The organism is Rhodococcus sp. I2R, assembly GCF_020889545.1.
Taxonomy (GTDB): domain Bacteria; phylum Actinomycetota; class Actinomycetes; order Mycobacteriales; family Mycobacteriaceae; genus Rhodococcoides.
Genome location: NZ_JAHUTG010000024.1, coordinates 1 through 57671, shown reverse-complemented (window position 1 = coordinate 57671; position 57671 = coordinate 1). Strand labels below are relative to the sequence as shown.

The following is a 57671-nucleotide window of genomic DNA, read 5'->3' as shown; positions in this document are numbered from 1 at the left end:
TCCCCGACGGAGTGTTCCGTGTCTCGCGAGCAGGCCACGTATGGACTGCGCTGCTGGAGGTCAAGACCGGCACAGGCAAGCTGCACAGAGATCAGCTGGAGAACTACCTCGATGTTGCGCGACGCCACAAGTACGAGGTCGTGCTGAGCCTGTCCAACGACATCCCGGCGTCGGCAGGTGAGCTTCCGGTTCAGGTGAACAAGACCAAGCTCAACAAGGTATCGCTTCGGCATATTTCGTGGTCCGAGGTGATACACGAAGCGCGAATGTTGTTGTCCCATGGCGATCTCGCAGATTCGATGCAAGCATGGATCCTAAGTGAGTTCGTCCGGTATCTGACGCACCCGAAGTCTGGCGCGACGGAGTTCGTGGACATGGGTCGTCACTGGGTTGCAGTGCGCGATTCGGTCACCGCAGGCACCCTACGGGCGAGCGATGTCAAGGCGATGTCGGTGGCAAATACGTGGGCTTCACTGTCGAGGCATCTGGCGTTGAGGATGACCGCGGACCTCGGTGTGACGGTCAAACATCATCTGCCGAGGAAACTCAGCGGTGACCCGCAAGCGCGGAACGAGTACATCGTCGAACAGCTCGCGGCGTCCGGCGCTCTGTCCGCGACCATGCGGATTCCGGATGCCGCCGGTGATCTCATGGTCGAGGCAGATCTGCGCACCAACAAGATCAAGTGCAGCACCACCATCGATGCACCGACGGACGGTACAGCGCTCAGACGTGCGTCGTGGTTGCTCAAGCAGCTCAAGACCGCTCCAGCAGACATTCTCGTCGAGGCTGTGTTCGCCGATGCGAGCGAAGTCTCGTGCGAGAACTTGGCCACGGTTCGGGCGGATACGAAGTCGTTGACCGTCGGGCGTGTCAGCGAACTGGAGCGGTTCACACTCACATCACCGACCAGGATGGGTAGTAAGCGTTCGGGATCAGCGGCCGGGTTCATCGGCAGCGTCACGGATGGAGTCGATGCCTTCTACCGTGATGTGGTGCAACCTCTCAAGCCTTGGGTGCCCTCAGCGCCGGAGGCAGCTTCGGCGGAGGCCGCCGATGTGTGAAGCACTCGGCCAGTACCTCGATCACGGCGCGAGGTGCGTTGCCTCGGCGGGTTCGGATGCGAGGTCGTGTGGGTAACCCCACGAATGAAGCTGCCGCAGTAGCGGATTCTTCTTGCGTTGATGCTCTGCCATCCGAACGAGGATGTCGTCGAGGAAGGTGACGGCGTGATCGACAAATGGCCCCTTGTTGAGCATCACGCACTCTGCTCGACCCGCCATCGCCGCATCGGTGACCTCGGCGCGCGAGGGGTGACCGGTGCGGGCCAACGTGTCGAGGACCTGCGTGGCCCAGATGACCGGCACATGCGCGGCCTCACAGATCCAGAGGATCTCTTCCTGTAGCTCCGCCAGGCGTCCGTACCCTGCCTCCACGGCCAGATCGCCGCGGGCGATCATCACCCCGACCTGCGGCCAATGCATCGCCGTCAACAAGATCTCCGGCAGGTTTTCGAATCCGGCGACGGTCTCGACTTTCAGTATCAGGCCGAGATGGGTGCCGCCGAGATCTGTCAGCCGACGCTGCAGCAGGGCGACGTCGTCGGCGCTTCTGACGAACGAGAGACTCACGGCGTCGGCATGCTCGACCACGAACGGCAAGTTTGCACTGTCTTCGTCGGTCAGCGCAGATAGCTGCAACTGGCTGTCGGGCAGATTGATGCCCTTGCCTGCGCCGAGCAAATCGCCCTGCGGTGCCGCGTCCGTGATTTTGACCGTCAACCCACCCGGACCGGTGGCTTCGATGATGCCGCCGATTTTTCCGTCGTCGAAGAACACGCGATGCCCCACTCTCGCGTCCTCGAACACCTGAGGCAGGGTGCATCCGATCCGAACCGGGGTGGCGTGGGGGTCGACGGGATCGAGATCTGGCACCACCAGGAGGTCGTCGCCGACACGGAGCCGGAGCTTCTGCTCGCGAGGCACCAACGCGTCCACCTGCACCACATCGTCGCCGTGACGATGGTGGTGTTCGTGGTCATTGTGGTGCAGGGTGGTGCCGGGCTCCACGTACGCGGTATCCGCCAAGTCAGCCACGCACCCCTCGGGCGTCGCCGAGGTGATCAGGAGACTGCGTTGGGATCCGCGGGTGTCGCGGAAAGTGATCCGCTCGCCCGTCTTGCGGCGGGCGAGCCACTTCGCGTCCGTCACCGGAAGGCGTGCCGCGTCAGGGCAGTCGGGTCCGTTCAGCAGCGTCAGCCACACTTGAGCTGGAGTCGCACATCGGCCCAGATCGTCGCGGGTAGGTTTGATGTGCGCCACTGCCGCTCCTGGGAGTATCGGCCCGGTTCGCAGTTTCGGGCCGGCGATATCCATGGTGACCTTCACATGGCGGCCGTGCGCCCGGGCCGCGGTGCGCACGTTGGCGATCATCGCCGCCCACTGAGCCGGACCGTCATGTGCGCAGTTCACCCGGACAACTTCGGTTCCGGCTGCCACGAGCCGGTCGACGAGGGCTGCGTCGGTGGCCGCTTCGCTGGGCAATGTCACCATGATGCGCGTTTGTCGGCCGTTGCGACCCTCACCGAGCAGCGTGATCGCGTTGCGTTCGAGTAGCCGTTCGCCGGAAGCGAAGTCCACCAAGCCCCTGCCGTCCTCGGGCGGCTCCAACCCGGCCAGGCTCGCCACCGCCGACCGCACCGCATCGACGGATGCGAGGACGTGCGCCTCGGATCGTCCCAGTGAGGACAACCCCAACGCTGCGAGATCTGCCTGCAGGAAGCGCACGTCATGTCGGCGCAACGCCATGTAGTGCGTGAGGTTCTCGGCGCTGGCCCGATTGCGTGGGTGCACTGCAGCGAGCCGATCGTCGCCGCCAGCGGCATCGATCAGTTCACCGCGGAGGCCGTCGAGCTTCGAGGCAAGCTCGACCAGTGCTACTTGTTGGTGCGTCGTCATAGTCCCGAGTGTGTCCGCACCGCTGTGTCGGCTCTAGGGTCTTTGGTCGTCTGTCGGTCGAGTGTGGTGCATCTCTCGCAAATTACCCACGCGGACAGGGGATCTCGACCCGTCTGGGTGATCGGAAGCGCTGTCGGATGAATAGTGAGTGAATTCTCGTGTGGCTTTGCGTGAACCGAGCGCATGCGCTGGCAGCAGGTTCGGTCGATGCCCAATTGCTCGTTGTGGGCACCCACGGTCGTGGTCGCGTTACCGAAACGCTCTACCGGTCGACCACTCATCGCCTCGTCGGACACAGCCCATGTCCAATCCTGATCTGTCCTACGGACTTGGTTGTCGGTGACAGCGCCCGAGCAGACCGGCCCACCGCGGATCCCGTCGACGAGTAAGCCGAAAGGAATTCAGTCAGGTTCAACACGTGTTTGCGGCGGCGGACTCATGCGATCAGAGTGTTCTGTCTGCGCCAAACAACCCACCGATTGGCGCGACGAACGAAGATGTAGAGCGCATTCATCTCTGGCGGTATTCCGTCCTGCGAGTTCTCGCGTGTGGACCATGCGTTCTTGCGGGCCGTAATCACGTCAGTAGCAAGCGCCATGACGTCCGTCAGTTCGTAGTACGCAGTCGAGTCTCGGAGGTAGCCAGCGGCGAGGCTGTCCTCAGTGGCTTTTTCGATGGCACGACGTCCATTGAGAACCGCGCCGCGTGCGTTGACGACTACGGCGTCGTCCGCCATATGCGCGTTCATCAACGCGGCGTCGTTGTTGTTGAATCCGTCCTGAATGTCTCGGACGATTCCTCGAATTGCTTCGACGTCGGCGGGGCTCGGAACGTCGCTGTCCATTCTGTGTGTCATCCTGCGAATGCTAGAAACTCGAGTGCACTCGAGGTCAAGGACTGACTCGCGCAGCCCCTTTGCAGGGTTCTTTGCCATCGAACGTGTGGACCGGAGGACTACTCCGCGCCGGTGTCGCCGAGTGAGATCAGCAGCTTGCGCAGTAGGCGGTCCAGTTCGATTCGCTCCCCGGGGTCGAGATCGGCAACGACACGAGCCGCGTTGGCGACATGGCCGTCGACCACTCTTTCGACAAGGCCGTGGCCCTGTTCGGTCAAGCTGATCAGAATGCTGCGGCGATTGCTGGGATCGGTCTCGCGGCTTACCAAATCCTTCGCAACGAGTCGATCCACGCGGTTCGTCATCGCTGCTGATCCGACCATCGTCCTCGCGACCAAGTCCTTCGGCGTCAGGGTGTACGGCGGCCCCGAGCGACGCAGCGTTGCGAGCACGTCGAACTCCCACGGCTCCATGTCCTCACCGGCGAAGTACTCGCGGATCTCGCGTTCCACCAGCCGCGATGTACGCGAGAGTCGTCCGACGATACCCATCGGCGACGCGTCCATCTCGGGTCGCTCGAGTTGCCACTGTGCCAGGAAGGAGTCGACTGCGTCGGACAACGAACCTCCAAATATTTCGACATCGAACTGTTTGACAGATGCTAGCACCCGACGTAGCGTCTCGTTCGGAAAATGATTCGACATCGAAATATTCGGAAACGAGATATGAACACATCACCGATAGTCTCCGTCACCGATGCAATCAGGTCACGCCGGAGTCACCGGCACTACCGACCTGATCCGATTCCCACCGAAGTGCTCGACCAACTACTGGAACTGACACTCGAAGCTCCGTCCGCATGGAACTACCAGGGACGCGCCATCGTCGTTGCGAGTGATTCAGAGGCAAGAGCGGGGTTGGTGAAAGCTACTGGCGAGCAACCACATCCACGTGAAGCGCCGGTGGTGTTGGTGTTTCTTGCCGAATTGGACGCATGGCGCCGTGACAACACCGACATTTTCGACTCCGCCCGCCGCAATCGAGCCTGGTCCGACCGGTTCGTCTCGAGTTCCGCCGAGTCGAGTCGCGAGTTTCAGGAGGACCTCGTCGAACGCGGTCTCGAACGCGAGTACGCCGTCAAAGACGCAGTGATTGCGGCGAGCTTCGCGATGCTTGCCGCCACAGAGCTGGGACTGGCCTGTTCGCCGATGAACGGATGGAATGAAACGCTGGTCAAAGAGGCGATCGGAATCGGCGACCGCGACAGCATAGCTGTCGCCTTGCTGCTGCCCATCGGCTATGCCGCCGAGGAACGTCGCCACCCCGGTCGACGACCCACCTCGTCTTCCGTCCATTATCAGCGGTACCGAGACACCGCAACCGACCGTCTCGATCCTCCGTACACGGGACCACTGCGATGAAGGCCGGCGGCGCTCTCCGCGACTCGTTGTTCACCGCCCTGGCTCCCGCAGTATGGGGGAGTACCTACCTCGTGACGACGGAGTTGTTGCCACCGGACCGACCGCTGTTGGCTTCGGTGGTTCGTGCACTCCCCGCCGGTCTGCTCCTGGTCGCGGTGGGGCGCGCACTCCCGCGGGGTATGTGGTGGTGGCGAACTGCGATTCTCGGGATTCTCAACATCGGCGCCTTCTTCTACTTTCTGTTCGTCGCTGCATATCACTTGCCGGGCGGTGTCGCGGCATTGGTCATGACGGTGCAACCGATGCTCGTGCTTGTCCTCGGCGCAGGACTGCTCGGTGCTCGAATTCAGGCAGTCCACATCGTCTCCTGTGTACTCGGAGCTCTCGGCGTCGGATTGCTCGTCCTGCAGCCCCACGCCGCTCTGGATTTCGTCGGCGTAGTCGCCGGTTTGGCAGGGGCAGCCAGTATGGCGACGGGATTGGTGCTGACGAAGCGATGGGGGCGTCCCGAAGGCGTGGGCGTGCTGACCTTCACTGGTTGGCAGCTCACGGTGGGCGGAGTGGTTCTCCTGCCGTTCATGCTGACCGGCGAGGGACTTCCCAAAACGATTACGGTCGAGAATATCTCCGGCTTCCTGTACCTCAGCGTGATCGGTGCGTTGCTCGCCTACGCTGTGTGGTTCCGCGGCATCGAGAAGCTTCCTGCGCTGGCGGTCTCGTTCCTGTCCTTCGCGAGTCCGCTTGCCGCCACAGTGTTGGGGTATGTGGTTCTCGGTCAGACGCTCTCGGTCCTCCAGCTGCTCGGGGCGGTCGTCGTCATCGCCGCAGTCATCCTCGCGCAACCAATCTGGAAGCGTCGCGCAGCGGTAGATGGCAGAGCAAGAGTGAGCACGTGACGTTGGTCCTTGCCTTGCAGACCGAATGCTCTTCTCCCGTCCCGCACGCAGTCCTAGCCTCGTAGCGAGAACCTCGAACCTAGTGCCTGCGACTCGAAGAGAGAAGACACAATGCGAGCGATGATTTTTCATGGGACCGACAGCAAATCGTGGGACGAGGTCGCCGACCCGGTGATCGAGAGTTCGACAGATGCCATAGTTCGTGTCGACGCCGTCACGATCTGCGGTACCGACCTGCACATCCTGAAAGGCGACGTCCCCGAAACGACACCCGGACGAGTCCTCGGCCATGAGGCCGTCGGCACCTTGGTCGAAGTCGGTAGCGGGGTAGCTCGGGTCGAAGTCGGTGACCGCGTGCTCGTTTCCTGCATCTCCTCGTGCGGCTCCTGCCGGTTCTGTCGCGAGCAACGCTACGGCCAGTGCACCGGCGGAGGAGGATGGATTCTCGGACACACCATCGACGGAACCCAAGCCGAGCTGGTTCGAGTTCCCTTCGCCGACAACTCCACCCACCCGGTGCCCACCGGACTCAGCGACGAGCAGATGCTCATGCTGGCCGATATCTTCCCGACCGGCTACGAGGTCGGTGTCCTCAATGGACGGGTGCAGCCCGGTGATGTCGTCGTCATCATCGGTGCGGGCCCGATAGGCCTGGCAGCCGTCATGACCAGCAAGCTGCTTTCGCCCAGTCGGATCGTGGTCGTGGACCAAGACCCCGGCAGACTGGCAGCGGCCCTGAAGCTCGGGGCAGACATCGTCATCGACAACAGCTCCGAGGACGTCCTCGAGGCGGTCCGCGCGATCACTGACGGGTTGGGAGCCGACGTGGCCATGGAAGCCGTCGGGATTCCCGCCACCTTCGAGATGGCCGTCGAAGTGGTACGTCCCGGCGGACATGTGGCCAATATCGGGGTGCACGGAGCTCCCGTGATGTTGCACCTGGAAGACATTTGGATCCGTGATCTCACGATCACCACAGGATTGGTCGACACGTTCTCGACGCCCACTCTGGCGAAACTTGCGTCCGACGGTTTGCTCGACCCCGCAGGTTTGATCACCCACCGATTCTCGATGAACGAATTCGCGGAGGCCTACGACGTGTTCAGCGGTGCCGCCGATTCAGGGGCCTTGAAGGTAGTTGTCAGTAGGTGAACGCTCGTGGATCGGTGAAAAGGAGAGCCATGTTGCACAGAGATCGAAATCAATGGAAAGAGCTGAGCCCGCTCCGTCGGGGCGCCCTGGTTGTGCTCGCTGTTGTCCAACTCTTGCTGGCTGGGGGTGCGTGGGTCGATCTTGCGCGACGCGAACGCGATCAGGTTGTGGGAAACAAGCGAATGTGGGCACTGATCATCTGCGTCAACTTCGTAGGGCCCGTCGCCTACTTCCTGTTCGGCAGACGCTCTGCAGAACCCACACCGTCTGCAGAACCCACACCGTCGGCGGGACTCCCGACCGAGGGCGATCGACCTCAACCGGCAACCCCTGATGCTCCGGCGCGGATCGAATCACATTCGATCGCCATCGATGTTGCCGACAGCGCATCTCCTGTCGTATTCCCTGTGACCACGGCATCGGTGAACGGAGTCGTGCAGGCTGCGGTGATCGGGGAGTACGGCCCCGTCGGTGGCACCGCACCCGAGGGGTCGGCCCTGCGGTCTGCTGTGCTGGTGCACTGGCCTCGAGCGCGCGTGTTCGAGCGTCGTAGCACGGGGGACCGGGGTGCTGATCCCCGCGGATACGAGGCCTTCTATGTCGAATTGTGCGCGGACGGCCGCCGGCGTGAAGTCGATGCCGACGAGGTGTCGAACCTGCTCCAGTTCGGCAGCAGTCCAGCTTCCGACATTCACGCCGACTGAATCAACAGAGCGCAGAGACTGGTCGAGTGCGCACACCACCCGAGTCAATCGTGGTCGTGGGAAGGTCGTTCATATACCCACGACCACGGGTGGTCCGAGCTACTGCGCAGTTGCCAGCCTGCGCTTTCGATTTGTTCCTGCAATTGCGCAAGTGCGGAAGACATGCCGGGAGCCCACGCTTCGCGCGGCGGAATCGTCCCCCATGTTCGAGGCACTGGAAATGTATCGCCGACGTACCTCGGCTCCCCGTCCACTACACCGACGAATCGCATGTATGCGTTTCCCGACTGTGACGCCACAGTCGCCAGGAGCGCAGCCCACCAACGACGCGCCCCCACCTCTTCCAGGCCTACAGTCAATGTCGAAGTCTCTGCGTTCACACCTCGAATTTTGCGCTACACGACAGTGGAGAAACACGGCCCATTGTCACTGCGAGCGGCGTCGAACGACTCTTTCCGTCTCGGCGATGCTCGCCGGTACTACCCGGTTATCGGCGGAACCTCCGCGTGCTCACCATCGAGCAGGCGCAGCGCATTCTCCGTCAACTGCCGCTCGCCGAGCCGTTGCAGATACCGCTTGCCCGCCGGAAATCGGCCGATGACACGGTGTTTGACGGTATTGACGACGACTCGGCCCACCGGGTACCACGGTGGTCGGACAGGTACCTCGAGTGCTCTTACCGCCGCTGGACCGAGAAGTGTCGTGGCCAAGGACAACCCACGCTCGTACTCGTATCGTCGTCGGAGCTTGTCGAACCGGGAAAACTTGGTGTGCAGCGGCACTTCGACCAGCGCTTTCGACAGGACGTGACTGTGTTCGTCGGCTGCCGGAGCGGAGGCGCCGATGTGATACATCATGCGTAGGCCCGCCCGCTGCTCGAACGGCAGCCATCGTGGATCGACGCCCATCAACCAGCCCACATAGCACCACAGATGCAGGACTGCATCGGCTTCTTCCCAGGTGTAGCGGACACCGAGAATTCGGGTATGCAGCAGGAACGTGATCGAGAACAGTCCCAGCGTGCCCGCTTGATCGAACTGATTGATGGGAAGCCCTCGATCGCTGCTGTCCCAGTCGGTTTCGTACTCGTAGTGGTAGTCGACGAACGCGTGCATCAGACGCACGTGGACGGACAGCGTGAAACCTTCGCCGAACCGGTCCAACCCGCCGTCGGCGACGCATCCGTTCCACCAGGTGCCGGTTTCGGCAATCCGTCGAGCTGTCCGGGCCCCGGTCAGTCGGCCCGTGCCTGTCAAGATCGGGAGTGGACCCGAATTGTTGTACCCGCCGAGCAGGGATCCGTACGCCAGAACGTCGCCGACATCGGACCTGGCTCGACGCAATGCGCGCCCACCGAGTGCGATCTTGTCTCGGTCGACCCAGGCGGGAGTGTCCTCGAGCATCCTGAAGTAGTCGCGAAGTTCGGCCGGGGCGTCGACCACCGCGTCGATACCTTCGTGCAGTGCGAGTCGAAACTGCGCGAGGGTCACGGTTCGGTCCTCACGGATTGCCCGGACCAGGGCCGCGCTCGGTTCGTCGCGTTCGAGGAGAGCGCGACGCAAGTGCGTGGCTTCGTCTTCCGTCGCATCCGGTGCGGGCCACGCGAACGGGCGCAGGGGCGCGCTGATTCGCGCTGAATGTGCGCGGTCACGCATGTAGCGGGTCGGTGCTGCTTCGGTGGTCACACTGTTCAGCTTCGTTCTGACAACGACCGTTGTCAACCCGTGTGGGTGACCGAAACAGCACGATGCTCGCCGATCGAACGAAACCGTCCGATCGGCGAGCATCGTGTCAGCAGATCGTCCTACGCGGCAGAGGTCACCAGGTCCGTACGCAGGGTTCGTGCTTTCCAGAAAGCCCACGCAAGGATGAGGCAACCCACGAACATGAGTACCCCGTGTGCGATGCGTACTGCCGGAGGTGCGAAGAACTGTGGCGCGAACAAGATCAGACCAGCGGCCAGCGGCAACCCAGACCAAGACGGCAGGATGTCCGAGCTGCGAACAGCGAGTGCCGCGTAGACGCCGCCGATCAGGACGAGCAGCAGGCCGATTCCGAACATCGAGATCTGCACTGCGCCGTTCCTGATCGGATCGGCCAGTTCCATGATTGCGGGATCCGCGTCGGACACCGCCTTGGTGCCGAGCGCGTTGAGCGCGAACGCTTCTGCGCCGTAGTAGGCGAGCGTCAACCCCACACCGATCCAAGTCACGACGACGGCAACACTCGCTGCGGACGCCCCGGCGCTCGGGCCGACGAGCTGTTCGAGGCTACGCATTGCCAGCGCGATGGCGATGAAGCCCAACATCGCGCACACGTGAGCGATGACCCAACTGGTCTCCCCGAATGCCTCGGCTCCCTCCATCCCCACCTCGGACGAGTAGGGACGCAGGATCGGGTATGCGAGGAACATGATGGCGGCGAACGCCCACAGCGCACTGCCTGCCTTTGCTGACGTCACAGCTACTTCTCCTCGGTCGAGGGTGCGGTACCGAAATTGGTGTCGCTGTACTCCAGAACGACGCTTGTGCAGGTGAATCCGGCACCGCCGCCCACGAGAAGGACTTTGTCGCCGGACTGCAGCGTTCCGCCGGACTGCAACGCGCTCAAGCCGACGAACTGATCGCCGGAGCCCAGGTGTCCGGTCGTGCTGGCGAAGCTCCAGTTGGTGCGGTCGAGATCGACGGGGATGAGTTCCTGCAACTGCCAATCGAGCTTGGTGCGTCCCACTGCGGGAATGACGACGCTCGCCATCTCGCCGATTTCGCATTCCGCATCCGCGAGCGCACCTGCCACCGAGTTCTTGACAGCGTTGACGAGACGGCCGGCGGCTTCCCGCATTCCCCCGGTTCCGATGAAGTGAGCGAACCGCGACGTGATGTCGATGGTTCCGGATTCGGGGTTGTCTCGGAATTCCGGTCCACGGACGACCTTTTCGAGATCGTTTTCGGCCTGTGTGAAGGTCGAAAGGACACGGAAGGCACCGGGGTTGCGACTGAGCACGATTGCGCCCGCGCCATCGCCGTAGACAACTCCGTTTTCGGTCTTCCAGCGGTCGATGCGATCGCCTCCGAAACGATCCGCAGTTGTCATCAGGATGTTTCCGCCAGGAATGGCGGTGAGCAGCTGCGAAGCGAGCTCCATTCCTCCGAGGCCGACATTGCACTGCTGCTGCAGGTCGAAAGCTCTTGCGCCCGAATGTGCGGCATGTGCAGCGACATAAGATGCGGACGGCCACATGTCGACGCCCTGGAACCAGATGCTGCTGTGGAAAACGACGGAAATGTCGGCCCGGTCGATGCCAGCGCCCTCGATCGCATCGCGTGCAGCATTCACCGCCATCTGCGGGGGAGCGAGTTCTTTCTCGACGCACGCGCCGATGAACCCGTCGGCGTCGCGGTCTTCTTGCGAGTACAAGCCCGCTTCGACAGCCCACTGGCTGGTGACGGTCTCGGGCAACCAGTGGCCGGTGCCGGTGATGTACGTGTCGGTGACCTTCATCGAGTCTGCTCCTGCAGGGTGAGTGTGTCCAACAGTGCTGCGGTTTCGGAGTCGTGCAATGCGCGTGCAGCCTCGGCATCCCAGGTGATCGGGAGGCGCGAGACGCCGTTGACGAGCAGGCCTTCCGGGCGTGGTACCTCGGCCGGGTCGACGGCCAGTGCGAGGCCGGGGAGACGCCGCAGAATCTCGTTGAAGGAGATTCTCAGTTCCGCCCGAGCCAAAGAGGCGCCGATACAAAAGTGCGGCCCGTGACTGAAAGAGAGGTGCTGCGCTTCGTCTCGGCCGAGTGCGCAACTCTGTGCATCCTCGAACTTGTCCTCGTCCCGGTTTGCCGCGACGAGACTCGGCAGCACACCGCTGCCGGCCGGGATGAGCACCCCGGACAGTTCTACGTCCTCGGTTGCGATCCGCAGCAGGCCTTCGGTACCGGGTCCGAACAGGCGGAGGAGCTCCTCGATCGCTGTATCGATCAGTTCGGGATGGGCCCGGAGTTCTTCCAGCTTGGCGGGCTCGAGCAGTAGCGCGAAGATGCCGTTGCCGATCATGTTGACCGTTGTCTCGTGGCCGGCAACGAGAAGGGTGACGCCCAGGAATACGAGCTCGAGGTCGGAGATCTTGGGGTCTGCCGCATTCTGCACGGCGAGATCGGACAGAATGTCGCCCTGCGGGTCGGCCTTCTTGGTCTCGATCAGCTGGTTGAGGTATGTGAACAGCGCAACCTGGGCTTCCTTGACCTGCTCGGGTGTGTACTCCTTGCTCGTCGTGGCAAGGAACGCCCGCGACCATGCCCCGAACTGCGCCCGGTCGGACATCGGTACACCGAGCAACTCGCAGATGATCTGGACCGGCAGCCGCGCCGCGAAAGACTCGATGAGATCGGCGTCGGGACCGGCCTTGATCATGTCGGTGAGGAACGAATCGACGTGTTGTTCGATATACGGAATCAGCGTGTTGACGCGGCGAGCTGTAAAGGTGCCGCTGATCATCTTGCGGACGCGCGAGTGATCGGGCGGGTCCATGTTGAGCAGCGTCGGAAAATTCTGAGGCACCGGACCGAGGCGCGGTGCACCCTCGGTCAACGTCGCGGCGCGTGAGAAGCGTCGATCACCGAGGACTGTCTTGACGTCTTCGTACCGCGTGACGAGAAATGCGGAGTCGCCGGAAGGCATGCTCACGACCGCGACCGCTTCGCCCGTTTGTATGGAGTTGTATTCGGGCGCGATCTCCATCGAGGAGGGGCGCTCGAAGGGGTATGAGTAAGGGCAACGTGCGCCGTCGTTTCCGTTCTGCATCTGCGGTAGCAGCCTTTCGAGTGTGGGAAGCGATCCGTCGAAGGCTATGCGGCTGTCGGCGAGGCGGTCAACGGACTTCAGGGCGGACTTAAGCGTTCCTTTGGCGGAATGCAATTGCTTTGCAATTTAAATGAATTCGAGTCTTGTTACGGTCGAAAAAGACATTCGAACCAGGAACCAGGGAGCCGCAATCGTGGGCGAATACAATCCGAACGAAGGCGAAACAATCGTCACCGATGTCCTGGTGGTCGGAGGCGGGCCTGCCGGTATGGTGCTCGGACTCGCGCTGTCGATCAACGGCGTGGACGTCACCGTTCTGGAAAGCTCGGCCACGTCCTCGAGGTCCTTTCGAGGCGAATCGATCTCACCCGATTCCGTCTTCACGCTGCGCTCACTGGGCGTATTCGACCAACTGCCGGCGGCGTCGCACATGAGCGTGGATGGCCTCAGAATAGTCGATTCGGGCAACCCGGTTCTGTCCCTGCGATTCGAGGAACTGCGAGCTGATTCAGAGCTCCCCACGGAAGTTCCCCAGGACGTACTGCTCGACGCGATGGTGGCAGCCGCCGATCACAACAGACTCCGGTTGGTTCGCAGCGCCACCGTCAGCGAACTCGTCCGAACCGCAGGCCGCATCAGTGGCGTTCGGTACCGCCGTGATGGCGCGATACACGAGGTGCGTTCGCGGGTGGTGGTCGCCGCAGACGGGCGGTACGGCACGACCGCGGCGATGGCGTCTCTGCCCTCGCGGCGCAAACCGATGCAGCGGGATTTCCTGTGGGTCAAGGTGACGGCGCCGGATACATGGGATAGGTCCTGCTACCAGGTTCATATGAAGGCCGATTCACACGTGATGTGCATCCCGACCGTGCCCGACCTGGTCCGTCTGGGTGTCAATATCCCACCGGGCGGACTCCGCGAGATCCGCGCATCCGGATTGTCTGCTCTGCACGCCAAGATCGGCAAGCTGGTACCCGAGCTCGCCGATACCGTGGCCGAACAGGTCGGATCGTGGCGAGATACGTCGGTGCTCGACATCTTCACCAGCTACACGCCACGCTGGTCCACACCTGGTCTCGTTGCGATCGGCGACGCAGCGCACACTCTGTCGCCGGTGCTGGCCCAGGGCGTCAACCATGCGATTCTCGACGGCGTGGTGCTGGCAGATCTTCTGCCTGCGGCCCTCACCCACCCGACCGATATCTCTGTCGACGATGCATGCAGGCGGCTTCAGGAAATTCGCGAGCCCTCCGTCGAAATCGCTCGGTCACTTCAGATGCGACAGGAGATGGCGTTCGCGCAGCGCGGCGTGGTCGGCGAGTTCGGACGCCGGTCGATCTACAGGGCAATCGGGAACTCCGCCTTTCTCAAGAAGCGGATCTGGGGATCCATCTACTACAGCCTGCTGAACTCCGACAATGTGACCAGGCACGCCGTCGACCGGCTGGCAGCCCGGCGCGCAGGGGAGACCTCTTCGGTCTGAAACGACAACGGGCGGCAATGGCGCGAGTCACTCGCACCATTGCCGCACGTGGTCGTCTCGTGAGCTAGACGAAGATCATCTCGCGTATGGCGTCGCAGTCGCGCTCGAGAATCGACTGGTGGACGTTGCGGACCTGGCGGCCCGGTTCGACTCCGTAGTCGCCCTGCAATGTGTGCCTCAACCGGTTGTACACCTCCAACGCCTCGATCTGTCGCTCGGACAGATACAGCGCGCGCATCAGTTGCCGATGCATCGTCTCGCGCACCGGGAACTGCCTCGTCAGCTTGAGTAGCTCTCGGATCAACGGCGCGACGTCTCCGCGCGCAAGCATCACCTCGTTTCGCTGCTCGAGGCACGCCAGGTACAGCTCGTTCATCTCGTTGACAGCGGCTTCCAGTTGCGGGCTGTCGGACAGTCCGGAAAGGAAGGGGCCGCGATACAACGCCAGCGCACTCTCGAAGTCCTTCCACGCACCGTCGAGATCGCCCGCCCGAGCCTTGGGGCGGGCGGTCTTCATGGCTTCGTCGAACGCGCACCAATCGACGTCGAGTTTGTCCACCGCCAGTCGATATCCGCCGGATCGTGTCTCGATGAGCCCAGGAAACTCGCCGCACGAGTCCAGGAATGCGCGGAGCTGCGAGATGTAAACGTGGACGGACTCTCGACTCCGTTTGGGCTGTTTGGCTCCCCACACGATCTCTGCGACGGTTTCCATCGAGACGGTACTACCAGGGTCGATGACGAGGGCGGCCCACACCGACCTGAGCTTTGTCCCGCTGGGAATCTCGAATACCGCATCTTGTGAATGCAATTCGAGAGATCCGAACGTTCTGATCGAAATTTCTCTACCCTCGAGCCCCGACACGCTCATTTTTGTAGATGTTCCTTCATTCGATTGCTGCTCAACCTGCCGAGGATCTACTTTACTGAGTCATTGACCAGTTTGCGTTGCGAGAGACAACTGTTCACGTTGAGGTCGAACTTCGATCACCTACACGGAAAGTCCTATACCACCGAGGAAATCGGCAATGTACATGATCGACTTCTTACGTCCTGACGGCCGCTCCTGCGCGTTCGATCAGCGCCCAGATCGACGCCGGCGAGGCAAAGTTCTCCGCGGTCAGTTGGTCATCGGTGATCGCAATGCCATACTCGCGTTCGAGGTCTCCCAGGAGGGCGACCAGCGCGAGCGAGTCGAGCCCGGCGTTCTTGAGGTCCTCCTCGGCGCTCAGGCCGTTTTCGATCGACAGGCGGGGGACCGCGCGAGCGATATGACGCTCGAACGCTCGATCCCAGTTGTGGTTGGAATGGTTCAGCTGTGGTGCGGGCATGGGTAGCGCCGTTCTGTTGAAGTGAATTCGTGTGGCCGACAACACATCGGTGCCGCGGACGAGAACCTCCGCGGGCGCCGGACGGGACAGAAATCCCATCAAGCTGGCGGATAGACCGTAAGCCCCTACGTTCGGGACCTCGAGCAGATCACCTGGGTGAGGATCCACGAGCTCGGCGTTGCGGTTGAGGACATCTGCTGGAGTGCACAACGGACCGGCAATCACGATGTCGCGCTCGTCTCCCACCTCGACGCTCGACGTATCGACACCGGCAACCTCGCCATGGGTCGAGCTCGCGAGAACCTGTGCCGAAACCGGCAGTACGCGACCGATACCGGAAAGCCCGCCGACATGGTGAATTCCGGTGTCGACAATCACATATCGACGATCGCGACTGTCCTTGACATCCATGATTCGAGCAACGAGCACGCCCGAGTCCGCTGTGAGGTAGCGGCCGGATTCGAAAACGATCCTGGTCTCACCGGACCGCCAACCGGGCAGTCGTGCGTCCAGCGCATCGGAGACGGATTCGCTCAGGTTCGTGTAGATCGGCCGGGCGCCGGACGCAGCGTACGGTGCGGCGAAACCGCCACCGAGGTCGAGAATCTTCAATTCGATGCCCAGCTCGTCGCGCAGTCTGCACGCGGTATCGATACTGTTCTTCATCTCGGAGATGAGCGCCGCCTCGTCGGAGGCATTGCTCAGTGGGTAGAAGTGGAAGCCGTGGACCTCGATGGAGGGAAGATCGATGTCCTCGCGCGTCAACGGGACGGTCCCGGTATCGATGCCGAACTGGGACGACGCTCCCGTCATCCGCATTCCTGCTGCTCCCGGTGCCGATTCACTGTTGACACGCAACAGGATTCCGATTTGTATCGACAAGCCTTCGGCAAGTGTGGACAGCCGCTGCAGATCCGTCCTCGACTCGGTCGAGAACTCGCGAACGCCGCTCGTCAGAGCGTGCACGATTTCCTCGTCGGTTTTTCCCGGCCCGGTGTAGATGATGTCGGCGGCGTCGAAGCCTGCGGTCAGCGCCGCATCGAGCTCTCCGATGGAACTCACCTCTGCTGAACACCCAGCGTGTCGAAGTGTCTCTGCAACAGCGGGATTCGGGTTCGCCTTCAGCGAGAAATAGATGGAGCTCGGTTGCGGCAACGCACGGGCGAGATCGTGCGCTGCCGACTCGAGTCGCTCTGCGTCGAAGATGTAGACCGGTGTTCCAAAGTCACGGGCGATGTCGGCATGGCGTGTCATGGCGTTTCCTTCGTCAATGCGAGCACCGCGCGGCGGGTGTCGACTTTTCCGTTGGCGGTGAGTGGTAGTTCTTCGAGCACGACGCAGCGCGTCGGCATCTTGGCAGGTTCGAGCAGCGCGGACAGCGCCGTCAGGACTGCGGGTTCGGACGCCGTTGCCGTCACGACGATGGCCAGTCCCCGCTCCTCGGTGGGCTTGAGAACAATGACGGACTGAACGCAGTCGAGCGACTCGACCGCGGCCGATATTTCGGACACGCTCGTGCGTACTCCGTTGGACTTGAAGATGTCGTCTCGACGCCCGGTGAAGTAGAGGTGCCCGTCGGGGTCGACACGGCCGTAATCCCCTGTGAAAAGGCACCGTTCACCGGTAGCGGCATCGGTACCGAAGCGTTCGGCGCTGAGGTGTTCGGCGTTCCAGTAGCCACTCATGACGTGCGGCCCGATAGCGACAATCTGACCTTCGTTGCCCGTTTCGACTTCCTGGCCGTCGTCGTCGACTATGGACACCTTGGTGCCGGGGATCGCCCGCCCCACCGACCCTGGGCGGTGGCGGTCGATATCGGGTTCGGCGATCGTCACGCGCTTGCATTCGGTGATTCCGTACATGGCGATAATCGCTGCATTCGGGAACACACCGCGCAACTGCGCTATTCGTGACGGGGGGAGGTCCGCTCCGGTGCTGGTGACCATCCGTACCGTCTCGATGCTGCCGCCACGGGAGAGGAGCGTGTGCAGCATGCCTGCAACGGCAGGCACCGCCGGCACGACGGTCACCGGCAGCGACCGAATGGTCTTCAGTAGACCCAAGGCGTCCGCAGCGTCGGCGAGCACCACTGAAGCACCGGCGGAGAAGGACAGCAGAATCTGATACAGGCCGTAGTCGAAGGACAATGGGGACATCAGCAGTACCTGGTCGGATGCCCTGTATTCGAGCCGCTGCCCGATCGAGTCCACGGCGAAGACCACTGCGGCAGCCGGGCAGATCACACCCTTGGGCTTGGAAGTGCTGCCCGAGGTGTACATCAGTAGCGCGGGCTCCGCTCCGGCGACCGGGCGGTGCACGGTTTGCTCGAGAGTCTCGACAGCGATGAGGTCACTCCAGGTCAGAACCGTTGAACCACTCGAAAATTCGTCGCTCGGTAGGGACTGGACCACGATGAGGGCTGCCGTGCAATCCGCTGCTACGGAGTGCAATTGACTGTCCGTCGTCGACGGGGGAAGCGGAACGGCGATCGCACCGACCGTCCACGCTGCGAAGATCAGCAAGACTGCCGGCACATCGTTGGGCAACCGTGTGACGACACGATCCCCGGGACATACGCCCGTCGCGGCGAGTGCGGCCGCTGTCTCGGCGACCAGACCGGCCAGGTCCCCGTACTCGACCGTGTGCCCGCCGGGGGCGTGGAGCGCGATCGAAGTCGGTGACTTCGCAGCGGTGTCGTGCAGTAGGCCAAGGGGAGTCGACGCCAGGGTCGTGTTCATCTCGCTCCGTTTCGTGCTGTTCGGTCGGTCGAGGGGAGGTACATGTGGGCGATGATCGCGCCGGCCACGAGGAAGACTGCTCCGACGGTGAAGGCGGCGGTCGATCCGGTCGAGAACGCGGACATTGCCACGTCGTGTAGTTCCCGATCGCCCAGTCGGTCGGCTTCGGCCAGGGTTGCGCCGAGCGACCCAGTCTCGGTCGATGTTTCGCGTAGTCCAGCTTGGTAGAAGCCGGCCAGGACCGAACCGAGGACCGCGACGCCCAGGGAGAATCCGATTTCCTGCATCGTGTCGTTGACCGCCGCGGCCTCGCCCACGCGATGGGAGGGCACGGAGGCAACCATGGATTCGGTGACGAGCGGGAGCGCCATTCCGACGCCGATGCCTGCGAAGAACACCGCACCCAGCACGGTGCTCAGTTCGCCTCCGAACGCGGAGAGCGTGATCGAGGCGATCGCTGCGGTGACGAGGCCGCCCACGACGACGGGTCGGCGACCGAAGGCGCTCGAACACGGCGTGGATACAGCAACTCCGATCAGCAACGCAAGCGTCACCGGCGCGACAGCGAACCCGGCCGTCGACGGTGACAGCCCGAACTGGAACTGGAGTTTTTGGGTCAGTACGAACAATGTCCCGGCGAGAGCGAAGAACAACAGCATGTTCGAGACCGACGCGCCGAAGAACTCACGACGTTGCTCTCGGGTTCGCGGCGGCTCGTCACCGGTGCTGTCGGGTTTCTTGCCGCTCACTGCCCACGCTGCTGCGGCGAGGACACAGGCAACCGCGATCAGAGCGATGCCGGGCAGCATCTCGTCGCTGACGACCGTCACACCCAGCACGAAGGTGGTGATGGCGCCGGCAGCGAGCACGAGAAGCCGGACGTCGACCGCTGATTGCGGCAGCTTTGCCTGCGGACGCACCAGCAGAAGAATGGCAGTGGCCATCGCGGCTGAACCGACGGCCGACACCACGAAGATGTAGTTCCAGCCCCATCCGTCGACGAGGATTCCGCCGATGATCGGGCCTCCTGCCGCCCCGGCCACCGATACCGCACTCCACACTGCGATGGCCCTCGATCGGCCCGCCTCGGAAGTCGTGGCGACGACGAGCGCGAGGGTCGACGGCATCACGCACGCGGCGCCGACGCCCATCACCGCACGGGAGATCATGATGGTCGGCACGTTGTCGACGGCAGCTGCTGCGGCTCCGCCCAGTCCGGTCGCCAGCAGACCGAGCAGCAATACGGTCCGCGCTCCCGTTCGGTTGCACAGGTATCCCGCAGGTAGCAGCATGGCCGCGAACGTCACCGAGTTAATGACGACGACCAGGCGCATGGCTGCTGCCGAGAGCCCGAGTTCGGTGGCCATCGTCGGCAAGGCGACATTGATGGCAGAGCTGTTGAAGATGACGATCGTGACAGCCGCCGACATGGCGACCAGGACGACCCAGGGTCGTCGGCTGACCTGTACCTCGGTCGCGGTCATAGCGCACCCATCGAGATGGCGCGGTTGCGCCGACGCAGCACGTACATCGCGGCCGATCCGAATAGAAGCGACACGCCTGCGACCACGTACAGCACGGTGAAGCCGTGTTCGAGTCGCAGGATCGCGACCCCCACCACAGGGGCCAGCGCGCTGGGGGCGACGACCGCCGAGTTGAGCAGCCCGAGGTCTCGGCCGTGGTGTCTGGGATCGGGGAGCAACTCGGTGAGCAGTGCGAACGTCGGCCCCATGAACGCGCCGAGTCCGACTCCGAAGGCAACTGCCGCACAGAGGATCACGGGCCAGGAGGAGGTGAACCCGAATACCGATGCCGCAAGTCCTGCGAGCGCCGAGCCGATGATTGCCGGCCCGGTCCGGTCCTCGATACGGTCGGACAGCCTCCCGAACACCAGAGCGCTCACCACGACGGACACCACGAAGAGCCCGGTCAACAGAATGAGAGCGCGAGCAGGCTCCGGCCGTGCAAGCTCGTCGTGCACGAAGAAGTAGAGGAACTGAGTCACGTTGCCCAGCCCGAACAGGACAAGCGTTCGGCTGGTCCATCCCAGCCACAACTGTGGTGTCGAGGTGTGCTCGCGGTTGCGTTCAGGCCCCGGCGAGGGCGGTGTGAGAACCGATTTCGGCTCACGTGTGGTCGACACGAAGATGAACGGCGCCGCCAGCAGTACGACGACGCCGGCGACGACCAGGTACGAGACGGACAGATCGGTGGAGACTGACGCGACGACAGTACCGAGCAAGGCGGCGAACATCTGCGCCGCCGCGAGTTTCCCGCCGATGCGAGCACGGTGTGCGACCGGAATCCGATCGGCGACAGTTGCTTCCACGCCACATTGGATCGCGGCGATTCCGGCTTGTGTCGCGCACCACCAGATGACAAGTTCCACACCGCTGTCGGCTTGTCCCGTCATGACCAGACAGGCCGCTGCGAGAACGACACCGACCAGCGACACCGTCCGTCTGTCGACGGTCTGCAGGAATCGATCGGACAAGGCCCCGATCAGGGGATAGCTGATGAGCATGACCGCGCTGCCCGCCGCGGAGATCAATCCGAAGAAGAGCTCTTTGTCGGAGGGGTACATACGTTCGGTCGCGACCGCGAGCAATACCTGCGTCGGCGCGAAGAACGCCACCCACCCGGCGAGCCCCGCGAGGGCGAGTCCGGTTTCGAGTCCGCGCGGAGCCGGGGACTCGACGGGCCCGCGCCCGATGCGCCTGCCCTGGGCCGATTCGATCGTCATGGGATGCTCACCGACCCGACGGTCGTGCGGACGATCCGCTCCACCAGAGAAAACAGTTCCTCGCTGTTGTCCGTGGTGAGGAAGTGTCCCCCGTCGATAGTGGTCATGGAGAATTCTCTGCTTGTGTGCCGGTCCCACTGTTCGAGGTAAGCCGTCGAGACCAGCCGGTCGGTGGTACCGCCGATTGCGTGGATCGGTATCGGCAATGTCGTGGTGTCGTCGACACGGTTGCTCTGACACACCCTGATGTCGTCTTTGACGACGGCCAGCAGCGGCCCGAGCCATTCCGGCCGGTCCAACAGCACTGCTGGTAGGCCGTCGAACTCGGCGAGCGCGTGCGCGATTTCCAGATCGGTCAAGGAGTCCAGCGGAAGCGGGAGTGTGGGCACGTGCGGCGGCGCACCGGCTGCGACCACCAACGACTCGGGCAGTCGGCGCCCTGCTTCGAGTGCACGAACGGCAAGCCGGTAGGCCACGAGGGCGCCCATGCTGTGGCCGAACAGCACGTACGGCTTGTTCATCACATCCGCGAGCTCGATCTCCAGGAGATCGAGTAGTGCGGACAGATCCGTGAAACGCCGTTCACGGCGGCGGTTCTCGCGACCCGGAAGCTGGACGGGAACGACGTCGAGGATGGCGGAGTCGGACCAGCGTCGGTACACCGAGGCCGATCCGCCGGCATGGTGAAAGCACAGCACAGTAGGCGATTCCGTGACAGCCTCTGCAGCAGAATCGATCATGCTGCACGCCTGCCCAGATCGACCGGTGACAACATCGACAGGCGTGACCCCAGCGAGAGAATCAGCGACAGGGCCGCACCTGCAACCGGCTTGAGCCCGGTCTGCTGCATCAACGCCTCGATGGTCCACAACCGGATAGCCGTCATGTGTTCGGGCGAGCCATGGACATCGTCGAATTCGATGACGCGCGAGTTCACTATGCGGTCTCGCACCAGCTGTGATTCAGCTGCAGGGGTGATCTCGTCCTGGCTGCTCTTGAGGTAGAGAACCGGAATCTTGATGCGGTCGAGTTCGCGATCGTCCAGAGCGCAGCCGGCCAGCGTCGACGCCAATGCCGAACCTGTAGCGCAGGTGACGTGTTCGAGAGTGCGGACGGTGGCTGCGGGCAGCTCACCTGATATCGATGCGCTCCCGAAGAGGTACTTGATCGGTGCCCCGACCGTTACCATCGAACGAATGCGAGGATCGGTCGCCGCGGCTTTCAGAACGAGGGTGCCACCGAAGCTCATCGCGAGTGCGTGGACGCCTTCGATCATCATGCGTGTCGACACTGCATCGACGATGGCCGAGATCAGCACCGAACTGTTCTCGCTGTAGCGAGTCGAATTCTCACCTACCCCGGGGAAGTCGGCGATCACCACTGCCATACCTAGTGCGCGTGCGGACAGCAGCATCTCTGCCCACTGTTCTTTCGGGCTGACTATCCCGCCGATCACCACGAGCAGCGGACTCGGACCGTCGGTGGGTAGTCCCCGGAACCAGACCGGCACGGTGGACCCGTCGAGCGCGACAGTGAGCTTCTCCACGCCGTCGATCTCCGCTGCCCAATTCGTGAACGCGGCGGTGCATGCCTTGTACGCCTGCTTCCGACGAGGCGAGGAGGCGAAAGGAAAGCGGGCCAGGTTGAAAAGCTGTATGGCCTCGCGGTCTCGACCAGCCTCCAGTCGAGCAGTGCCTTCTGCGAACCATGCGTCCGCCCATCCGCCTTCCCCGTCCTCCAGCGTGGTGATGGAGTCGAGGATCCTTCGAGTGTGCCTGGGACCCATTCCCTGGGCGCGCGCATGCAGGGCGACCAGGGTCTTCAAGTCGTCGAGGTAGTCCATGATGTCAAACGGTCCGTTCGAGTTCGGGTGCGGTTCGTGCGACGGGGGATTCCAGCGCCGAGACAAGGTCTGCGGCGACTTCGGCCGCCAGAGCGCCGTCGATCACCCGGTGGTCGAAAGTCAGCGACAGCGGTAGCACCGTCCTGCTGACGACGGCGTCGTTCACGAGTGCGACGGTCTCGGTCAGTCTGCTGATCCCCACCGTCATCGTGGTGCCTCCGTCTGAATAGAAGTGCCGGATCGGACGGTGGCCCAGTGAAGTGACGGCAACGGTTCCCAGCGATCGGTGGCCCCATGGCAGCAGGGTGGCCAACTCGAAGGCGGCACGGCCGGCCACACCGGGAAGGAACTGCAGAGCGCGGACGGGCCCACGGTCGCCCGCCTCGAGCCGTGTACGTGTCGCAGCTATCCATTCGGTGACTTCGGTGGCCGATACATTCTGTGCGGCAGCGAGAATCGCCGACTGCACAGTTCTCGTCCCTGCGACGGTGATGTCGAACGACAGCTTCACGTCGACATCACGGTGACGCGCCACGAACGGCAGACCGAGGGAGGTGAACGAGGAGTTCGCCTCCGGGTGGCGCGCCCAGACCGTGCCGACTGCAGCGACGACCTGGGCAACGATCGACGCTGCGGCCGTGTCGGCTCTGCGGGCGAGCATCGCCGACGCATCCACCTCCACGCCGAGGTACACCGGACTGCGACCGCCGTTGCCTGCGAGGAACGCAAGGGTGTGCCATCGGCTGTTCGGCACCACCCCAAGACTCCGAGCCATCGACACCAGCGAGGTCATGCCGTGGCGACCTGGTAGATGTCCTGCAGGCTCGTGCTTTCCATGGCGCGAACGACCGAGACCGGTCTGCCTGTCTCGCCCTCCACTGCTGTGATGACTTTCAACAGGTAGAGCGAGTCCCATCCGGCGATGCCGTCGAATGGAGTCGACAGGCCCGACTGCGTGATGTCCAAGCCGCTTTCAGCGCGTACCAGCTCGACGAATCGTTCCTCGGTCATTGTTCATCTCTCCTTGATGTCTACATACAGCGGCACCGACGGCGCGTCGGCGGCAGCCAGGACGAATTGGTCGGAGTCCGAACTCAGGCCGTGCGCTGCACGATGATCGTGCGAGGACACGCGGAACCCGTGATCGAGGTACAGGCTGGCGGTGGCCGAGTTCTTCGCGCTCGGTGTGCGCCAAGCGATCATCTCCGTTTGCCCACGCGTGAACTCGCCCTGCGCTACGTACGCGAGCAGGGCAGTTTCCACCCCGCGAGCCAAGACCCGGCAGGACAGCGCGAGGTTGCGCACGAATGTGGTCGTGCCTGCACGCTCGAGGAACACAGCGCCGACGATTCCGTGGTCGCCGAACCGGTCCGCGCATTCGATTGCCAGCACTGCGGACTGCGGATTCTCGATCCACGACCGCACCGCCTGTTCGTCCATGCGCAGAGTTGTCAGGTTGAACTGATTGGTGCGTTGGGTGATCTGCGCGATCCGAGCGATCTCGACGCCGAGGGGTTCGAAGACCACCACGGTCGTTCCGAGATCGCGCAGATAGGTCTCGATGTCCTGCGCGCGCTCGCGCAGCGACTTGCGTTGCATCTCGATTCGATACCTGGCCGTTCGTGCTGTGTCCTCATCCGTGATGGACGTGGTGGTGAACCACCCGTCGCGCAGTAGCGATACGACATGCAACGCGGGCTCATCCGGGTCGACGGCCACGATCGGCAGGGAAGGCATGGCCGAGCGCATCGCACCCCGCTCCGACGGGGAATCGTCGACGAAGACGAAGGAGTCCACACCGATTCCGAGACCGGCCGCGACCTCGACCAGATTGCCGGGCTTGGGGTTCCAATCGGCTCGTATGCTGACGAAATCGCTTTCGCTCATGTCGGAGTCGGGGTGGTCCAGCAGTGCCCGTCGGACCAGGTCGTCGTCGTTCTTGCTCAGAATCGACAGCAGCACTCCCTGTGAGGCGAGCTGGCGAAGTGCGCGTCGAAACGCTGCGTATGCCTCCCCGGAATGGCCGTGTCGAAAGTTGATACCGTCGATGCCATCCTCGGAAAGTATTCCTTCCCAAAGGGTTCCATCGAGGTCGAGCGCGAGCGCCTTGCTGGCGAAGCCGCGACGCGAACGGGCGATGTGGCCGATCTGACGCGCGCACTCGCGCATGAAGTCGGTGCCGAGCGCTATGCCGACGTAGGCCGCCATACGAGGATCGGCCAAGGGTCCGATCTCGGTGAGAATCGCATCCGCATCCAGAACCACGATCGAGGGGTCCGCCACGGCCAGGTCGAGCAAGCGCGCATTGAATCGGCGCCACGCGGCACCGATTCGTGCTTTGGATGTCAGGTCTATCGACATCGCAAGCACGGCCATGGGCAAAGGGATCGTCGTGAGGACAGTCAGCCGCCGTGTTGCATGAGCCGGCAGGGACTCCTCGAGCTGGGTGGCGACGAGATCGAGGGCCTTGGTGATGTCCTGCGCCGTCCAGGTGTCGCCGAGGTTATCCAGGACCACCTTCGCATCGAGCATCACGACGGTCATCATGGGGTCGTGTTCGAAGACCTGAGCTCGGTCGTCCATCAATTCCAGAGCCCAGGTGCCGTATCCACCGATGCGAATCGCCGAGGTGAAGCCATGTCGCGCAAGCTCCGCGACGAGAGGGGCTTCGAGTCCGCGGACGGTCGAACTACCGAGTATCGATACCGCAATCGGATCGTGCGGGTTGGTGGTGGTCACAATCCCTCCAGCGTGATTCCGCCGCGAATCCAGCGGCTGGACTCGATGGCAACGGCAAGGGCCCGTTCACCGGGCCCGATGACCTCGGCGAGGAGGTCGAATTGGAGGAACGCCAGGGCGTTTCCGCTGTTTCCGGTCTCAGCGACGCAGCTGACCTCGCGTGCACCGTCCATGCCCATTTCTTTCCGGATGCGGGCCGTCATGATTCCGGACAGCTGGGGCGGCAGGAGGTAGCCGACGTCGTCCGTGGTCCAGGATGATCGACGCAGGAGTTCGCGTGCGGTCTCGACGCTCATGCCGGGCACGCGTCGTTCGATTGCCTTGTAGTCCTCCTGCACGGCAGGAACTTCCGAATCGCGATCGGCATCGCCGAACCACTCGATTGTCTGCCCTGGAACGCTGCCCGCGCCGCTGAACACGCAATGGATGGTGTTCGCTCGCATGATTGCACCATCCGGGTCCGCGGAGATCACCATCGCGCCCGCCCCGTCACCGAAGAGCATGTAGTTGACGAGCTTCGACGGGTGCATGGAGCTGATATCGCGGTCCAGAACCATATGTTTGGCGCACAGGTCGGCCCCGATCACCAGACCGATTCGGTTTTCGTCGTCGAGCATGCGGCGCGCGACGTCCAAGGCCGATATCGCCCCTGAGCAGCCGGATTGCAGTTGGTACGCAGGAATGAGGTTCATACCGAGCCGATCTGCGACTCCGGTGGCAGAGGTCGGCATGAGCGTATCCGGCGTTGCAGTGGCCAGTACCAGGAAATCGACGTCCGACGGCTCCAGCCCGGCGCGATCGAGCGCTTGTCTGGCTGCGTGCGTCCCGAGATCGACGATCGAGTGCGTTCGCTCCCCGGACTCGAGATCGACTCCGAAGTAACGTGTTCGGGTGCCGACGAACAGCTCGATCCACTCGGCGTTCATGCCGAAGCGTGCAGCGAGCGCCGAGTTGTCCACTGCATTGCCGGGCAGGCAGGTCCCGGTTGCGAGCACGTACATCAGTTCGCTCCTTCGAGAATCGGTGTGCGCACATGCTGCTGCGCGTGCTGGTGGGCGAAGTCGACGAGACTGCCGACGGTGTCGAGGTTGTCGGCGAGATCGACCACAGCTATGGGTGGGCACGGCGCGAGTATCTCGTTGACTCGATCCCCGAGTCGGACTGCCATGATGGAGTCGAAGCCGAGATCGTCGCGCAGTCGGGATTCGCGAGTGAACTCGGCCATGTCGAATCCACCGAGCTGCGCGATGGCTGTGCAAATCGACGTTTCGAGATCGAAATCGACTTCACCCGAAGCCGCTTCCGCCGCTGCATAGGACGACCGTCCGGCCGTGAGGCCGCTCGATTCCGCCCCGACCGCCGGGCTCTCGAGCCCCGATTCTGCGGCAGGCATACTCGAACGCAGTCGCAGCGCCGGCTTGCTCGCCAACCGATGCCGGTCGTGATCGAAGCGGTATCCGGGGAGGCGTCGAATCGTGCGGTGTTGCGGTTCGTACAGCGCAGGCCACACGATGTCGGCACCCGCGGTGTAGAGAGTCGCGAGAACTTGCGCGAACTCCGATCCGACCGATGCGGGCCCTGCGATAGGAACGAGGCAGTCCGCACCCGAGGTGCCGATATCGCGTGCCAGGGTCGTCAGGACCGCGTGCGGACCGATTTCGATGAGATGCGTAGGTCGGGCGTCGTCGGCGAGCGCCTCGAATGCGGCGAGGAAGCGAACCGGCCGGACCATCTGCTCACTCCAGTAGTCGAGCGAGATGTCGCGACCGTCGATCCGGTGGCCGCGGAGGGTGGAGTAGAACCCCATCGTTGCGTCGCCGGCCGACATACCGGATCCCACCTCGGCCCGGAACGCCGAAGCCGCCGGTTCCATCGCGGGGGAGTGGAAAGCATGGGTCACCCGCTGTCGCTTCGGCGAGAACTCGGCCAGAGCGCGTTCGGCACGTTCGAGCGCTGCGGCCTCACCTGCGAGCACGGTGTTTCGCGGACCGTTCATCACGGCGATGCACAGCGTCGCATCGAGGTCCACGCGTGATGCGATGGTCTCGGCGTCGGCACGGACGGAGAGCATTCCGCCGGCGGGCGAGGCGGAGTCCATTGCGCGACCGCGCGCGCAGACCAGTGCAAGGGCTTCCGGCATCGAGTGAACACCCGCTGCGACGGCCGCTGCGAACTCACCGAGGCTGTGTCCCAGAACTGCGCTGGGGCGGATGCCGACGTCGAGGAAGGCTGCGGCCAAGGCGTGTTGGACTGCGAACAGGGCAGGCTGCGCAACAGCGGCACGGCGCACCAGGTCGGCGGAGTCCTCCAGGAAGAGCACCTTTTCGAGATCCGAACGCAGTTCGGCCGGTGCCGCGTCCAGAACCTCGAGCAGCCTCTCCGCGTATGCCGGGCATTGGCGCGCGAGGGCACTGCCCATCGCCGGGTATTGCGATCCCTGCCCGGTGAACAGAAACGCCGGCGCGGGCGTCCGGCCCCGCTCTACGTCGCTGGCCGAGCGTTCCACAGCAGCTCGTCTCAGGGCCGCCGACGCCTCCGCCGCGCTGTCGGCCACGACGGCCAGGCGCGATCGAAGACCGGACTTGACCATATTGGTCGAGTAGGCGACCTGGTTGAAGCGGTCGGCGGAGATATCGGCAACGAAGTCGGCGAGTTCGATGGCGTTGGTGGCCAATGCGCTCTCGTCCACTGCTGAGACGGTGATCACCGAAGTACCGGACAGGCGACTGGGAGAACGGGATTCGCTGGGTGACCCGATGACCACGTGCGCGTTGGTCCCGCCCATACCGAACGAACTGATCCCGCCCACGAGCGATCTGCGTGGCAGCCTGGCTACCGAGGCGTTCAGCTGCAAACCCTTCTCGCCCAGTCCGAGACTGTTGTTCTCGGGATCGGCGAACAGTGATGGGGGAAAGACACGTTTCTTCACCGAGAGCGCTGCCTTGATGAATCCAGCGATTCCCGCGGCTCCCTCGAGATGACCGACATTGCCCTTCACCGAACCGAGCAGACACGGCTCGGCGCGGTCTACGCCGTGTACTTTCCCGAGGGCACGAGACTCGATCATGTCGCCCAGGACAGTCCCCGTGCCATGCCCTTCGACGAAGTCGACGTCGGACGCAACCAGCGAGGCCCGCGAATACGCCGACTCGAGAACGTCGATCTGTGACCACATGCTGGGTGCGGAAATCCCGTTGCTGCGCCCGTCGTGATTGACGGCCGAGGACAGGACCCGGGCGTACGACATCCCCGAACGTGCGATGTCCTCGGTCTCACGCTGAAGCACGACGACTCCGATACCTTCACCGCGCCCGATTCCGTCGGCCCGCGAGGAGAACGGCTTGCATCTGCCGTCCGTGGAGGCGAGTCCGGACTCGGCATAGAAGACCGACAAGGCGGGCGAGAGCATCATGTTGGCCCCGGCCACGATCGCGGTGTCGACATCGCCGATCCGAATTGCGTTGACGGCCTGATGGACTGCCACCAGCGAAGAGGAACACGCGGTGTCGACGGTCATGCTCGGGCCGTGCAGGTCGAGGTGGTAGGACACGCGGTTGGCTGCCATGCAGTAGCCTCCGCCGGTGCCTCGATGCGGTGTCATCTCTGCCGGACTCGACATCGCCATCGAGGTCCAGTCACTCGACATCATCCCGACGAAGACGCCGGTGTTGCTGCCGGCCAAGCTGGTGGGATCTATTCCAGCATCTTCGATCGCGTGCCAGGACATTTCGAGAATCAACCGCTGCTGAACGTCCATCTCACTCGCCTCGGCCGGTGAGATGCCGAAGAAGGAGTGATCGAACTCGCCGTGCCCGGTGATGAACCCACCGAATCGACTCGGCTGGCGAGAAGACTCCGAACCGCCCGCCCAGTCCGCACTGGTCCAGCGATCCGAGGGCACCTCGGTGGTGCCGTGGCGCCCCTCCACCAACAGCTTCCAGAATGCCGCGGCGTCAGGCGCACCGGGGAACCGACAGGCGATGCCGGTGACCGCGACGGGTGCAATCGCAGTCACGAGCTGGCCTTGGCTGCTATCTCGGAGCGTAGATACCCCGCCATCGCAGAGACACTCGGGTAGTCCCACGCCATCGTGGGTTCGACCACGATTCCGAACTCGTCCTCCATGTCACCGCACAGGGTGAGGGCATAGACCGAATCGAGTCCGTACTCGGCAAGTGGGCGGTCGATGTCGACCGAACTCGGTGGGATTCGGAGGAATCCTGCGAGCTTCTCGATCAGCCATTCGGTTTCGTCGATCGGACGAGCAGGCATAGTCGTTCCTTCTGGCGTGACGGGAGTGCATGAATGACGGTGTAGTGCTGTTGATCTGTAGTGGATGAAGGTTGCTGCGGCCCGATCGCTCGGGCCCGGGCGTCAGGGCATCGTGCGGGGGACTGCACGCTCACGAAGATCGAATGCGCGCCCCTCGTGGGTTCGTCGGAGTACTTCGGTGAAGGTCTCGAGTACGACATGGGTAGGTGCCGCCAGCCGCAGGCCTGCCACCCGTTCGGCGATGCGGTGCAGGGCAAGCACTGCCCACGGCGGGGCGTCCCCATCGAGCCTGTCGACGACGGCAGCGGCCATGAGGAGCAGCGAATACTGCTCGGTGAGGCGCATCGCCGCGGCAGACGCGGTCACACCGAGGTCCTGCGGAGTCAGGGTTGCGGCCCCTGACCGCAGCTCGGTGACAGCACCCGCGAGAACTGGCCACACCTCGGCCAGCGCTGGATGCTTCGGCGCCGACTCGATGCCGACTCGAAGACGGTTCAGGACAGGGTCCGGTCCAGGGCTGAGCATCCGCAGGGACGCGAAATTCAACGGCACTGGTTCGGATTCACGGGCGCTGGCTGCGGCCGCGTCACCCCGGGTGGTCAGGCGCTTGAGCTGGGGCAGGATCGCCAACTGGCAGGCAGCTCCACCCGCATGTCCGATCGCGAGTGCGGCAAAATCACGATAGTGCTTGCCGAACAGTGCGTACGGTCCCGTTCGCAGGTAGAAACGCGCACCGAGAACGACAGACAGGTCGGACATCACAGATTCCAAGACCCTCGGAACGATGTATTTCGCTGCAGCGGAGTGCGCACTACCGAATTCCGGCCGGGTATGCAGTGTCTCGGCCGCGTCGGCGATCATGCATTCTGCGGCCATGAGATCAGCGAAAGCCGCTGCGAGAGTGTGCTGAACGTGCGGTAGATCCGAAAGGTCGCGGCCGTACAGGCGCCTTCGCGAAGTGAAACCGGCGACCGCGAAGAGGCTCTCGTCGACTGGCCCCAGACCTGCGCCCGCGGCCACACATCTCGACACCTGGAAAGACTTGAGGGCGGTTTCGACTGCGGTGCCGGGTGCACCCAGCATGTTCGAGGACGCCACCGGCGTGTTCCGAAAGTCGAGTCCACTGAGTCGACAACCGCGCAGAGCCAAGCTCCGATGCCGGGGAGTCGCTGTGGGCGAGTCGGGACCGTCGAGATCGACCAAGAACAGCGAGTGCTCCCGGCCACCGGATCCGGATGCTCCGGTGCGAGCGAACACGACGGCCGACGCTGCCCGGTCGGCGTTGTTGATCACCGATTTCGTGCCGTTCAGCCGGTAGATGTCGGCGTCATCCGTGGCCTGCAGTGCATTCGCGCCGAAGTCGTTCCCATGATCGAGCTCGTGGTAGGCAACGGAGATCGGAGTGCCCGACATCAGCGTTGCAGCAACCGCAGCCTTCTGGTCGTCCCGACCTGCTGCGTAGACATTGACCGCGGCCATGAACGAGGTGAGACCGTACCCGAGGCCGAGTGAGGCGTCGCGTCCGAAAACTGGTCGTAGCAACTGAATCAGCCGCTCGGTCGAGGTGAATCGGCCACCGAGTGCAGTCGGCACGAACTCCGCGCCGAACCCGTAGCTGTCGAGGACCGATCGTGTTCCGGCCATGATCTCGCGGCGTTCGTCGGCTTCGAGAACACCGGTGACCCCGTAGGCGTTGTCGGGATCGTACGGATCGCCGAGCAGTGTGTCGAGGCTGGTCATGCGATCACCCGCCCGTCGTCGACGTTGCCTGAGCCCGGCACGTCGAACAGCGTCGGGTGCGAGTGACGGCCGAGCTGATCGAGCAGCACGCGATAGCCGGCGTCGACGCTGTCGAGGGGCAGGGGGCGTCGTATCCCGATTCTGGCGAGTGCGGTGTGCAGCGCGAGCTGTAGCCAGAGTGCATCGGACCACAGTGCGTCTGAAGGCATATCTGCTCTGTTATTCAGGTATATCTGTATTGCCGCTGATCCGGCGATACATGCTGCGAGTTGTTCCGCTGCAACGAAAGCCGCAGTCGGAACTTCGACTGGGTCACGGCCCAGCAGGCGGGTTTCCTCGGACAGTGTCTCGACGGTATGAACCAACTCCTGCGCGCAGTCGAGCACGAATGCGTGCCCTGAGTCCCGGCTGTCGAGGGCTTTGTCGAGTTCGCGGACCGATTCGGCGAGAACAGAGAGTAGCCCGAGCCCGCGGCGGGGAATCAAGGACAGTCGGTCGAGATCGAGAGCCGGGAGCGGCGCACCGATGGAGGCGGACACTCGGAGGTTGTGTTGGTCCTCGGCGGTCCGTGCGTGCTTCTTCCACAGCAGTACCGAGAACTGGCTGATCAGAGTGTTCAGGTTGACCACGGTGTTTCCGTCGAACAGGGAGACGATTCTGTGGTCTCGCTCGACCTTGTACAGGGTTCCTTCGGTACCGATCCCCGAGAGGAGCGATCGGGCACCCATCAGTCTGCGGAGGTCGATCATCGTCGACTCGATCGTCGACGGGACGAGGTACTTGCTCGCGGCCGCCAGGCAGGACTGTTCGCCAGGCAGAACGTGCATCGACCGTGCTGCGACAGTGGTCAATGCCTCCGCCAGCAAGTGAGCGCCGAACGATTCGACGAGCACGGTTCGCGCGGCAGGCAGATCGCCGAGCGTGCGACCGTACAGCACACGATCGCGGACGAACCGGCCCGTGATCGCCAGGGCGTGGTCACTGGCGCCGAGCGAGAGGTAGCAACACATCGTGCGAGTCAGTTGCAGGGCCTTGAGTACGATCTCGAGGCCGTGACCCTCGCGTCCGACCAGAGCTGACGCCGGCACGTATGCACGATCGAAAGTGATGCCGCTGATGTCGGCGCCCCGGATGCCGTGGGTCAGCTCTTTCGGCAGTGTGCCGAATGTCGCGGCACCGAGTTCGGACTTCTCGACGAGGAACAAGCTGTAGCCCCGCGCGGAGCCGCCGTCGCGGGTGCGTGCCAGTACGCAGACTGCATGTCCGCGGGTCGCGTTGTTGATCAGCCACTTCTCGCCGTGCAGCAGAAACCCGTCGGCGTCCTGTCCGAAGCCCACCCTCGCGTCCGTGGCGTGACCGTGCACATCGATGGCGTCCGCGTGGACGTCACCGGAGAGCAGATCGCTTCCGCGTGATCGCTCGGTCAACCCCCATGACACCTGCTTCCCCTCGCAGACGAGGTCCGCGAGTTGCTGGCGTTGCTCGTCGTTCCCGGCCACCCAGGCCGATACGGCCCCGAGAAATGTCTTCCCGTGTGCAACAGCGAGAGTGACATCCGTCCTCGCCAGGCTGCGGACGATTCGGCCCGCATCCGGGTAGTCGTCGAGAAGCCCTCCGAACCGGGTGGGGACGTAGCAACGCTGCACTCCCAGCCGGTTCAAGGCTTCGGTCAACTCGGTGGGAAACTCGTCCGCGTCGTCCAGGTCTTCGACGTCCGCTGCGTCGACCGACGCGAGTAGAGCCGCGAGGCGGCGCTCGAGCTCATCGACGGACACTGCGTGATCGAGGTCGAGGTCGGCGGTCATTGTGAGGCCGATGCGCCGGTCAGTGCAGCTCCGCGATCCTCGAGCCGGCCGTCGCGGAAATGATCCCGCATCTCGGCCCGACGTATCTTTCCGCTTGTCGTGCGGGAGACAACCTTGCGGTCGACGAGTACGATCTCGCTTACCACAAGGCCATGGGACCGTCGAATCGCCTCGTGCAAAAGAGGTTTCAGATCGGCGGCGTCCATTTCGCCGAGAGCATCCGCGCTGAATTCCTGCACGAGAATCACTCGCTCGGGGAACTCGCCCATCCCGAAGGCGGCCGTCAAGCCGAGCTCGACGGCTGGATGCGCCGATTTGGCGGTCTGCTCGAGGTCGTGCGGGTAGTGGTTCTTACCGTTGACGATGATGACGTCCTTGAGGCGCCCGGTGACGAACAACTCGTCCCCGACGAAGCAACCGAGGTCCCCTGTCCGCATGTACCCCTTGTCACCGGACAATCCCAGGTCGAACGTTTCCGCCGTGGCCGCCTCGTTCCTCCAATAACCCTGCGCGACTGTCTCGCCTCGGACCCAGATCTCGCCGATACGGCCGTTCTGCAGTCGCTCCAAGCTCGCGGGGTCGACGATGGCAACCTCCGATACGCCGACGACACCACTGCCGACCAGCGGACGCACCGGGCCGTTCTCCGTTGCCGCAGATACTCGGTTGTCCTCGAGGGCATCGGCATCGGCGTCGAATACCGTGAAGCCGGTTCCGCGTACACCGGACACCAGCAGTGTTGCTTCTGCCAGGCCGTAGCACGGGTACACCGCCTTCGCGTCGAGTCCGGACGGGGCGAATCGTTCGCAGAAATCGACCAGCGTCTGCGGATGCACCGGTTCGGAACCGTTCAGAATGATCCGAACATGGGCGAGATCCAAACCGGCCGTGTTGTCTTCGGTCGCGCGCCTGGTGCACATTTCGAACGCGAAGTTCGGTGCGACGGTCATGGTTCCGCCGAATCTGGACAGTGTTTCCAGCCACAGCATCGGCCGCTTCAGAAACGCCACGGGGGAGAGGTAGTGCCCGGGGAAGCCGACGTAGAGCGGGTGCAGGAGCTGACCGATCAAGCCCATGTCATGGAAGTGAGGCAGCCATCCAGCGGCGACGTCGTTCTGCGTGGCCTCGGTGACCAGGTGAATCTCGCGCTGGTTCGCCATCAAGTTTCGGTGCGTGATGACGACACCCTTGGGGTCGGTGGTCGATCCCGAGGTGTACTGAAGGAACGCCACCGTGTCCGGTGTGGGGGCTTCGAATGGGGAGCTAGGGGCGGTCGAGATATCGATCGAGTCGACAGCGACCACGCTGCGAACCTCGTCCAGCCCGCTCTCGGTCAACCACGTCGTGATCGCGGGTCGCAGTGCTTCCGTTGTCAACAAAACGCCGATGTCGGAATCACGCACGATCTTGCCGAGACGCTCCATTCCCTTCGCGTCGGTCGGAACCGGTGCCGGTACCGCGATGACCTGGGCGAACAGACAGCCGATGAACGAGTAGAGGAACTCGTGACCGGGCGCGAACAACAGCAAGGCGCGTTCACCGACGCCGTGCGCTTCGCGCAGGTACCCGGCGACCGCAGCGGACTGGGCGTCGAGTTCGCCGAACGTCAGTGTGCGTTCCGCGGCAGGTTCTCCGCGGTCGGACAGGAACGAGATCGCCAGGCGGTCGGAGTTCTCGGCGACGATTCCGCGGAAGTGGGACACGAAATCGTCGAAATATACTGCGCCTTCGGAGTTCTGCATCGAACGCGGCTCCCTGATCGTCTGTGGGCACACAAAAGTTTCGGACGGAAACCAAACGTAGCCGGTGGGCCTTGGGTGGGACTTCGGCGTCGCTTAAGGAACTCTTGTGGAGTCGCCGTTCTTGCCTTCGAGCGGCTTCGGGTCCCTTGGCCTCGAGTCCGGGAACTGTTACCTTCTGTGCGCAAACGCAATTCGGCCGGTCGGTCGAAGTGCCGCTCAATTCGAAGGTGTTGCAAGCGAACACCGGTCAATGGTCGAGAGAGATGCCCAGGATGGGAACTATTGTCATGGTCGTAGTAATCGGGGCGGCGGTCGCATACGCAGTGTGGTCCACTCGCAAATCGTTCGTCATCCGCGCCGAGCGCGAAATCGACGCATCGCCGGACGAGGTCTGGAGCGTCCTCGTGGACCGGGAGTCCTACCCGCGTTGGAACCCGTTCGTCCTCTCGTCCACGGGCCCGCTGGCTGAAGGCGCCACCATCACCAACGTCCTGGCGGACACCAAGGGCGGGACCTCGACGTTCACTCCGACCGTGCTGACGTTGTCGGTGAACCGAGAATTCCGGTGGAAGGGGAAGTTCTGGTTGCCGGGATTGTTCGACGGCGAGCACTTCTTCACCATCGACGAGATCGCCCCGGGGCGCGTCCGCTTCGTACAGGAGGAGCACTTCCGCGGGTTGGTGGTTCCGCCCCTCCGCGGCATGCTCCGCAACGACACCTTGACCCAGTTCCGCGCCATGAACGACGCGCTGGCCAACGAGGTGCAGCTGCGTTCGACGTCGGTCACGAGCATGTCCGAGGAGAACTGATGGCGCACAGGCTCTACCGACTCGGACGTTTCGCCTTCGACCACAAATGGTCGGTCGTGGCGGCCTGGCTTGCAGTCCTCGTGGTCACCGGCTTCATGGCGGTCACGATGTCGAAACCCATGCAGGACTCGCTGACCATTCCCAACACGCCGGCCGAGCAAGCTCGGGCGATGGCGGCCGAGCTCTTCGCGGGCGAGCCGGCCGATGCTGTCGCGGACGTCACCATGGTCATCGGTGCGCCCGACGGGTCGACTCTGAACGACGGCCCGGCAGCAACCGCGGTGCAGCGTCTCGTCGACGATCTGCAGGGCCTGCAGCAGCTGTCGACGACCTCGACAATCGCTGATCCCGTCCAGGCGGCGGAGGTTCAGACCGAACTCCTGGTGGCAAACGCGCTCGAAAATGGAGTCGCCGAGGATCGCGCACGGTCCGACGCAGCCGCAGTCAGTCCGCTCAGTGCCGATGGCACCGTCGGGACGGTGGAATGGTCGTTCGACGTGACAGACGCTGCGGACGTGAGCGAGGACACGAAGGCGCGGGTGGAGACGATCGCAGAAACCGCTCGCAGCTCAGGACTCGACATCGGGTATTTCGGTCCCGGCATGGAAAGTTCGAGCGTCATCGACCCGACGAGTGAGCTGATCGGCCTCTTGGTAGCTGCCGTTGTTCTCATCTTCACGTTCGGATCTCTCGTCGCTGCGGGGCTGCCGCTGATCACCGCCGTGGTCGGGGTGGCCATCGGCGTGCTCGGCGTCGTTGCTGCGACCGCCTTCACCGATCTCGGATCGACCACACCGTTGCTGGCAACGATGCTCGGACTCGCGGTGGGCATCGACTATGCACTCTTCGTGCTGTCCCGATACCGACACGAGCTCGGCGAGGTGAGCGACCGCAGAGAAGCAGTCGGACGGGCCGTAGGAACAGCCGGATCGTCGATCGTCTTCGCAGGAGCAACGGTGGTGATCGCCCTCGCGGCGTTGGCCGTCGTGGGGATACCGTTCCTGACGTCGATGGGCATCGCAGCCGCAGCCACCGTCGCAGTCGCCGTATTGATTGCACTGACGTTGCTTCCCGCCCTCATCGGTGTGTTCGGAAGAAGAGCATTCGCTGGGCGCATCCCGGGCGTCGGCGCGGCGAGCGAACCTACCGTCGAACGAAATACTCTCGGCCGCAGATGGATCGGTGTCGTGCGGGCCGCACCGATCCGTGCGCTCGTCGCAGGCGTCGTAGCTCTCGTTTTGCTTGCACTACCGGTGACCCATTTGGCCATGGCGCTGCCCTCCGATGCAACGGCGGCAGTGGGAACCCCTGCTCGAGAGGGTTCGGATCTGATCGAACGAGGCTTCGGTGCCGGACGAAATGCTCCACTGCTGATGGTGATCGATGCCGAGGAGGCCCAGTCTCCGGACGCCTTCGAGCGCGTGATCGAGTGGGCTTCGGACGTTCCAGGGGTCGTGGGCGCCCAGTTGATCGGAACGAACGATGCCGGTGACGGAGCTCGTGTCCTCATCACGCCCTCCGGCGGACCCAACGACGAGTCGACCAAGACATTGTTGTCCGATCTGCGAGGTGGGACGGCTGACGTGGAGGCCGCTACCGGAACGAAAATCGGCGTGACGGGCATCGTTGCCGTCCAGACAGACGTGACCGACCGTCTGTCGAACGCATTACCGGTCTACCTGCTCATCGTCGTCGGATTGGCGTTCTTGTTGTTGACGGTGGTGTTCGGTTCGATCGTGGTTCCGCTCACCGCCGCGGCTGGCTTCCTGCTGTCCGTGGGAGCAACGTTCGGTGTGACTGTTCTGCTGTTCCAGGACGGCCTGTTCGGCTTGTTCTCACCGGCGCCCCTGGCCTCGTCGATGCCGATCTTCCTCATCGGCATCGTCTTCGGACTTGCGATGGACTACCACGTGTTCTTGGTTTCGCGGATGAAGGAATCGTATTCGCGTGGCGGCGAGGCCACGACTGCGGTGGTCGAGGGGTTCACACAGAGTGCGCGCGTGGTCACGGCAGCGGCCCTGATCATGGTGTCGGTGTTCGCAGCATTCGTTGCACAGGACGATCTGTTCATTCAATCCATGGGCTTCGCCCTCGCGACGGCGGTGTTCCTCGACGCCTTCGTGGTGCGAATGACAATCATCCCTGCAGCAATGCTGCTGCTCGGCGAACGAGCTTGGTGGATGCCGAGGGCTCTGCGCGCAGTGTTGCCGAGGATAGACATCGACGGCGAATCGTTGGTCGACAAACCTTCCAGCATGCCAACGGATTCCGAGGTGCGTCCAAACACGCCGGACGCGAAACCGTCAGTATTCACCCAGGGATGACGGTATTGATCGTTCGGTCAATACGCCACGTCCAATGACCAGGCGAAGACGGTATAAGCGGCGATCGTGATCAAGGCAATGGACACGAGGTTGAGCCACACGCCGCCGCGCATCATCTGCCCGATGGTGACGTAACCGCTCGCGTACGCGACGGCGTTCGGGGGTGTCGCCACGGGCAGCATGAATGCACAGGTTGCCGCGAGTGCGACGGGGATGGTCAGCGTGAGCAGGTCGATGTTCATCCCCATCGCCACACCGCCGGCAATGGGTAGGAAGGTTGCTGCCGTTGCTGTGTTGCTGGTGATCTCGGTGAGGAAGATGATTGCCGTCGTTATGACGATGATCAGCAGGATCACCGGGATCGTATCGAGACCTGCTGCCACACTGCCGATCCAGTCGGTGAGGCCGCTGGACTGGAACTGTGACGACAGGGCAAGTCCGCCGCCGAAGAGCAGCAGCACACCCCAGGGCAGCTTGACCGCTGTCTCCCAGTCCATCAGGCGCACACCGGCCTTGCTTCCGCTGGGAAACAAGAACAGCAGTATCGCTGCGGTCATGGCTATCCCGGTATCGGAGATCGGAGGGTCGTCGAAAAGGAGTGGAACAGCAACCCAGGATGCTGCTGCCAGACAGAAGATGACCGCCACTCGAATCTCGCCTTGCGCCATCTTTCCCAGCGCATCCAACTCACCCCTGATGAGGTTCTTGCCGCCGGGGATGTCATCGATCTCGGGCTTGAACAGAACGTGGGTGAGCAGAAACCAGGCAAAAAGCAACAAGACCACCGCGAGCGGCACTCCCGCGATCATCCATTCGAGGAATCCGATGGTGATTCCTTCGCCTTCCAGATAGCCCACCAGCAGGGTGTTGGGTGGGGTGCCGATGATCGTCCCCAACGATCCGATCGAGGCCGCATACGCGATACCCAACATCAGGGCAGTGCCGAAGTTGCTCTTGATCACCGCCGCCGTGATCGTTGCGGCGTCGGGTGCGTCGTCCCCGGAAGCGGGGGTACCCCCAGCCTTCTTGCCGATGTCGAGCACCAGAACCAGAACCGAAACACCGATCGGGATCATCATCACCGCGGTCGCCGTGTTCGACACCCACATCGACAGGAAGCCTGTCGCGATCATGAATCCGGCGATCACCATCGTCGGCTTGGTGCCCATGGCGCTGACCGTCAACAACGCAATCCGACGGTGCAGATTCCACCGTTGCATCGCCAGCGCCAACAGGAAGCCGCCCATGAACAGGAAGATGATGTTGTTGCCGTAGGAGGCGCCCACGTCGTTGACGGCGACGTCGGCATCGAAAATCGGAAAGATAATGAGCGGCAACAATGCTGTCGCGGGAATCGGGATTGCCTCGGTCATCCACCAGATGCCCATGAGGACGGCCGTTCCGGCGGTCAACCGAGCAGCGTGTTCGACTTCGTTCGGAAGTGCAACGTAGACCACTGCCGCGAACAAGACGCCTGCGGCGAGCCCGACCCACTGACGCCTCCGACGCCCCGGTTTCACCTCGTCGGCGCGCTCACCGGCCGATCTCTGGTCGAGTTCGTCGAATTCGTTGTTCTCGGAGCCACTATCCGTCTGTTCCTCAGGGCCGAGGTGCGCCATAGGACCTCCTCGTGCTCGGCGTTTCGCCAGCGTAACGTCTCCGGTGGCTGAAAAGTCCGAATCATGCGACGCATTCGGGTAACTGATGCGGCCACGACACCAGGGGCCTACAGTCGATGCTGGTGCAACAGAAGTCCTCGCTGCAGGTGGCCTTCGGCCCCTTCCGACGGCCGCCGCCTGCGAGCACGATAGTTGCAGCGATACCGCAATGCGGGTCTCGTTCCACTCGCCGGACGAAGGAATTCCATGATGCAAACCAAAGGGCCACTCACCGAGGATGGACGTTTCGTAGTCGTCATCGACGGATCGCCGACCGATACCGACCAGGTGAAGTGGGCGGTGGGACTCGCGCAACGTGCTCAGGCGCACCTCGAGATCGTGCACGCATCATCGGTGACCGAGTGGAGCGCGGCGATGGCGGCATCGCTTGAGACGAGCGACTATCCCTCGAGGATTCGGAACGCTGCACAGCAGCGACTGGAGGAGGCAGTCCAATCTGCTCACGAGCTCGATCCCGGCATCGAGGTCGACAGTAAGATCGTCGAGTTGTCGGCGGCGAAAATGGCGGAGTCGATCTCGGCCGATGCAACCCTGCTGATCCTCGCCGCCGACAAATCGGGCCCGCTACGCGACATAGCCTTCGGTCATTCCGCGACCACGGTGATCAACGCGGCGTCCTGCCCGACGCTGGTGTGGCGGGCGCGTGGCGACGACGTCGCGACGCAGGAGGGCCCAGTCGTAGTCGGAGTGGACGGTTCGGACCCCTCGAAACGGGCGTTGGCGGCCGCATTCGATCTCGCCCACGTCCTGGGCGTCGAACTACTTGTGGTGCATGTCGGTGCTTCCAGCGAGACTGATGGGCTTTACTACAGCCTGTCCGTGGACTGGAGCCACCTCCGTGAAGCGGAGCGAAAGTGGTTGCAGTCCATGGTCGATGCTTACCACGACGACTATCCGACTGTTTCCGTTCGAGCGCTGTCGGTCGGAGCTTCGGTGGCACGTGAACTGCGCGCGCTGTCGGGAACCGCCCAGGTGGTGGTGGTCGGAAGCCGCGGACGCGGTCGGTTGTCCGCGGCGGTCCTGGGTTCGGTCAGTCAGAACCTCGTCCACCATGCCGATTGCCCCGTCCTCGTGGTGCACTGAGGGCGAAGTGGTGCACTGAGGCCTCGGTGCACGGATGGCCTCGGTGCACGGAGGGGCGCGAGCTTCGGATCAGTCAAGACCGGGCAACCACGCGCCGTGCAGTCCCGCTGGCACCCGGATCGGCAGGTCGATTGTGGCCAGTGGGCCGTTCTCGGGGTTGTCGGCATCGAGCAGATAGAACCGTGAACGCATGTCGCTCGGGTCGGTGCCGATTGCGCCCCAGTAGTCGTGTCGATCGCTGGGGATGTAGATCGGTTCACCGATCGCGACCCCGGGGTTGAAGCAACTGTCTCGGCCGGTGCGGCTGTCGTGAAACCAGAGACTTTCGAGGTCGTCGTGATCTGCGCCGGCCTTCCCGACGGTGGCGATGTGTCGGTGTTCCCGGGTGAGCATTCGGTCGTCGATGCGCGGGAACTCGAGTCCGGTTCTGTCGCTGATCTGGTCACGCTTGATCACGCCGGTAGCGGGATCGCAGCTGGCGCGCATCAGAGTCGGTGCGTTCGGTGTGTTCGGTGCCGTCGCGAACCCGACCGGGTAGGCATGTTCGACGTAGTCGATGGTGACGGTCCCGTCGGGGTTGTCGAAAGCGTTCGCGAAATGCCACACCCAGAACGGATCGGTATCGACCCACCGCACCGCGTCGCCGTCCCGCGGAATGAACGCGATGCGGGTGCCTCGCTCCGGCTGCCAGGACAGCAGAGCCCCGCCCCGCATCACCGCAGCCAGATCGAACACCAGCGGATTGGCGAAGAGCACAAGATATCTCTCGGTCATTGCCATGTCATGAATCATCAGCGGCGCATCGAGCCCGTCCACAGGTGTCGGCGCACGGAGCCTGGTGCCGTCGGCGCCCACGACAGACCACGTCAGGTACGGCGCCTCGAGGGCATAGTTGAAGAGAACCATTTCACCGGTGCGAGGGTCGATCTTGGGATGGGCGGTACTGCCGACCAACATCGCGCCATCGCAGTCCTCGGCGCCGAGAGTCGCGAGGGATTGCGGATCGAGCCGGTAGGGCTTGTCGGATTCGGCCATCGCCAGCAGCCGACCGCCGTGCCGAACGATGTTGATGTCGGGTAGTTGGCGCACGGTGCCTGCCAGCGCATCCCCGACCACAGATGCCGGCGGCGTGTAGCCGTCCATCAGGCCCGACCAGATCGTCTCTCCCCGTGCCTCTTCCAACTCGACCATCGGCGTTCGAACGAATCTGTTGGTGTAGGAAGCGCGACCATCCGCGAGAACGATGCGATGGACCATTCCGTCACCGTCCAAGGGATAGGTGAACGATCCGATCGGGTCGAAACGAGGGTTGGGTCCGTTGCGGAGATAGCTGCCGTGCAGATCGTCGGGGATATTGCCCGTCACCCGAAGATCGCTGACGTCGACTTCCTCTCGCTGCGGGGCGTAGACGCCGGTCAGGTGGGCGTGATGGACGAGGTCGACAGGCGGGGGACGGTGCGGATCAGAGGCCATGGTCATGATTGCTCCCGGTTCTCGCTCGGGCGACAGCGACATCGACTACAAGCGAAATCGACTACAGAAGGGGAGAGGCCATCATCTCGCGCGCGGTCCCGAAGCGACTCACCCCCGAAGCATGAAGTCGTGGGGGTGCCAGGCGTCCGAATCGCACCGATGGGTGGCCAAGGCGTCCAGCCACCCATCGGAACCGTCTCAGGCCGGTGCCAGAACGACTACGGAATTGTGCCCTCCCATTCCCAGCGAGGACTTGACCGTCAGTCCTGCTTCGGCGGGGGTGAAGCCGTCGAGCAGCAGGGGATGACCATCGGCGACCCGAGGCGCAGCCGGGACGAGATTGCGCTCGAACCCGAGCACCGCGGCGGCGGTTTCGATTGCCGACGCCGCGCCCTGGCAATGCCCCGTAAGTGGCTTGATCGAATACACCTGAGAGCGCGACTCCAGCAGTGACTCCAAGATCGCCGTCTCGGCCGCGTCGCACTGGGCGGTCCCGGGTCCGTGCGCGTTGAGGTACCGCACCTGCGACGGAGTGACGCCCGCGTGCGAAAGCGCCTCCTCGAAGCATCGCCGCACCTGTGTCAGATCGGGGTCGATGGAAGTGGCGTGGAAGCCGTCGTGCGACATCGCCCCTCCCAGCATCCGCCCGTACGAACCTTCGCTGCGCCCCGTCAGCACGAACGCCGTCGCAGCTTCACCCGCCCCGAACCCGCGGCTGCCCTTCTGAAAAGGTCTGCAGACGTCCTGCGGTTCCGCGTCGACGGCAGCTACTCCGAGTTTGATGAAGTGCTCGATGTTCTCCGGCGTCGCCGAAAGATCGGTGGCCAGGAACACCACGTCGTCGACGAATCCGGTATCGAGCCACATCTTGGCGGTGATCAAGCCGGCGTTGCCGGATGCGCACATCGCTGAGACGTTCATTGCAGGGCCGTGAAAGCCGTACTCCTGCATCAGCAATGACACCGGAGTCGACGGCATCAGCGTCAGGTAGTCCCGCACGCGGCGCTGCCCGCCATCTTCGAGGTAGAAGCTGCGCCATTCGTCGACATCGCCCAGTACGACAGCGTGCACCAGGCCCACCCGTCGACCAGGCTTCCAACCGCGAGTGAGTGCATTGTCGATAGCTTCTCGGGCTGCGCCCCGCAGAGCTCGACCGAACCTGCTCGAGCCGTCTGCATCGTCACCCCCGGCCGGCACCTTGGCCAGCCACACGGGATTCTGGCCCGGTTGCGTGAGGTTGTGATGCAGTGTGGCGGCGGCCTTGCCGGACGCCAGTCCGTCCCACAGTGCCTCTGCGCCCCAGCCGTAGCCGGATACGGCTCCGATGCCGGAGATGTTCATACCGTATGTATTCACGTCGGTGTCCTATCTTCGAAGGTGACGGGTCCCGAAAGTGGTCCCGCATCTTGAATTAACGCCGCAAACCGGAAGAGAGTCCATTCGGTTCTTCTCATACGTCACCAACGGGACATGGCAGCGACGCGTGCTCGGAAAAGGTGATCTAATCGTGGGAATCGAGCCGCCCACAGACGAGGATCGGACAATGCACCCAGCGTCGCGCGATCGACACCAGGGGCATGATCCACGGCAGCAGGAGGCGTCGAGTGCCGACGGTTCGCTGGTTTTCGGCGAGGAAACAGCCGCCTGGCCAGATCTCGCAGACCGGTACCGCATGCTCATCGAGCACACTCCTGATGCAATCTGCGTCCATCAGTTCGGTCGCATCGTCTACATGAACCCTGCAGGCCTTCGATACCTCGAGGCAGATGGCGATCCGAATCGGGTGATCGGACACGTCATCACCGAGTTCATCCACGCAGACTCGATCGCCCCGATGCTCTCGCGCATCGCCGATCTCGATTGTCAGGGGGCAGTCAGCGAGCCCTCCGAGGCCACGGTGATCACCGTGACCGGCGCCCATATCCCCGCCGAGGCGGTATCGGTGCGAACCACCTGGAGCGGACAGTCGGCATTTCAGGTGATCCTGCGGGACCTGACCGAGCACAAGGCCGCGCAGGAAGCCCTGCTCGGGCAGGCAGCGCTGATCAATCACGTCAGCGACGCCATTGTCTCGGTGTGTCGAGACGGGCTTGTCACCAGCTGGAACCCAGCCGCCGAGCAGGTGTACGGACACAGTTCCACAGCAGTCATCGGCCGCGATCTGTCTGCCGCGTTCGGCGTTGCTTGCTATCCGGCCGCGATCATCGCCGCAGGTGGACGTATACGAGATACCCACGTGAAAACTGACGGCTCACCGCTGGCCGTCACTGTCTCCGCCGCTCAGATGGGCGACGGCTTCGTGCTGGTCTGCGCCGACCAGACGGCTATCCGCCGGGCGGAGGAGCATTTCACCGCGGTGGTCGAATCGCTGGACGAGGGCGTCGTGGTTCTCGACCACACCGGTCACATCACCTCAGCGAACCGAGCTGCGAAATCGATACTGGACGTGCACGCCGGGCTTTCTACTCGAGGGCGGGCTTGGACGCTTCCGTTCCGCGTCTTCGACACCGATGAACACCCGGTGGATCCGGACAATCATCCTGTGGTGTCGACCCGGCGCACCGGCCTGCCGTCGACCGCCGTGATCGGCATCGAACGTCGTCGCGACAATCGTCGATTCTGGCTGTCGCTGACCGCTACCTTGCTCGACCCGGATGATGAGAACTCCTCCGTCGTCGCCGCATTCAGCGACATAACCAGCCAGCATCTCGAGGGAAAGGCGCTCGTGCACGCCGCCACCCACGATCATCTGACCGGGCTGCCCAACCGAACCTGCGTGCTCGAGCGCCTGGACGACGAGCTGGCCCGGCCGAGATCAGGACCGGTCACCGTCCTCTTCATCGACCTGGACAACTTCAAGGCAATCAACGACTCCCACGGCCACGCGGTTGGAGACGCCGTGCTCGAGTCGGTCGCGGACCGTCTCACCGAAGCGCTGACTACCGAGTCGATCGTCGGCCGCATCGGCGGCGACGAGTTCGTCGCCGTCATCCCGAACGGCAACGGAACCGAAGCGGACGAAGTACGCATCGAATTGTCCGTGCCGATGACGGTGTCCGACCGGACGCTGAGGGTGGCTGCGAGCATCGGGCAAGTCATCGTCTCGCCTCGGGATACCCGCAGTGCGCAGGACATCCTGAACGACGCCGACCTCGAGATGTATCAGTCCAAACCTCCGCCCAAGCAGCTGTCCGCGCAGAGGCAGCGCTAGCGAATCAGGTCTTGTCAGGGTAGAGGTGCCGACCAGGTCAGTATCGTCCCGCCTGTCTTCTCGGCTGCTGCGATAGTCATCTGCCCTCCGCATTCCTTGGCGCGTGAGCGTAGATTCTTGAGCCCGCTGGCAGCTATGACCTCGGGGATCCCCGCGCCGTTGTCGGTGATTTCGATGGTGAGGTCGTCGTCGACGCTGATCGCGATAGTCACGGTGCTCGCATCGGCGTGGCGAACGCAGTTGCTGATGCCCTCACGAAGGACCGCGAGTGCATGAGCTGCAAGCGGAACGTCGACGACCGAGAGAGGGCCGCTCACACGCAGGGTGGTCCGCAGTCCTGAGTCCTCGGTCATCTCCGAGACAACTGCGTTGACCTGCTGCCGCAGTCCGACCGTCGCTGCATCGGGGGACTGCAAGTCGAAGATAGCGGACCGAATGTCCTGGACTGTGTCCTGCAGGTCGTCGATCGTCGTGGCAAGCCGTGCCTGGATTTGTGGTGCTGTCACGCGCTGAGCCGTGCTTTGCAGCGACAGCCCAGCGGCGAAGATCCGCTGAATGACCCGGTCGTGCAAGTCTCGGGCGATGCGATCACGCTCGCCCAGCACGTCGAGTTCGCGGAGTCTCCGCGCGGCGTTCGCCATCTGCACGGTGACCGCGGCCTGGTCGGCGAACGCGGACACCAATTCGAGCTGATCGCAGTCGAACGGCTCGCTCGATGCCTTGCGCAACACCACGAGAACACCGGTGACGCGATCGGCAGCGCGAAGGGGCGAGATGAGAGCAGGTCCGAAGTCCGTGTTCGATCCAGCTGTCGCGTCGAATTCGAGACGGTCGGCGCGGATCGGTGTCCCTCCCCGGAAGGAGGTACCGGAGGTCGAACCGTATACGGGCAAGACATTTCCCAGGACGCTGCCCGACTCCGTCGACCGATCGCCGGCCACGATGTTGATCACGAGCTCGGTGACGTCCTCCGCTGGGGCATCCGGGTCGATCGGTGTGGCGATGAAGGCGAGGTCCGCGGCAGTGAGAGTGAGCGCTTTTGCAGCGACCGTGTGCAGGACCTGATCTGTGTCGGTGCCACTGAGAAGTTCGGTTGCGATATCGCGCGTGGCTTCCATCCACGACTGCTTCGTACGAGCCTCGTCGTACAGGCGCGCGTTCTCGATAGCGACGCCGGCCGCCGAAGCGAGCGCGCGAATGACCGCTTCGTCGTCCTCGGTGAAAGATCGGTTGCCGTTCTTTTCCGTCAGATAGAGATTGCCGAACACCTCGTTGCGTACGCGGATCGGCACACCCAGAAACGAGTTCATGGGCGGGTGGCCTGCAGGAAAACCGATCGACGACGGGTGATCCGACAAACACGTGAGCCTGATGGCACGAGGCTCGTCGATGAGCAAACCAAGGACACCGCCACCCGTTGGCAGCGGCCCGATTCGCGCTGCGGTCTCCTCGTCGATTCCGTGATAGATGAACGCGCTGAGTTCATGATTGTGCCCACGGACTCCGAGCGCGCCGTAACGTGCATCGACGAGTTGAACCGCAGATTCGACGATCGACCGTAGCGTGGCTTCCAAGTCCAAGCCCTTGGAAATGACGAGCATCGAATGCAGCAGAGCATCGAGTTGCTCGCGGGCGTCGACGATCTTGCCGAGGCGCTCTTGAACTTCACCTAGGAGCTCGCGAAGCCGCAGTTGAGACAGCGTGCCACTCAGTTCGCCGGGTTGGTTGCTGGGTTGGTTGCTCAAGGATTCGAACTCATTTCCGACCACCCGGAATATTATGCCTATGATGTCCGCCAGGCGCACGCAGAACCTGTGAGACGTCACACTTTCTGATGCTGGAAATTGGGATAGAGCAGCAGTCCCCCGTAGCAGGTTCGAACCGGGGCGGGGCCTGAGGCTCGACCCCACCGCGCGGACGTCGACCCAGCGGTGTCACATGGACCAGCGGTGTCACATGGACCAGCGGTGTCACATGGACCAGCGGTGTCACATGGACCAGCGGAGTCACATGGAGATGACGGCAGCACCTGCGAAACGGCCGTGCCGTAGGTCTCGAAGTGCGGCAGGAAGACCGTCGAAGTCATATGTTGTCGTCTCGAGGTGTATTCGATCCTGGTCACAGCGCGCCAGAAATGCTCGTGCGTCGGCGCGGGTGTAGGACTCGACGCTGCGTAGCTTCTTTTCGTGGAACAGATGTAGTTGGTAGTCCAGGATCGGAATGTCGGACATGTAGATCCCCGCCAGCACTGCGGTGCCACCGGAGTCGAGGGCTTCGAGAGCTGTCGGGACGAGAGTGCCGACGGGTGCGAATACGATCGCCGAATCCAGTTTCTCGGGTGGCGCATCGAAGGCCCCTTGCGCGGATACCGCGCCCAATGACCGTGCAAGTTCCTGGGCAGCCGAGCCGCGGGTCTTGACGTGCACGCGGGCACCGTCGAGCACCGCGAGCTGGGCGACGATATGGGCGCTCGCGCCGAAGCCGTAGAGGCCGAGCCGCCCACCGCTGGGTACACCGGCGCAGGCCAGGGCGCGATAGCCGATGATGCCCGCGCACAGCAGTGGCGCCAACTCGATCGCGCTGTATCCGCGTGGCAGTTCCAAGACATAGTCGGCGGGCACGACGGCGAACTCGGCGAAGCCACCGTCACGATCCCACCCCGTGTACAACGAAGCGAGACACAGATTTTCTCGTCCACTAAGGCACTGAGCGCAGACTCCGCAAGTATTCCGAAGCCATGCGGCTCCCACCACATCACCCACACGATGATTCGTCTTCGTCTCTGGCCCGATACCGACGACGGTGCCCACGATCTCGTGGCCCGGCACGACATGAGGGAGGTGAACGGGCAAGTCGCCTTCGACGACGTGCAAGTCCGTTCGGCAGACGGCGCAGGCATCGACCGCGAGGAGAATTTCGCCGATACCGGGTCGCGGAGGCGGTTCCTCGACCATCTTCAAGGGTTCGCCATCGATCGATCCGGGTCGCTGTACACGCCAGGCTTTCATCCCTGCAGTCTCGACCGGTCCTCGCCGAGCGGACTAGGGCCGTAGGTCACCCAGGAGGTCGACGACGCTCAGTCTTCGAGCTTCGACGCGTAGACCGCTGCCTGCGTGCGTCGTTCCATGCCCAGTTTCGACAGCAGGCGCGAGACATAGTTCTTTACGGTCTTCTCCGCGAGAAACATCCGATCGGCAATTTGCCGGTTCGTCAGACCCTCTCCGAGAAGGGCGAGAAGTTTGCGTTCCTGCTCCGTGAGACTCCGGAGTGGACCAGCTACGGGCGTTTCCTCCGAAGACCTCAGTTTCTCCATCAGCACGGCCGCTGCGCGATTGTCCAACAGGGACTTACCGCTCCCGACGTCTTTGATTGCCGCAGTCAGTTCCATCCCTCGGATGTCCTTGACTATGTAGCCCTTGGCGCCGGCGAGTATTGCATCGAGCATGGCCTGGTCTTCGGTGAAGGATGTCAGCATCAGGCACCGGAGCGTCGGCATGGTGGACATCAGTTCGCGGCACAGCTCTACACCGTTGCCGTCGGGCAACTGGACATCGAGAACAGCGACGTCTGGGCGCAAGGCAGGTATCCGAGCCAGAGCGTTGCTCACAGTGCCAGCCTCGCCGACGACTGTGAGGTCGGGATCGGAGTCGATGAGATCGATGAGTCCTCGACGAACGATCTCATGGTCATCGACCAGAAAAACAGATATCACGGTATCTCCTCGGATGGATAGAGCTGCCAGCATACTGTCGACTCGCAAACTGTGATGCCGGCCGAAAGTCTCCGAAGTCAGTGACGATCGGCTCTGTCCGCCGAGAAACCGATACATCACTGTGAGAGGAACCCATTGTTGTCGAGATGGGCATCTTCGAGGAGACGTGAATCGTGAACGTTCAACCAGATCCACCGGTGGTCGAAATGATGGTCGAACTTGCTTGTCGAGCGCCGTCGGTGCACAACAGTCAACCGTGGAAATGGTCGTACGCAGACGGTTACGTAGACCTCCATACCGATCGAACACGCTTGTTGAGCACGATCGACCCCACGGGCCGTCAACTGACCATCAGCTGCGGTGCGGCGCTGGACCACCTCGAAAAGGCGGCCACGACCTTCAAGTGGGCGACCGAAGTCGAGCTACTCCCCAGCCGCAATTCGCCCGACCATCTTGCGCGCGTGCACTTCGTGCGCGGCGCGCATCCTCAGTCACACGAGTTCGACCTCTTGACCGCTATCAACCGTCGGCATTCGGACCGCAGACCGTTCGGGACGCTGTCGGGCAGCCGAATCGACACGCCGCAAATGCGAGAGGCGGCCGAGCGTTGCGACACCCGTTTGACGGTCGTTTCGCCGGAGGGAAGGCAGACCCTGGCTGCCGCGTCGAGGCTCAGTGCCGGTGTCAGGAAGTACGACGCGACTTATCAGGCCGAAATGCGGTGGTGGGCCGGTCATGCTTTCGCCTCGGAGGGAATCCCCTCGAACTCGCTCGCGCCTCACATGGAATCGTCGAATGCAGAACTGGGACGGCAGTTCCCGGAACCGCGCGCGGCGGCCACCAGTACGTCGTCGATCGACGACGAGTCTGCCGTCGTGCTGTTGAGTACGAACTCTGATCTGCGCCTGGACTGGGTGAACTGCGGCCGGGCGCTCTCGTCGTACTTGCTCGAAGCCACGGTGGGCGGGCTGTCGACGTGCCCCTTGACACACATGACAGAGCAGTCGGGCAGTCGTGCGTTGGTCAAGTCGCTCGCTCCGGACAGCGGAGTGCCGCAGGTGTTGATCCGAATCGGTACCAAACCGGAGGGTGCGGTCCAGAAGGCAACGCCGCGACGGCTGGTGTCGTCTGTCCTGACCATCGACGGCGGGCGGGCAACGAACCGACGTGGACCGTTGCCGAGGTAGCGGCTCGAAGGCACACCGCGCCGCACCAACGGTGATAGCGAATCGAACCAGTCCACATGGAGGAAACCTTGTCTACGTTGGCCAGTCATCGACGGATCGTTGTGGGCGTCGACGGATCCGTGAACTCGCTCGGTGCAGCCCGATGGGCGGCTGCGGTGGCCGCGCGGATGAACCTGCCCTTGCATCTGCTGTGTGCAGTGGACCGACAGCTGTTCGCATATCGAGGATTCGACGCATCGGGTTCGAGCGGGTGGGACGGAATGCTCCTGGCCGCATCGAATGCAGTCCTCGACGAGGCATCGACGGTGGTACTCGCCAACCATCCCGAGATCACCGTGAGCAGAGAGTCTTCGAGTGACTTCGTGGCACGCGCTCTGCTGGACAGTTCCGATCACGCTCGCTTGCTCGTCGTCGGACAGTCCGGGTGGGGTTCGCTCGGCAGCACACTCGTCGGTTCTACAACGCAGTTGGTGGTCGATCAGGCCGGGTGCCCTGTGGTGGTGTGGAAGGGGCCCGAGAACAAGGAGCCCGACCGCGGGCCGGTGGTGGTGGGTGTGGATGGTAGCGAGCTGAGCACGAGGGCCGTGGACGAGTCATTCGAGTTCGCGGCTGCATTCGGTGCGCCCGTCATAGCGGTGCACACATGGAGTGCAGCTATGACAGCCGGTGTGTTCAAGATACCGGTGATGCTCGATTCGCAGGCGGTGGCAGCGTCCGAGGAAGCGGTGCTGTCCGAGAGTCTTGCAGGCAAGAGCGAGCAGTTCCCCGAAGTTGCTGTGCAACGGGTGATGCGCGAAGCCAACCCGGCATCGACACTTCTGCAGGTTTCCGATGCGACGCAGTTGATCGTGGTGGGCAGCAGGGGGCATACGGGTCTGCTCGGTGCTATCGCCGGATCTACCAGCCGAAATCTCCTCTATCACGCGAAGGTGCCGCTGATGATCTGTCGTCCACCTCGATTCTGATTGGCGTGCCCGGCGGTGCGTCCGCCGATCCGGCTGCGGTTATTCGAGGACGAAATGCCCTATTCGAGAGCGCTGCGTTTGACATGCAATCTACGTAAGCATCCACAACTGGCATGTGTTCTCGGAAGGGGTCTCGATGTCCAGCGACGTGGGCCAGAACCCGCCACTACCCGAATTCGAGCCGTGGAATACGCTCGATTTGGTCATGGTCGATCGACTCATCGAGGTCGCATCGACCGCGCGAGTACGCAGTCGCGACCATGGCTATCGAACTGTCGACATCGTCGTGATCGGTCGACGGATCTACTTCATTGCCGATCCTGAATCGGGCTTGGGCGCGACGTCGATCGCCAGCCCCGTCACCCTGGAGATTGACGTCGCGCAATCAGCGGAGAATGGGATCTCGACGATTGTCGTCCACGGGTCGGCATGTCGGGCCGCGGCCGATCTCGCGGCCAACTCCTACCCGTCCGGCGGACGCGAGTCCGGTCGACTCGTCGAGGTCACTCCGATGTGGTATTCGGGCGGCACATCACATCAGCAACCAGGAGGCCCGAACTTGGAAACGAGTTGACTACGACGAGAATCGTCCATGAGTTGCTACAAAACAAGTACGAGAAACAAATCGAGGGAGTGTTCATGACAGATTTTTCCGATCGCGGTCTGCCCGTGGTGGTGTGCGTCGACGGCTTCGACGAAACGATCGCCGCTGTGAAGTGGGCTGCGGCGTACGCTGCGAAGTTGCAGGTGCTCTTGCGACTTGTCCACACCGTTCCCGCTCGCGATTGGTTTGGCTCTGCGGTCCTTTCGGACGATGGCGCGCTGGAGAGCCATTTGCGCGAGCAAGGACGCGTATGTCTCGAACGAGCGGCGGATGCTGCGCGGGAGGTCTCGCCCGGTCTGTCGGTCGAAACTACGATAGAAGGTGTCTCCATATCGGCCTACGTTTCGGACGTCCAGGCTCAGTTGGTTGTGTTGGGCACCCGCAAGTCGGGCTACGCTCGCGATTTAGTTCTGGGCAGCAACACCATTCGTATGGTCGATCAAGCGAAATGCCCAGTGCTGGTCTGGCGGGAAGAAGCCGAGTCCACTGACGCAGCGCGCCCGATCGTGGTCGGTATCGACGGCAGCAGTCAATCGGATCGTGCCTTCGCCATTGCATCGGGTATTGCGCACGCATTCGAGAAGCCGCTCGTCGCAGCTAACTTCTGGGGGATTGCCGCTGATATCGGTATCGGAATGGGCGCCGGTTACATCGACTGGGAAAAGGTGAGATCCGATGAGAAGCGCTGGCTGACATCGCACGTAGAGGATCTTCAGCTCGCGAACCCCGATGTGGAACTGTCTATCCTCAGCAAGGAATCTTCCCCGTCCCGAGGTATGCGTGCGCTGTCGTCGAAGGCCTCGATCGTGGCGGTCGGGTGTCGAGGTCGCGGTGCGCTTCGCGGTGCCGTCCTCGGCTCGGTGAGCCAGAATCTGATTCATCACGCTGATTGCTCGGTACTGATAGTGCGTTGAGCGACTAGTGCGTTGAGCCAAGACGCTCCTCCTGGCGCACCGGTCAGGTTTTCGGCGACGTGTTCACCGCCACGAGGGTTCGTCCCCACTCTTCGGCTCGAACGACCTCACCCTGCTTCAATGTTGTGCTCGCGTCCACCAAGAAGCTCTCCGGTCCGACTATCAGAGTCCAGCCCAGTTTCTGCAACAGTTTGGCGATCGTCTTCGATGCACGACCGGTGATCAATGGGGACCGATCTAAACGTGTATCGAACGCTGCGGCGCAGCTGTCGACGGCGTCCAGGGTGGACAGCCACTCTCTGATGCCGGTGCCGGAGGCGGCGGAATCGAGCTGCAGAGTGGCGCCCGGCTGACCTGCGGCATCGATTGCGCCCTGTCGTGTTCGTTGGCGGCTCAGACCGTGTATATGGGTCGGGCCGCCGACCACCACGAGGTCATAGGTAGCAAGGTCGAACTCGGACGCGTGCGAAGCAGGCACGACCTCGACGACCGCAGTACTCGCTCCGGACGTCTCAGCCGAACCCACGTCGGCGGACCCTATGCCTTTCGCGATCGCCTCGGCGATCTTGCGTGTATTGCCGTACATCGATTCGTAGATGATCAGGGCTTTCATCGAATGCTCCTAGGATCGTCCGCGGTCGGTACGCGGTGTATTGCCGAGCTCAACGCGGCGGAGGCAGCTCGGACCGACTCGTCGACATCGCGAGAGCAGTCGACGACCGTGGCAGTGCGCCAGGTTCTACGCGTGCTCGCCATTGCCTCGTACACTTCGCGTGTTGCATCGGAGACGTGTACTCGGCGATTTCCAATGCGACGCAACGACACATCCGCCGGAACGCGACATTCGATTTCGACGAGTTCGGAATAGCTCATGCTAGCGAGCAGCCCGGCCCGTTCTCTCATTCCAGGGTCGGACCACGAACCGTCGAGAATGACCGAACGGCCTGCGGCGAGTTCTGAGCGGGCTCGCCGCAGTAGTTCGGCATACGTGTGATCGGTCATGCTGGGCGTGTACAAGCCCTGCTCGAACGGGTCGGCGTGCGAGTCGGTCGGTTCGAGGCCTGCCAGTTCCTTCCGCACAATATCGGTGGACAGCACGATTGCCCCGGTTTTGCGCGCCAGTCCTGCCGCGAGCGTCGATTTGCCGGTTCCGGGCAAGCCGCCGATCAGTGTCATCGTCATGGTCGCTGATTCGAGATGTTCGAGCGCTAGTCGCGCGTGCTCCACGGCGTCAGGTACGGACTCGGTGCGTCCTTGACGAGCACGAAGGCATGCAACTTTTGCGCGCACGGTGGCGCGATATGCGATGTAGTGGTCGATCAAGGATCGGGGAGGGGCGTCACACGCTGCCTCCAAGTAGGAATCGAGGAAGTAACGAGCCGCGTCGGCCCGCTGTAGATACTCGAGATCCATCGCCAAACAGGCGGCGTCGTCGATGCGATCCACGTATCGTAGCTTGTCGTCGAAGTCCAGGCAGTCGAGAATTCGTGGGCCGTCCTCCATGCAGAATATGTCGTCGGCCAACAGGTCACCGTGGCCGTCGACAATGTGCCCGTGGTCGATACGGGCATCGAACAATGCGCCGCGGCCATCGATGAAACGTGTCGCACGGAAGCCGATTTCGTCGACGGTGGTCGAGTCGAGAATGCCTGCGGACAGTTCGCGCAGCTCTCGGATATTCGCCGACCAGCGTCCCCGCAGCGCTTCCCGGGTGCCCTCGTGGTCGATCGCTTCGCGGCGGGGACTGTTTCGGTGGACTCTCGCGACAATTCTCGCGATGGCGGCAAGTTGTTCGGTGAGATCCGCGCCATCGGCGGCGAGAACAGCCAGCTTGGCGGAGTCCGGAAGCCTGAGCATCTTCAGCAGGGGTTCCGACGCACCGCCGGCGGGGTCCGTCAATTCGGCGATCCCCACATAGACATCCGGCGCGAAACGGGCGTTCAGGATGTACTCGCGTTCGAGCGCGCTCCATCTCGATTCCACCGTTCGAAAGTCGAGAAAATCGGTTTTGATCGGTTTCTTCATTTTGTAGGCGATCGTCTCGAGTAGGAGCACGATGGCCGAATGTGTTTCGCGAGCGGTGACGCTCTGAGGGATATTCTCCTGAGACCCGCTCTGTGTGACCGAGGTAGGACGCTGATCGAGTGCGGTCATCTGCTACTCCTCCATGCAAAGGGTTGTCCGGTGAATTCGGACTCGACTGCGGTGTCGACCGGTCCATATCGGAACAACTGGGCCATTACGTGCACACGCTACGGAGACTGCATCGAACACTCTGCTGACGTAGGTCCTCTGCTTCGGTGACCTATGTCAGACGTCCTACTCAGCCGCGGAGCGTTTCATGAGATCGGGACGGTGGCTGTCCTGATTGTCATCGGGTGAGCGAGACAGAAGGAGTGGCGGATGCCCAACCTCATAGAGTTGCCGATCTACGTCGGAATCGATGGATCAGACACTGCGCTGGAGGCTTGCAAGTGGGCGGCACAGTACGCCGATAGCACCAGCATGTCGCTGATCCTTGTGTATGCGATGCCGGACGCCGAGAGACAACTCGGCACTGCGGCAACGCGGGATGAGAATCTCCTTTCGGAAGAAGTGCACAGTGTCGGTCGACGCGTGCTCGCCGCGGCCGAAAGTCTCGTTGACGCTGTTGCTCCGTCCGTCAACGTGGAAACTGTGCTCACCCGCGCACCGATCGCTTCCTTCCTCGCATCGGTGTCGAGCAATGCGTCGTTGGTGGTGGTCGGATCAGAGGCTCGCCACGGACTTCGTGATCTCGTGTTGGGTGGAGAAGTAATCAGGATCTCCAATGCTGTCGAATGCCCGGTCATGGTGCGTCGAGCACTCGAGGCAGCGCAGACCGACACGGTTCTGCCTGTTGTGGTCGGGATCGACTATTCGGAAACATCTCGACACGTCGCCACGACGGCGTTCGAATATGCGCGTGCACTGCATGCGCCGCTTGTTGTCACGCACGCGTGGCAGGTTGGGACCGCTGTGGGGATCGGCTATGGCGCATGCGTCATCGACTGGGAAAAGGTCCGAGTCGACAACGAACGTTGGCTGCGCGAGTTCGTCGAGACGCTACGCGAAAAGTTTGCCGACGTGCGCCTCACGGTGCAATCGGTCGAGGGATCCCCAGCTCGCCATCTCCAACACCTCTCTGCCAAGGCGCAGCTCGTTGTGGTCGGGAGTCACAAACGCTCGAAGATCGCTGGTGCAGTGCTTGGTTCGGTCAGTCAGAACATGTTGCACCACTCGAAGTGTTCGGTGTTGCTGGTCCACTGAACGACAGCCGTCGACGACGGTTTTCGTGGGACCAAATCCCACCGATGAGGTGACCACGGACTCTGAATGCGGCGGCTGGGGTCTTGGATGATCGAACTGCAGCACGAGCATCCATTTCGATTCGAATGTTCACGTGAGCCCGAACTCGTCATCCCCAAGGAGCCCTGATGCGTCCCATCAAAGTAGTTGCGCTTGTGCTCGGATGCTTCAGTGCCCTCATTGGAATAGCGTTGCTTTTTGCGGCCGCGTTCCTGTCCTGGGGGTATTTCGTTCAGCGCGATGGCGGTGAGAGCACGCTCCCGCCGGAGGAGTTTCGAACCTCGTCCAGTGCGCTTGTTTCGGACAACTTCGACATCTTCGACTCCGCTTACAGCCTCGACGTGCTGGGTGTCGACAACCTTGGATATGTCACTCTCGGAGCGACTTCTCGTGATCCCGGCACCGACGTTTTCGTCGGTATCGGCCCTACTGAACAGGTTCTCGGCTACCTGGACGACGTGGCACACGCACGGATCGACGAGGTGTCCTTCAACCCCTTCCGGGTGACCTATGACGAGGTGCCGGGGGACAGGGCCGCTTCACCACCTGCCGACGAGCAGTTCTGGTCCTCGAGTGCGGCTGGGCCAGGGGCGCAGAAACTGTCCTGGAATCTTCGAGACGGTTCATGGACGGCCGTTGTGATGAATGCCGACGCCAGTCCTGCTGTGGCCGTTGACCTGCAACTGGGTGCCCACCTGGAGTTTCTCGGAGCTCTCACGCTGGCCGTCCTGGGGGCGGCCGTGGTCTTTCTCCTTATCGGAGTACCACTGATCATTATCGGCGCGGTGGCAATAGGTCGACACCATGCGCCCCCCGCGAGCACGACTGCTACCGATCCAGAATGGTCCGGCGCTTCCGGACCTCGTCCCGTAGCGTCTGCGCCGTATCCCACCACACTCACCGGTGTAATCGACCAGCCGCTTTCACGGGGTCTGTGGCTCGTGAAATGGCTGCTGCTCATTCCCCACTACATCGTTTTGGTGTTCCTCGGTGTCGCGTTCTTCGTGACCACCGTTGCATCGGGCTTCGCCATCTTGTTCAGCGGACGGTATCCACGCGGCCTGTTTGTCAGCGGTCACGTAATTCCCCAGGCTTGAGGGGTTGTCCGTCACGTAATTCCTCACCCGCTGTCACGTAATTCCTCACCCTGGGGCGTGTCGGTGCGGGGTTCGGGTGCTGCTCAGGTTCG

The 57671-nt window shown here is 62.9% G+C and carries 48 protein-coding genes (1 of these 48 running past the window's edge); 17 read left to right on the top strand and 31 right to left on the bottom strand.

Going from position 1 to position 57671, the window contains the following annotated elements:
- Positions 1 to 1064, top strand: partial view of a TerD family protein gene (locus KVY23_RS20700; RefSeq protein WP_374108751.1) — the 3' portion only. Its footprint begins 733 nt before the window's first position; the window shows 1064 of its 1797 coding nt (coding positions 734-1797); its start codon lies off the left edge, out of view; it ends in the stop codon at positions 1062 to 1064.
- A gap of 21 nt (positions 1065 to 1085) precedes the next feature.
- Here KVY23_RS20700 and KVY23_RS20695 read toward each other — a convergent pair whose 3' ends face one another.
- Positions 1086 to 2957 (bottom strand): pyruvate kinase, encoded by a 1872-nt coding sequence (locus KVY23_RS20695; RefSeq protein WP_230558052.1) that lies wholly within the window; start codon positions 2955 to 2957, stop codon positions 1086 to 1088.
- Between the two features lie 158 nt (positions 2958 to 3115).
- Here KVY23_RS20695 and KVY23_RS25310 point away from each other — a divergent pair, with 158 nt between their 5' ends.
- A complete protein-coding gene (locus KVY23_RS25310; RefSeq protein ID WP_363324708.1) occupies positions 3116 to 3346 on the top strand; it encodes a universal stress protein in 231 nt (76 codons plus the stop codon).
- 47 nt (positions 3347 to 3393) lie between these two features.
- On the opposite strand, the gene KVY23_RS20690 is transcribed toward KVY23_RS25310, so the two are convergent.
- Both KVY23_RS20690 and KVY23_RS20685 read right to left on the bottom strand, forming a co-directional pair.
- A complete protein-coding gene (locus KVY23_RS20690; RefSeq protein ID WP_230558051.1) occupies positions 3394 to 3813 on the bottom strand; it encodes an SgcJ/EcaC family oxidoreductase in 420 nt (139 codons plus the stop codon).
- Between the two features lie 98 nt (positions 3814 to 3911).
- Positions 3912 to 4412, bottom strand: a complete 501-nt coding sequence (locus KVY23_RS20685; RefSeq protein WP_075837642.1) for a MarR family winged helix-turn-helix transcriptional regulator — start codon at positions 4410 to 4412, stop codon at positions 3912 to 3914.
- Between the two features lie 105 nt (positions 4413 to 4517).
- Here KVY23_RS20685 and KVY23_RS20680 point away from each other — a divergent pair, with 105 nt between their 5' ends.
- The 4 genes from KVY23_RS20680 (at position 4518) to KVY23_RS25165 (ending at position 7965) form a co-directional block, all read left to right on the top strand.
- Positions 4518 to 5213: a nitroreductase family protein gene (locus tag KVY23_RS20680; protein ID WP_230558050.1), complete on the top strand. Its 696-nt coding sequence runs from the start codon at positions 4518 to 4520 to the stop codon at positions 5211 to 5213.
- Positions 5210 to 6109: an EamA family transporter gene (locus tag KVY23_RS20675; protein WP_230558049.1), complete on the top strand. Its 900-nt coding sequence runs from the start codon at positions 5210 to 5212 to the stop codon at positions 6107 to 6109. Before KVY23_RS20680 ends, KVY23_RS20675 begins: the two co-directional genes overlap by 4 nt.
- 111 nt (positions 6110 to 6220) lie before the next feature.
- On the top strand, positions 6221 to 7261 hold the full coding sequence (locus tag KVY23_RS20670) for a zinc-dependent alcohol dehydrogenase family protein (protein ID WP_230558048.1): 1041 nt from the start codon (positions 6221 to 6223) through the stop codon (positions 7259 to 7261).
- A gap of 29 nt (positions 7262 to 7290) precedes the next feature.
- On the top strand, positions 7291 to 7965 hold the full coding sequence (locus KVY23_RS25165; protein ID WP_308071105.1) for a PLDc N-terminal domain-containing protein: 675 nt from the start codon (positions 7291 to 7293) through the stop codon (positions 7963 to 7965).
- A 479-nt stretch (positions 7966 to 8444) separates the two neighbouring features.
- Here the strand turns inward: KVY23_RS25165 and KVY23_RS20660 are convergent, their stop codons facing one another.
- From KVY23_RS20660 to KVY23_RS20645, 4 genes are all read right to left on the bottom strand, one after another.
- Positions 8445 to 9650 (bottom strand): oxygenase MpaB family protein, encoded by a 1206-nt coding sequence (locus KVY23_RS20660; RefSeq protein WP_230558047.1) that lies wholly within the window; start codon positions 9648 to 9650, stop codon positions 8445 to 8447.
- Positions 9651 to 9769: 119 nt separating this feature from the next.
- Positions 9770 to 10426: a hypothetical protein gene (locus KVY23_RS20655; protein ID WP_230558046.1), complete on the bottom strand. Its 657-nt coding sequence runs from the start codon at positions 10424 to 10426 to the stop codon at positions 9770 to 9772.
- A gap of 2 nt (positions 10427 to 10428) precedes the next feature.
- On the bottom strand, positions 10429 to 11466 hold the full coding sequence (locus KVY23_RS20650) for a ketoacyl-ACP synthase III family protein (RefSeq protein WP_206511812.1): 1038 nt from the start codon (positions 11464 to 11466) through the stop codon (positions 10429 to 10431).
- A complete protein-coding gene (locus KVY23_RS20645) occupies positions 11463 to 12635 on the bottom strand; it encodes a cytochrome P450 (protein ID WP_230558074.1) in 1173 nt (390 codons plus the stop codon). The genes KVY23_RS20650 and KVY23_RS20645 overlap by 4 nt, the downstream gene beginning before the upstream one ends.
- Before the next feature lie 316 nt (positions 12636 to 12951).
- Here KVY23_RS20645 and KVY23_RS20640 point away from each other — a divergent pair, with 316 nt between their 5' ends.
- A complete protein-coding gene (locus KVY23_RS20640) occupies positions 12952 to 14241 on the top strand; it encodes an FAD-dependent monooxygenase (protein ID WP_230558045.1) in 1290 nt (429 codons plus the stop codon).
- 64 nt (positions 14242 to 14305) lie between these two features.
- On the opposite strand, the gene KVY23_RS20635 is transcribed toward KVY23_RS20640, so the two are convergent.
- The 16 genes from KVY23_RS20635 to KVY23_RS20560 all read right to left on the bottom strand — a co-directional run bounded on the left by KVY23_RS20635 (position 14306) and on the right by KVY23_RS20560 (position 35194).
- Entirely contained in the window at positions 14306 to 15112 is an 807-nt protein-coding gene (locus tag KVY23_RS20635; protein WP_230558044.1) for an AfsR/SARP family transcriptional regulator, read from the bottom strand.
- A 175-nt stretch (positions 15113 to 15287) separates the two neighbouring features.
- On the bottom strand, positions 15288 to 16826 hold the full coding sequence (locus KVY23_RS20630; RefSeq protein WP_075837645.1) for a phosphopantetheine-binding protein: 1539 nt from the start codon (positions 16824 to 16826) through the stop codon (positions 15288 to 15290).
- Positions 16823 to 18310: a class I adenylate-forming enzyme family protein gene (locus KVY23_RS20625; protein ID WP_230558043.1), complete on the bottom strand. Its 1488-nt coding sequence runs from the start codon at positions 18308 to 18310 to the stop codon at positions 16823 to 16825. The genes KVY23_RS20630 and KVY23_RS20625 overlap by 4 nt, the downstream gene beginning before the upstream one ends.
- Positions 18307 to 19794, bottom strand: a complete 1488-nt coding sequence (locus KVY23_RS20620; protein ID WP_230558042.1) for an MFS transporter — start codon at positions 19792 to 19794, stop codon at positions 18307 to 18309. Before KVY23_RS20620 ends, KVY23_RS20625 begins: the two co-directional genes overlap by 4 nt.
- Complete coding sequence (locus KVY23_RS20615) at positions 19791 to 21053, bottom strand: MFS transporter (protein WP_230558041.1); 1263 nt, start codon at positions 21051 to 21053, stop codon at positions 19791 to 19793. Before KVY23_RS20615 ends, KVY23_RS20620 begins: the two co-directional genes overlap by 4 nt.
- On the bottom strand, positions 21050 to 21793 hold the full coding sequence (locus tag KVY23_RS20610; protein WP_230558040.1) for a thioesterase II family protein: 744 nt from the start codon (positions 21791 to 21793) through the stop codon (positions 21050 to 21052). The genes KVY23_RS20615 and KVY23_RS20610 overlap by 4 nt, the downstream gene beginning before the upstream one ends.
- Positions 21790 to 22896 (bottom strand): alpha/beta fold hydrolase, encoded by a 1107-nt coding sequence (locus tag KVY23_RS20605; RefSeq protein ID WP_230558039.1) that lies wholly within the window; start codon positions 22894 to 22896, stop codon positions 21790 to 21792. Before KVY23_RS20605 ends, KVY23_RS20610 begins: the two co-directional genes overlap by 4 nt.
- Positions 22897 to 22900: 4 nt before the next feature.
- A complete protein-coding gene (locus KVY23_RS20600) occupies positions 22901 to 23689 on the bottom strand; it encodes a 2-oxo acid dehydrogenase subunit E2 (RefSeq protein WP_230558038.1) in 789 nt (262 codons plus the stop codon).
- Positions 23686 to 23907: an acyl carrier protein gene (locus KVY23_RS20595; RefSeq protein ID WP_230558037.1), complete on the bottom strand. Its 222-nt coding sequence runs from the start codon at positions 23905 to 23907 to the stop codon at positions 23686 to 23688. The genes KVY23_RS20600 and KVY23_RS20595 overlap by 4 nt, the downstream gene beginning before the upstream one ends.
- 3 nt (positions 23908 to 23910) lie before the next feature.
- Positions 23911 to 25635, bottom strand: a complete 1725-nt coding sequence (locus tag KVY23_RS20590; protein WP_230558036.1) for an HAD family hydrolase — start codon at positions 25633 to 25635, stop codon at positions 23911 to 23913.
- Positions 25632 to 26636 (bottom strand): 3-oxoacyl-ACP synthase III family protein, encoded by a 1005-nt coding sequence (locus KVY23_RS20585; RefSeq protein ID WP_230558035.1) that lies wholly within the window; start codon positions 26634 to 26636, stop codon positions 25632 to 25634. The genes KVY23_RS20590 and KVY23_RS20585 overlap by 4 nt, the downstream gene beginning before the upstream one ends.
- Positions 26636 to 29650 (bottom strand): type I polyketide synthase, encoded by a 3015-nt coding sequence (locus KVY23_RS20580; protein ID WP_230558034.1) that lies wholly within the window; start codon positions 29648 to 29650, stop codon positions 26636 to 26638. The genes KVY23_RS20585 and KVY23_RS20580 overlap by 1 nt, the downstream gene beginning before the upstream one ends.
- The gene (locus tag KVY23_RS20575; protein WP_230558033.1) at positions 29647 to 29907 is read right to left on the bottom strand and encodes an acyl carrier protein; all 261 of its coding nucleotides are present in this window, start codon (positions 29905 to 29907) and stop codon (positions 29647 to 29649) included. Before KVY23_RS20575 ends, KVY23_RS20580 begins: the two co-directional genes overlap by 4 nt.
- A gap of 102 nt (positions 29908 to 30009) precedes the next feature.
- Complete coding sequence (locus KVY23_RS20570; RefSeq protein ID WP_230558032.1) at positions 30010 to 31647, bottom strand: acyl-CoA dehydrogenase family protein; 1638 nt, start codon at positions 31645 to 31647, stop codon at positions 30010 to 30012.
- Complete coding sequence (locus KVY23_RS20565) at positions 31644 to 33452, bottom strand: acyl-CoA dehydrogenase family protein (RefSeq protein WP_230558031.1); 1809 nt, start codon at positions 33450 to 33452, stop codon at positions 31644 to 31646. The genes KVY23_RS20570 and KVY23_RS20565 overlap by 4 nt, the downstream gene beginning before the upstream one ends.
- Positions 33449 to 35194 (bottom strand): fatty acyl-AMP ligase, encoded by a 1746-nt coding sequence (locus KVY23_RS20560; protein WP_230558030.1) that lies wholly within the window; start codon positions 35192 to 35194, stop codon positions 33449 to 33451. Before KVY23_RS20560 ends, KVY23_RS20565 begins: the two co-directional genes overlap by 4 nt.
- 287 nt (positions 35195 to 35481) lie before the next feature.
- Here KVY23_RS20560 and KVY23_RS20555 point away from each other — a divergent pair, with 287 nt between their 5' ends.
- Complete coding sequence (locus KVY23_RS20555) at positions 35482 to 36003, top strand: SRPBCC domain-containing protein (RefSeq protein WP_230558029.1); 522 nt, start codon at positions 35482 to 35484, stop codon at positions 36001 to 36003.
- Positions 36003 to 38327, top strand: a complete 2325-nt coding sequence (locus KVY23_RS20550) for an MMPL family transporter (RefSeq protein ID WP_230558028.1) — start codon at positions 36003 to 36005, stop codon at positions 38325 to 38327. The genes KVY23_RS20555 and KVY23_RS20550 overlap by 1 nt, the downstream gene beginning before the upstream one ends.
- 17 nt (positions 38328 to 38344) lie before the next feature.
- Here KVY23_RS20550 and KVY23_RS20545 read toward each other — a convergent pair whose 3' ends face one another.
- A complete protein-coding gene (locus tag KVY23_RS20545) occupies positions 38345 to 39946 on the bottom strand; it encodes a DASS family sodium-coupled anion symporter (protein ID WP_230558027.1) in 1602 nt (533 codons plus the stop codon).
- Positions 39947 to 40192: 246 nt separating this feature from the next.
- On the opposite strand from KVY23_RS20545, the gene KVY23_RS20540 reads away from it, so the two are divergent.
- A complete protein-coding gene (locus tag KVY23_RS20540) occupies positions 40193 to 41089 on the top strand; it encodes a universal stress protein (RefSeq protein ID WP_206511829.1) in 897 nt (298 codons plus the stop codon).
- 69 nt (positions 41090 to 41158) lie between these two features.
- On the opposite strand, the gene KVY23_RS20535 is transcribed toward KVY23_RS20540, so the two are convergent.
- Entirely contained in the window at positions 41159 to 42568 is a 1410-nt protein-coding gene (locus KVY23_RS20535; RefSeq protein ID WP_230558026.1) for a carotenoid oxygenase family protein, read from the bottom strand.
- 192 nt (positions 42569 to 42760) lie between these two features.
- Positions 42761 to 43918: a beta-ketoacyl synthase N-terminal-like domain-containing protein gene (locus tag KVY23_RS20530; RefSeq protein ID WP_374108750.1), complete on the bottom strand. Its 1158-nt coding sequence runs from the start codon at positions 43916 to 43918 to the stop codon at positions 42761 to 42763.
- A gap of 187 nt (positions 43919 to 44105) precedes the next feature.
- On the opposite strand from KVY23_RS20530, the gene KVY23_RS20525 reads away from it, so the two are divergent.
- The gene (locus KVY23_RS20525) at positions 44106 to 45773 is read left to right on the top strand and encodes a bifunctional diguanylate cyclase/phosphodiesterase (protein ID WP_230558025.1); all 1668 of its coding nucleotides are present in this window, start codon (positions 44106 to 44108) and stop codon (positions 45771 to 45773) included.
- A 14-nt stretch (positions 45774 to 45787) separates the two neighbouring features.
- Here KVY23_RS20525 and KVY23_RS20520 read toward each other — a convergent pair whose 3' ends face one another.
- From KVY23_RS20520 to KVY23_RS20510, 3 genes are all read right to left on the bottom strand, one after another.
- Positions 45788 to 47518: a GAF domain-containing protein gene (locus KVY23_RS20520; RefSeq protein WP_230558024.1), complete on the bottom strand. Its 1731-nt coding sequence runs from the start codon at positions 47516 to 47518 to the stop codon at positions 45788 to 45790.
- Positions 47519 to 47779: 261 nt separating this feature from the next.
- Complete coding sequence (locus tag KVY23_RS20515; protein WP_230558023.1) at positions 47780 to 48781, bottom strand: zinc-dependent alcohol dehydrogenase family protein; 1002 nt, start codon at positions 48779 to 48781, stop codon at positions 47780 to 47782.
- Positions 48782 to 48849: 68 nt separating this feature from the next.
- The gene (locus tag KVY23_RS20510; protein WP_075837649.1) at positions 48850 to 49485 is read right to left on the bottom strand and encodes a response regulator transcription factor; all 636 of its coding nucleotides are present in this window, start codon (positions 49483 to 49485) and stop codon (positions 48850 to 48852) included.
- Between the two features lie 173 nt (positions 49486 to 49658).
- On the opposite strand from KVY23_RS20510, the gene KVY23_RS20505 reads away from it, so the two are divergent.
- The 4 genes from KVY23_RS20505 (at position 49659) to KVY23_RS20490 (ending at position 53155) form a co-directional block, all read left to right on the top strand.
- Positions 49659 to 50672 carry a hypothetical protein gene (locus KVY23_RS20505; protein ID WP_308071104.1) on the top strand — a complete coding sequence of 338 codons (1014 nt, stop codon included), beginning with the start codon at positions 49659 to 49661 and terminating at the stop codon, positions 50670 to 50672.
- Between the two features lie 68 nt (positions 50673 to 50740).
- Positions 50741 to 51637: a universal stress protein gene (locus tag KVY23_RS20500; RefSeq protein WP_230558022.1), complete on the top strand. Its 897-nt coding sequence runs from the start codon at positions 50741 to 50743 to the stop codon at positions 51635 to 51637.
- Between the two features lie 136 nt (positions 51638 to 51773).
- Positions 51774 to 52211, top strand: a complete 438-nt coding sequence (locus KVY23_RS20495; RefSeq protein WP_230558021.1) for a hypothetical protein — start codon at positions 51774 to 51776, stop codon at positions 52209 to 52211.
- 65 nt (positions 52212 to 52276) lie between these two features.
- A complete protein-coding gene (locus KVY23_RS20490) occupies positions 52277 to 53155 on the top strand; it encodes a universal stress protein (protein ID WP_230558020.1) in 879 nt (292 codons plus the stop codon).
- A gap of 43 nt (positions 53156 to 53198) precedes the next feature.
- Here KVY23_RS20490 and KVY23_RS20485 read toward each other — a convergent pair whose 3' ends face one another.
- Both KVY23_RS20485 and KVY23_RS20480 read right to left on the bottom strand, forming a co-directional pair.
- The gene (locus tag KVY23_RS20485; RefSeq protein WP_230558019.1) at positions 53199 to 53768 is read right to left on the bottom strand and encodes a flavodoxin family protein; all 570 of its coding nucleotides are present in this window, start codon (positions 53766 to 53768) and stop codon (positions 53199 to 53201) included.
- Entirely contained in the window at positions 53765 to 55309 is a 1545-nt protein-coding gene (locus tag KVY23_RS20480; protein WP_230558018.1) for an AAA family ATPase, read from the bottom strand. The genes KVY23_RS20485 and KVY23_RS20480 overlap by 4 nt, the downstream gene beginning before the upstream one ends.
- Positions 55310 to 55558: 249 nt before the next feature.
- On the opposite strand from KVY23_RS20480, the gene KVY23_RS20475 reads away from it, so the two are divergent.
- Both KVY23_RS20475 and KVY23_RS20470 read left to right on the top strand, forming a co-directional pair.
- Positions 55559 to 56443: a universal stress protein gene (locus tag KVY23_RS20475; RefSeq protein WP_230558017.1), complete on the top strand. Its 885-nt coding sequence runs from the start codon at positions 55559 to 55561 to the stop codon at positions 56441 to 56443.
- Positions 56444 to 56610: 167 nt separating this feature from the next.
- A complete protein-coding gene (locus KVY23_RS20470; RefSeq protein WP_230558016.1) occupies positions 56611 to 57579 on the top strand; it encodes a DUF4389 domain-containing protein in 969 nt (322 codons plus the stop codon).
- The last annotated feature ends 92 nt before the right edge of the window (positions 57580 to 57671 follow it).

Excerpts from the sequence above, each read along its gene's own strand:
- KVY23_RS20585 (WP_230558035.1), bottom strand. The coding sequence starts at position 26,636 with ATGTACGTGCTCGCAACCGGGACCTGCCTGCCCGGCAATGCAGTGGAC.
- KVY23_RS20670 (WP_230558048.1), top strand. The coding sequence starts at position 6,221 with ATGCGAGCGATGATTTTTCATGGGACCGACAGCAAATCGTGGGACGAG.
- KVY23_RS20600 (WP_230558038.1), bottom strand. The coding sequence starts at position 23,689 with ATGACCTCGCTGGTGTCGATGGCTCGGAGTCTTGGGGTGGTGCCGAAC.
- KVY23_RS20650 (WP_206511812.1), bottom strand. The coding sequence starts at position 11,466 with ATGAAGGTCACCGACACGTACATCACCGGCACCGGCCACTGGTTGCCC.
- KVY23_RS20620 (WP_230558042.1), bottom strand. The coding sequence starts at position 19,794 with ATGACCGCGACCGAGGTACAGGTCAGCCGACGACCCTGGGTCGTCCTG.
- KVY23_RS20560 (WP_230558030.1), bottom strand. The coding sequence starts at position 35,194 with ATGCAGAACTCCGAAGGCGCAGTATATTTCGACGATTTCGTGTCCCAC.
- KVY23_RS20695 (WP_230558052.1), bottom strand. The coding sequence starts at position 2,957 with ATGACGACGCACCAACAAGTAGCACTGGTCGAGCTTGCCTCGAAGCTC.
- KVY23_RS20610 (WP_230558040.1), bottom strand. The coding sequence starts at position 21,793 with ATGATCGATTCTGCTGCAGAGGCTGTCACGGAATCGCCTACTGTGCTG.
- KVY23_RS20515 (WP_230558023.1), bottom strand. The coding sequence starts at position 48,781 with ATGAAAGCCTGGCGTGTACAGCGACCCGGATCGATCGATGGCGAACCC.
- KVY23_RS20625 (WP_230558043.1), bottom strand. The coding sequence starts at position 18,310 with ATGAACACGACCCTGGCGTCGACTCCCCTTGGCCTACTGCACGACACC.
- KVY23_RS20475 (WP_230558017.1), top strand. The coding sequence starts at position 55,559 with ATGCCCAACCTCATAGAGTTGCCGATCTACGTCGGAATCGATGGATCA.
- KVY23_RS20605 (WP_230558039.1), bottom strand. The coding sequence starts at position 22,896 with ATGGACTACCTCGACGACTTGAAGACCCTGGTCGCCCTGCATGCGCGC.
- KVY23_RS20635 (WP_230558044.1), bottom strand. The coding sequence starts at position 15,112 with ATGAGCGTGTCGGGGCTCGAGGGTAGAGAAATTTCGATCAGAACGTTC.
- KVY23_RS20490 (WP_230558020.1), top strand. The coding sequence starts at position 52,277 with ATGACAGATTTTTCCGATCGCGGTCTGCCCGTGGTGGTGTGCGTCGAC.
- KVY23_RS20645 (WP_230558074.1), bottom strand. The coding sequence starts at position 12,635 with ATGCCTTCCGGCGACTCCGCATTTCTCGTCACGCGGTACGAAGACGTC.
- KVY23_RS20535 (WP_230558026.1), bottom strand. The coding sequence starts at position 42,568 with ATGACCATGGCCTCTGATCCGCACCGTCCCCCGCCTGTCGACCTCGTC.
- KVY23_RS25165 (WP_308071105.1), top strand. The coding sequence starts at position 7,291 with ATGTTGCACAGAGATCGAAATCAATGGAAAGAGCTGAGCCCGCTCCGT.
- KVY23_RS20540 (WP_206511829.1), top strand. The coding sequence starts at position 40,193 with ATGATGCAAACCAAAGGGCCACTCACCGAGGATGGACGTTTCGTAGTC.
- KVY23_RS20575 (WP_230558033.1), bottom strand. The coding sequence starts at position 29,907 with ATGCCTGCTCGTCCGATCGACGAAACCGAATGGCTGATCGAGAAGCTC.
- KVY23_RS20525 (WP_230558025.1), top strand. The coding sequence starts at position 44,106 with ATGCACCCAGCGTCGCGCGATCGACACCAGGGGCATGATCCACGGCAG.
- KVY23_RS20485 (WP_230558019.1), bottom strand. The coding sequence starts at position 53,768 with ATGAAAGCCCTGATCATCTACGAATCGATGTACGGCAATACACGCAAG.
- KVY23_RS20555 (WP_230558029.1), top strand. The coding sequence starts at position 35,482 with ATGGTCGTAGTAATCGGGGCGGCGGTCGCATACGCAGTGTGGTCCACT.
- KVY23_RS20565 (WP_230558031.1), bottom strand. The coding sequence starts at position 33,452 with ATGACCGCCGACCTCGACCTCGATCACGCAGTGTCCGTCGATGAGCTC.
- KVY23_RS20550 (WP_230558028.1), top strand. The coding sequence starts at position 36,003 with ATGGCGCACAGGCTCTACCGACTCGGACGTTTCGCCTTCGACCACAAA.
- KVY23_RS20595 (WP_230558037.1), bottom strand. The coding sequence starts at position 23,907 with ATGACCGAGGAACGATTCGTCGAGCTGGTACGCGCTGAAAGCGGCTTG.
- KVY23_RS20480 (WP_230558018.1), bottom strand. The coding sequence starts at position 55,309 with ATGACCGCACTCGATCAGCGTCCTACCTCGGTCACACAGAGCGGGTCT.
- KVY23_RS20615 (WP_230558041.1), bottom strand. The coding sequence starts at position 21,053 with ATGACGATCGAATCGGCCCAGGGCAGGCGCATCGGGCGCGGGCCCGTC.
- KVY23_RS20495 (WP_230558021.1), top strand. The coding sequence starts at position 51,774 with ATGTCCAGCGACGTGGGCCAGAACCCGCCACTACCCGAATTCGAGCCG.
- KVY23_RS20545 (WP_230558027.1), bottom strand. The coding sequence starts at position 39,946 with ATGGCGCACCTCGGCCCTGAGGAACAGACGGATAGTGGCTCCGAGAAC.
- KVY23_RS20680 (WP_230558050.1), top strand. The coding sequence starts at position 4,518 with ATGAACACATCACCGATAGTCTCCGTCACCGATGCAATCAGGTCACGC.
- KVY23_RS20630 (WP_075837645.1), bottom strand. The coding sequence starts at position 16,826 with ATGACACGCCATGCCGACATCGCCCGTGACTTTGGAACACCGGTCTAC.
- KVY23_RS20570 (WP_230558032.1), bottom strand. The coding sequence starts at position 31,647 with ATGACCAGCCTCGACACACTGCTCGGCGATCCGTACGATCCCGACAAC.
- KVY23_RS20675 (WP_230558049.1), top strand. The coding sequence starts at position 5,210 with ATGAAGGCCGGCGGCGCTCTCCGCGACTCGTTGTTCACCGCCCTGGCT.
- KVY23_RS20690 (WP_230558051.1), bottom strand. The coding sequence starts at position 3,813 with ATGACACACAGAATGGACAGCGACGTTCCGAGCCCCGCCGACGTCGAA.
- KVY23_RS20470 (WP_230558016.1), top strand. The coding sequence starts at position 56,611 with ATGCGTCCCATCAAAGTAGTTGCGCTTGTGCTCGGATGCTTCAGTGCC.